Consider the following 56,519-nt stretch of genomic DNA (forward strand, 5'->3'; position numbering starts at 1 on the left):
GAGGGGGTTGCCGAAGAGCTGGGTCCAGAGGAGGACCGCGGACTGGGGGTCCTCCTCCGGGGTGCGGGGGAGGCGGGCGCGGAAGACCGGGTCGCTGGTGTAGTTGGCGAGGCAATGGCCGCGCAGCTGGGGGAAGTTGGCGGTGGACAGGTCGCGGGGGCGCCAGCCGGTGACCCAGGTGTCCAGGGTGACCACGATGCCCTTGTAGCCCGCCTGTTCCGCGCGCTGGACGAGGCTCGCGGCGAGGTCCTTGTCGGTGGGGGTGTAGAGCTGGAACAGGCCCGGTGTGTCGCCGAACTCGCCGGCCACCTCCTCCAGCGGGTCGACCGTCAGCGTGGAGGCGACCATCGGAACTCCCGTGCGTGCGGCGGCCCTCGCGGTCGCCAGGTCGCCGTGGCCGTCCTGGGCGCACAGGCCGATGACGCCGATCGGGGTCATGAAGACGGGGGAGGGCAGCCGCATCCCGAACAGGTCGACGGACAGGTCGCGTTCGGCCGCGCCGACGAACATGCGGGGGACCAGGCCCCAGTGGTCGAAGGCGGTGACGTTGGCCCGCTGGGTGCGTTCGTCTCCGGCGCCGCCCGCGACGTACGACCACACGGAGGGCGGCAGCGCGGAGCTCGCTCGGTCCTCCAGTTCCGCGAAGGCCATGGGGTAGGACGGCACGATGCCGCCGAGCCCGTTCAGGTAGATCTCGTTCTGGTAGGAGCCGAACGGCTGTCCCGTGCCCATGCCATCTCCCTCTGCGCTGAGGTGCCGGATTCTCGCACCCCGGGTCAGGCGGAGGGTGTCGCGGGGGCCGGCCGACAAGGGGCGCGGGGAACGGCGCGACCAGCCACGGCGAACCGGCACCCGAAATCCCACGGCATCCACAACGGACCGATGCGGCTAACCCCCGGAGGGCATGGCAGGCTTGGGGCATGCCCGTGCAGATCAACCCCAGCATCCTGTCCGCCGACTTCGCCCGCCTGGCCGAAGAGGCGAAGGCGGTAGAAGGAGCCGACTGGCTCCACGTGGACGTCATGGACAACCACTTCGTCCCGAACCTCACCCTCGGCGTACCGGTCGTAGAGTCGCTGGCCCGGGCGACGGACACCCCGCTGGACTGCCATCTGATGATCGAGGACGCCGATCGCTGGGCGCCGCAGTACGTCGAGGCGGGTGCCTCCTCCGTCACCTTCCACGTCGAGGCGGCCGGTGCGCCGGTGCGGCTGGCCCGTGAGATTCGGGCCAAGGGAGCGCGCGCGTCCATGGCGCTGAAGCCCGCGACGCCGATCGAGCCGTACGAGGATCTGCTCCCCGAACTCGACATGTTGCTGATCATGACCGTGGAGCCGGGCTTCGGTGGCCAGTCGTTCCTCGACATCATGCTGCCGAAGATCCGGCGCACCCGTGAGCTGATCAAGAAGCACGGACTGGAGCTGTGGCTGCAGGTCGACGGGGGAGTTTCGGCCGCGACGATCGAGCGCTGCGCGGACGCGGGCGCGGACGTGTTCGTCGCCGGTTCGGCGGTCTACGGGGCATCCGACCCGGCCGCGGCGGTACGTGCACTGCGCACGCAGGCGGAGGGGGCCACCGGCAAGGCATCCTGGGCGTGCGACCACTGAGCGGCAGGTATGTGAACGGCGGCCATCAAGGCTGATCAAGTGCGCCGGATCTGCAAGGATGAACGGCGAATCCAGAGTGTGAACAGCAGTGAGGAGATCGCCGTGTCGGGTATGTCGGCGGGCCGGTCAGCCATGCGGATGGGACCCGCAGAGCTGGTGCAGGCGGCGGCCATGGCCCGCCGCTTCTACCTCGAGGGCAAGTCCAAGATCCAGATCGCGGAGGAGTTCGGCGTCAGCCGCTTCAAGGTGGCCCGGGTCCTGGAGACCGCTCTCGAACGGGATCTCGTACGGATCGAGATCCGAGTACCGGCCGAACTGGACGCGGAGCGCTCGGACGCGCTGCGTGCCCGGTACGGCCTGAGGCACGCCGTCGTGGTCGAGTCCCCGGCCGAGGTCAGCGAGGAGTCGCCCGATCCCGAGAACCTCGGGGAGGTCGCGGCCGACCTGCTCGGCGAGCTGGTCAACGAAGGCGATGTGCTCGGCCTGGCCTGGGGCCGGTCCACCATCCACATGGCGGCCGCCCTCGACCGGCTGCCGCCCTGCACGGTGGTCCAGCTGACGGGCGTGTACGACGCCGGGACCGCCGAGCGCGGCTCGGTCGAGGCCGTACGGCGGGCCGCGCAGGTGTCGGGCGGCGACGCCCACCCCATCTACGCGCCGATGCTGCTGCCGGACGCGGCCACCGCAGAAGCGTTGCGCCACCAGACGGGGATCGCCCGGGCCTTCGAGTACTTCGACAAGGTCACGGTCGCCTGCGTCTCCATCGGCTCCTGGGAGCCGGGCATCTCGACGGTCTACGACATGCTCAGCGACGAGGAGCGGGCGCACTACTCGTCCTTCGGTGTCGCCGCCGAGACGTCCGCGCACCTCTTCGACGCCGAGGGCCGCCGGGTCGGCCGGGACTTGGGCGAGCGGTGCATCACCGTCAAGGCGGACCAGTTGCGCCGTATCCCCGAGGTCGTCGCGATCGCGGGCGGGCAGCGGAAGGCGGCGGCGATCGACGCGGTGCTGCGGTCCGGTCTGGTCACCAGCCTGGTGACGGACACCGCGGCGGCCGACTACCTGATGACGGCCGGCTCACCGCCGAAGTCGGCGCTCAGCCGGACGGACCCCGACGGGATCTGACGGACCCTGACAACAGGCCTTGAGGGGTCGGCCGTGGCAGCATCGGGCGCATGCTGCTGCGGTTCGTCCCCCGAGTGCTTCTCGCCTGCCGGGTTCTTCTCGTCTGTCTGGCCGGACTGCTGCCGGTCGGCTGTTCCTCTACGGCCACCAGCGGTACCGACGCCAGTAGCGTCAAGCTCTCCCAACTCCCCGCCGAGGCACGGCAGACCGTCGCCCTCATCGACAAGGGCGGACCCTTCCCGTACGCCAAGGACGGGGTCGTCTTCGGGAACTACGAGAAGCTGCTGCCCCAGCAAAAGCGCGGCTACTACCACGAATACACCGTCAGGACGCCGGGCTCGCGCGATCGCGGGGCCCGGCGCATTGTCACCGGGCAGGACGGCGAGATCTACTACACCGATGATCACTACAAGTCGTTCAGGACGGTACTGAGATGACGGAGCTCGCGGTCACGCTCGACCTCGACGGGGTCACGGACAAGGCCGGCCTGATGGACCGCTGTGCCCGTGCGCTGTCCCTGCCCGACTGGTTCGGCCGGAACTGGGACGCCCTCGCCGACAGCCTCGGCGACCACACCGTGTGGCCCGAGGGCGCGGTGGAGCGGGGGCTGCTGGTCGTCGTACGGAACTGGCAGCCGTACGCCAAGGCGCGGCCCGACGAGTGGGAGACTGCCGTCGGTGTCTTCGGGGACGCGGTCGACGCGACGTCGGAGCTTTCCGTCGTGCTCGCGCTGGGCGGAGCCGGGCGCTAGCCCGATTGTCCGAGGCGGCTGGCAGAGTGTTCGGTATGGAGCAACAGGAGCAGCGCACGTCGGTTCGGCTCGTGGTCGTGGACCCGGACCTCGAAGCGCAGTGCGACCGGGTGGAAGAGCACTTGCTGGCGCCCCTGGCCGAGATCGTCGGGGGAGCGGGTGGGCACCCGCTGTTCGCGGACGGGCTCGCCGTCTTCCGGCGGGTGCGGGAGGCACTGGCCGACGCGGTGGCGCGGGGGCCCAAGGTGTGGTCGCCGAACGGCCGTTGGGAGCACGAGGGTCTGCGCATCGTCGAACTGCCCACGGAGGACACGGACTTGCTGTACGCGCTGCTGCGCGAGTTGTCCGGACTCCTCGTGGCCCCGCCCGATCTGCCCGACCCCTCCGGCGTCGTGGCCACCGTTCGCGGCACCGTCCTCACGCCCGAGAAGACCGCCGTCGGCCTGGTCGGCGCGCTGGCGCGGGTGCTGTCCCTGGTGGACCTCACGCCCGACGCCGACACGGCCACCCTCTTCGCGGCGATCGAGGCGGCCGGCGGCGAGGACGTGAGACTCGGCTACGGGCAGGACGAGGCGTGGCAGCGCCTCGCCCACCGGCTCACGATGCTGCTGACCGAGTCGGCTCCCTTGCATCGCTTCCTGTACTGAACTGCCTTTGAATCAGCGCGAGTTGCGCCTGCGGCGGGCGACGAGCAGGGCCGCCGAGCCCAGCACCACGGCCCCGCCCGCCGCGCTGGCGATGAGGGCCATGGGGCCCGTGCCCGTGTGCGGCAGCGTGCCGCCGGGCGCGGCCGTCGCGGTCGGTGTGGCCGACGTACCGCCTGACGCTCCCGGGGTGGGGGACGTGCCGGACGTCGGCGAGGACGCGGATGCGCTCGACGTCGGGGACGCGGCCGCCTTGTCGAAGGCGAACGTCACGCTGTCGTTGGCGGTGTTCCGGTCGTGGAGGGCGATGCCCGCCGGGCCGGGGCGTACGGTCGCCGTGCCCTTGGCTCCGGTGTAGTCCTTGGCCGGCTTCACCCACAGCACGAACAGCTGGCTCTTCCCGGCGGCGACACCGCGCGGCACGGGGCAGACGTAGTGCCGGTGGCCCGCCGCGAAGGGGGCCGTCTTCGTGTCGCTGACCCAGAGGAAGCACTCGCCGTAGGGGCCGTCCTCCCCCTCCTCGAAGGCGTTGCCGGTCGCGACCGTGCCCTTGGGCAGGACCACGTCGAGCAGGGCGACGGCCTTGTTGCCGACGCCGTACGCGGAGGCCGGGCCGTGGTTCACGGCGTTGAGGGTCAGGGTCCACTGGCCGGCCGTGCCGCGGGGTGTCACCGCGGCGGTGGCCGCGAGGTCCGCGGAGCTGTCGGCCGAGACGCGGACCTGGCCCGTGGCGCCGCTCTCGAAGCCGTTTCCCGCACCGGACGCGGGCACCAGGGTGAGCGCGGGCCCGGTGCCCGGGTAGCTGCCACCACCCGGGTCCACACCGGGCTTCAGGAGCTCGGCCGAGTAGTCGGTCACGGCGGTGAGGACGTGCTGGCCGACCGTCGCGGTCAGCGGGCTGCTCAGCTCGACGGTGGCGCCCGCGGCGACTGGGGCCGTGAAGACGCAGGTGACGGACGCCTGGCTGCCGGGTTCGACGGGGTCGTCGCCGTCGCCGTAGGCGCAGTTGGAGAACTTCCGGTCGAAGACCAGCCCGCCCACCTCCTCCCAGCGCAGCATGATGCGGCGGTCCGTGGCCAGGTCGCCGGTGTTGCGCAGCCGGAGCGGGAGCTCGATCCGGGACCCGAGCTTGGCGTGCGTCACGTCCGGGACCTTGCCGACGACCAGGTCGGGGACGCCGACGACCACCTTCGCCTCCGCGGTGGCACCGGTGCCGTGGTCCGCGCTGACGGTGTACTTGAGCGTGCCGGTGGCGCCGACCGCGGCGCCCGCGTCCGCCCGCACGGTGAAGTCGACGTACGGCTGCTGGGCGGTGTCCTTGTTGACGCAGGTGAAGACCTGCCCGGCGGCCGTGCACCTCGGGTCGTCGACCGTGACGCTCGCGATGCCGGACAGGTCCCGGGCATCGATGACGAGCGTCTCGTTCGTCTGCAGGGGGACGTTCGCCCCGCCGTCGTAGAACGTCCAGCCCACGTGGACCGACTGCGCGGACGCCCCCACGTTGAGCTGCTTGTCCGCGTCGATCACGGCGTAGGACTGCGTCGGCAGGGGGGAGGGACTGGCGGCCAGGGCCGCGGATCCTGGTGCGAGGGTGAGCACCACGGCGGCCAGCGCCGTCCCCAGCACCGTGCGGTGGGAAGTCATGCCCGTTCGATACGTGAGGTGTCCCGAAGGTTGCCCCCATGTGAATCACGGATTCGTTTGGGCGTTCCTCCAGGGAGGCCGTCGACCTGCCTGGACGATGATCCGAGGCATGGCATTACGCCCGACATGGGACAATGAAGTACGTGCTCCTCCCCCTGGCTGACCTGCCCGGGGACCACCTCTGATCGACTGGGATGTGCAGCACGTGCGTTTCCTCAACGACATCCAGCCCCCGTACGACCTGACGTACGACGACGTCTTCATGGTGCCGCGCCGCAGCGCGGTCGGATCGCGTCAGGGCGTGGACCTCAGCTCCCCGGACGGCACGGGCACCACCATCCCGCTGGTCGTCGCCAACATGACCGCCATCGCCGGGCGCCGCATGGCCGAGACGCTCGCCCGGCGCGGCGGGCTCGTGGTCATCCCGCAGGACATCCCGATCGAGGTCGTCACCGAGGTCGTCTCCTGGGTGAAGAGCCGCCACCTCGTGCTGGACACCCCGATCCGGCTCGCCCCGCACCAGACCGTCGCCGACGCGCTGGCCCTGCTGCCCAAGCGCGCGCACAACGCCGGTGTCGTGGTGGACGAGGCCCAGCGCCCGGTCGGTGTCGTCACCGACGCCGACCTGACCGGGGTGGACCGCTTCACGCAGCTCGGCGAGGTCATGTCCCGTGACCTGCTGCTGCTTGACGCGGACATCGACCCGCGCGAGGCGTTCAACAAGCTGGACGCGGCCAACCGCCGCTACGCGCCCGCCGTCGACCGGGACGGCAAGCTCGCCGGCATCCTCACCCGCAAGGGCGCGCTGCGCGCCACGCTGTACTCGCCGGCCGTGGACACGGACGGCAAGCTGCGCATCGCCGCCGCCGTCGGCATCAACGGCGACTTCGTGCAGAAGGCCAAGCAGCTGCTGGACGCCGGCGTCGACACGCTCGTCATCGACACGGCACACGGCCACCAGGAGTCGATGATCAGCGCGATCCGGCAGGTGCGGGCCCTCGACCCGCAGGTGCCGATCGTGGCGGGCAACATCGTCGCCGCCGAGGGCGTCAAGGACCTCATCGAGGCGGGCGCCGACATCATCAAGGTCGGCGTCGGACCCGGCGCGATGTGCACCACCCGCATGATGACCGGCGTCGGCCGGCCGCAGTTCTCCGCCGTCATGGAGTGCGCGGCCGAGGCCAAGAAGTACGGCAAGCACGTGTGGGCCGACGGCGGTGTCCGGCACCCGCGCGATGTCGCGATGGCGCTCGCGGCCGGTGCGTCGAACGTGATGATCGGCTCGTGGTTCGCGGGCACGTACGAGTCGCCGGGCGACCTCCAGCAGGACGCCAACGGCCGCCTCTACAAGGAGTCGTTCGGCATGGCGTCCGCCCGCGCGGTGCGCAACCGCACGTCGGACGAGTCGGCCTACGACCGGGCCCGCAAGGCGCTGTTCGAGGAGGGCATCTCCACCTCCCGCATGTTCCTCGACCCGGCCCGCCCGGGCGTCGAGGACCTGATCGACTCGATCATCGCGGGCGTCCGCTCCTCCTGCACGTACGCCGGCGCGGCCTCCCTGGAGGAGTTCGCCGAGCGCGCGATCGTCGGCATCCAGAGCGCTGCGGGCTACGCGGAGGGCAAGCCGCTGCACGCCAGCTGGAGCTGACCAACTCGCCTTGCTGCGGCCCCTGTTGTCCCGGCCCCCGGGATATTCAGGGGCCGTCGGCGTGTCCGGGGTCCTACCGTCGGGGGCATGGAGATAGCCGTGTGCAGGGCCGAGGACATCGCCGTACTGGACCGCCTCCTGCCGTCGTACAGCGTCGACGGCAACCACCGGGCTCGGTTCGCGCGGCAGGAGGCCGGGGAGAGCACCTACCTGATCCCCTGGCTCGACGGTCGTCCCGTCGGGCACGCGGAGGTCCGTTGGACGGGGTGCGCGGCGCCCGAGGTGTCGGCGGGCTGCCCGGAGATCAACGGCCTGTTCGTCTGGCCGCAGGCGCTCCGCTCGCGGGGCATCGGTGCCGCCCTGGTCCGCGAGGCCGAGCGGCTGGCTCGCCTGCGCGGCATCGGCGTCATGGGCCTGGGCGTCGGCGACGGCAACCCGCGTGCCGCGGCGCTGTACGCGCGGCTCGGCTACCGGCCCACGGTCACGTACGTCGACCGTCACGCGCACCTCGACGCCGAGGGCGTGCGGCACGAGCATGCCGACCCCTGTGTGTTCCTGGTCAAGGAACTGCCGTCAGGCCCTCTTGACGTCAAGCGGCCTTGACGCAACGCTGCACCCATGACCACACCCCAGAGCATCGAGCCCGAGCACACCCTCCTCACCGCGGTCGCCCGCCTCGACCACCTCCGCACCCGCGAGTCCCTCGCCGGCTTCGGCAGCGACGCCGAGGCGCTCGACCGGTCCGAGACGCTGGAACTGCTCGCCCTGACCGAGGTCGTCGCCCGCAAGGCCGCCTACGGCCGTCAGCTCACCGTCCGCGCGGCCCGCGAGGCCGGTGCCTCCTGGACGCAGATCGGGGCCGCGCTGGGGATGAGCAAGCAGGCGGCCTGGGAGGCGCACACGCGGTGGATCGACGCCCAGGCGGAGGTGTTCGGACAGCCCGGGCGGATCGGGTTCGACGAGGAGGACGTGGCCGCGGCACGGGCGCTCGCGGGGGAGCCGGACGAGGGCTGACCAGGGCGTAGGTCGACGGTCGAGGCGATCGCGCAACGCTCGAAACCCGCCACGCAACGAATCAACACCCGCGTCCCACGAACGCAACGATCTTGCGGAGACGCGCAAGGTTGCCGCATTACGGGCAGGACGCGCGGCCTCGTAAGGTCGAGCGCTGTACCCAGCGCGCGGCAGGACCTCCGCTCGGCGGCCCTCTCCGTGCCGCCCGTCCCTGCCGCCGTGACCGGCAGCGACAAGGAGCCACCGCGTGCTCGACCAAGGCGCACCCCCGCACGACCGCCGTCAGACCGCCGAGCCGTCCCCGGGGCTCGGCGCGCGTCTGATGCGCCGCAAGCCCGTGGAACTCCTGGTCGCCGAGGGCGGCCACGGCGAGGGCGGCTCGCTCCGCCGCTCCCTCGGGCTCTGGCAGCTGACGATGATCAGCATCGGCGCCACCCTCGGCACCGGCATCTTCGTCGTCCTCGGCGAAGCCGTCCCCAAGGCCGGTCCCGCCGTCACCCTCTCCTTCGTGATCGCCGGCCTCACCGCCCTCTTCTCGGCCCTCTCGTACGCGGAACTCGCGGGCACGATCCCGGTCGCCGGTTCCTCGTACTCGTACGCCTACGCCACGATGGGCGAGCTGATCGCCTGGATCTGCGGCTGGTGCCTGGTCCTGGAGTACGGCGTCTCGGTCGCCGCCGTCGCCGTCGGCTGGGGCGAGTACCTCAACGAACTCCTCGACGGGACGATCGGCGTCACCATCCCGGACGCCCTGTCCGCCCCGCCCGGCGACGGCGGCATCTTCAACCTCCCGGCGCTGATCGTCGTACTCCTCGCCATGGCCTTCCTGCTCGGCGGCGCCAAGGAGTCCGCGCGTGCCAACACGGTCATGGTGTGCGTGAAGATCGCCGCGCTGGTGCTGTTCTGCGCGATCGGCATCCAGGGCTTCAGGTCCGGCAACTACGACCACTTCATGCCGCTGGGCATGGCGGGCGTCAGCGCGGCAGGGGCGACGCTCTTCTTCTCGTACATCGGCTTCGACGCCGCCTCCACGGCCGGCGAGGAGGCGAAGAACGCGCAGCGCGACCTGCCCCGCGCGATCATGCTCTCCCTCGTCATCGTCACCGCGCTCTACGTCCTCGTCGCGGCCGTCGCCGTCGGCGCGAAGCCCTGGCGCCGCTTCAACGACTCCGAGGCCGCCCTCGCCCAGATCATGCGCGACGTCACCGGCCAGTCCTTCTGGGGCACCCTGCTCGCGGGGTGCGCGGTCATCGCCATCGCGAGCGTCGTCCTGACCGTGCTCTACGGCCAGACCCGCATCCTCTTCGCGATGTCCCGGGACGGGCTGGTCCCCAAGGTGTTCGGCAAGGTCCACCCGAAGACCGGGGCGCCGCGCGCCAACACGGTCATCGTGTCCCTGTTCTGCGGGGTCCTCGCGGCCGCCATCCCGCTGGGGCAGCTCGCGGACGCGACCAGCATCGGCACGCTCTTCGCCTTCGCGCTGGTCAACATCGCCGTCGTGGTGCTGCGCCGGACCCGCCCGGACATGTCCCGCACCTTCCGCGTACCGCTGTCGCCGGTGCTGCCCGCCGTGGGCTTCGGGCTGTGCGTGTGGATGATGGGCAGCCTCTCGGCCGTCACCTGGGTGGTCTTCGGAATCTGGATGGCCGTCGGGCTCGTGTTCTACTTCGTATACGGCCACCGCCGCTCCCGACTGGCACCCACCGCACCACCCGAGAAGTGATCGATCCACCGTGCTGAACGAACTCGACGAACGCATCGTGCACGCCCTCGCCGAGGACGCCCGCCGCTCCTTCGCGGACATCGGGCAACTCGTCGGCCTGTCCGCGCCCGCCGTGAAGCGGCGCGTGGACCGGCTGCGGGCCACCGGCGCCATCACCGGCTTCACCGTCCGGGTGGACCCGTCGGCGCTCGGCTGGGAGACCGAGGGGTTCGTCGAGATCTACTGCCGGCACAACACCTCCCCGGACACCATCCGGCGCGGCCTGGAGCGCTACCAGGAGGTCGTGGCCGCGTCCACGGTCACCGGCGACGCGGACGCGGTCGTCCAGGTCTTCGCCGCCGACATGCGCCACTTCGAGCGGGTCCTGGAGCGCATCGCGGGGGAGCCGTTCGTGGAGCGCACCAAGTCGGTCCTCGTCCTCTCCCCGCTGCTCCGCCGCTTCTCGTCCGGCTCGCCGACGTAGGCATTCGGGGCGACTGTCAGTGGGGCGCCGTACGGTCCAGCCTCAAGGTCCCCGAGCCCAAGTCGGCCAAGAACAGGGTGCACTTGGACATCCGAGTGCCGACTCGGAGGGCAACGAGTTCTGCGTGGCGGCCAGTTGAGGTTCAGGGATCACCCCGACCCCTGACTCATTCCAACCCCGCGCTCACTCCGCCGTCTTCCGCGCCAGCGCGTTGTTCCCTATCGAGTTGTGCACGCTGAAGCTCACCGCGTCCGAGCGGTAGCGGTCGTCCGACCACTCAACTGGTCGTCCTTCGCGGGTCGTTGTGACCCGGCGGACCCGGAGCAGCGGGCTGGTGCGGCGGATTCCCAGCAGGTCCGCGTCCTGCGCGCCCGCGGCGACCGCGTCGATGACGTGCTCGCCGTAGGCGAAGACCAACCCCGTGTCGTCGTACAGGCGTTGGGTCACCGACGGGCACTCCGGCTCGATCGCCTCGACGGCGGGGGAGATCCAGTCGGCGTACACCGTCCGCTCCAGGAGGACCGGCTCGCCGTCCAGGCCGCGGACGCGGAGGACGTGCAACACCGGGGTCCCCGGGGCGAGTTGGAGGCGTACGGCGTCCTCGGCGGTGGCCGGGCGGTACTCCTGCGCGACCACGTGCCCGGTCGCCTCGCGCTCCATCGCGCGGGCCCACTCGGCGAAGCTGCGCAGCTCCGCGAAGCTCTGGCTGCGGCGGCTGGCCAGCACCACCCGGCGGGCGCCCTGGCGGGAGCCGATCAGCCCCTCGGCGGTGAGGGCCGCGACGGCCTGGCGGACCGTGCCGCGCGAGACGCCGTACTGCGCCGCGAGGTCCGTCTCCGCGGGCAACAGGCTGCCGACTGTGTACTCCTCGCGGTCGATGGCCCTGCGCAGCTCGTCGGCGATCTCCTCGTGTCGCGCCGTCATGCTTCCCCTCCGAGTTGGCCACTGTGCACAGCGTGAGCAGCGTAGTCGAGTTCCCTTGGTGATCCGTGTCAGCCAGGAGTGTGCAGGGAATTAGGGGTCACGGTTTCGCCAATGTTTACGAACAAGACACCATCACCCGGCGTACTGAGGCCAACTTGTTCAGACAAGTTCTGCCGACAAGTTCTCCGCTCTGCTCTAACCCTCGTGCGCACCCCTGGAGAGACCGTGACCGTGTCCCCGCCGAGAAACGCCGTCCTGGGTGGATCCCTCGCCGTCGTCGCCGCGCTCGCCCTCAGCGCCTGCGGCGCCGCTCCCACCAACTCGTCGACCACCGCCGACGGCAAGAACGCCGCCACCGCCACCTCCGTCGCCGACTTCGGCGGCATGGACGCCCTGGTGAAGGCGGCCAAGAAGGAGGGCACGCTGCACGCCATCGCGCTGCCCCGCGACTGGGCCAACTACGGCGCCCTCATCGACGGTTTCACCAAGAAGTACGGCATCAAGATCACGGACGAGAACCCGGACGGCTCCAGCCAGGACGAGATCAACGCCGTCACCTCCCGCAAGGGCCAGGACCGTGCGCCCGACGTCCTCGACCTCGGTTCCTCCTTCGCGCTGAGCGCCGCCCAGCAGGGCCTGCTCGCGCCGTACAAGGTCGCCTCCTTCGACCAGATCCCCGAGGGCCAGAAGGACCCGAAGGGCCAGTGGTTCAACGACTACGGCGGCTACATCTCCATCGGCTGCGACGCCAAGCGCGTCAAGACCTGCCCGACCACCTTCGCGGACCTGCTGAAGCCGCAGTACAAGGGCCAGGTCGCCCTCAACGGCAACCCCACCAAGTCGGGTTCGGCCTTCGGTGGCGTGTACGCGGCGGCGCTCGCCAACAAGGGTTCCTTCGACGACATCCAGCCCGGCCTGGACTTCTTCGGCAAGCTGAAGAAGAACGGCAACTACACGCCGGTCGAGTCGACCCCGGCCACGGTCGAGAAGGGCGAGACGCCCATCTCCATCGACTGGGACTACCTGAACGCCGGTTACGCCGACGAGTTCAAGTCCAAGGGCGTCGACTGGAAGGTCTCCATCCCGGGCGACGGCCAGTACGCGCAGTACTACTCGCAGGCCATCAACAAGGACGCCCCGCACCCGGCGGCCGCCCGCCTGTGGCAGGAGTACCTGTACAGCGCCGAGGGCCAGAACCTGTGGCTCAAGGGGTACGCGCGCCCGGCGCTGATGACCTCCATGGAGTCGGCCGGCACCCTCGACAAGACCGCCGCCGCCAAGCTCCCCAAGGTCACCGGCACGCCGTCCTTCCCGACCGAGGCCCAGCAGAGCAAGGCCAAGACGGTCATCGCGTCCGGCTGGGCGAAGGCCGTCTCCGGATGACGGCCACGCTCACGCGGGCCGACGTCGGCGCCGCCGCTTCCGTGAAGCGGCGGCGCCGCGTCCCCGGCTGGATCGCCGTGGTCCCGCTGCTCGTGTTCGTCGCGGTCGCCTTCGGGGTGCCCGCCATAGCGATGCTGAACGGCGCATTCACCGTCAAGAACCAGACGACGGGCGCCACTTCGTACAGCACCGCCAACCTCACCGAGTCCCTGAAGGGCGCCTACCTCACCGCGCTGATCGGCAGCGTCAAGCTGTCCGCGCTCTCGGCCGCCCTCGGCACCCTGCTCGGGCTGCCGCTCGCGCAGGTCGTCGTCACCTCCCGCTTCCGCGCGCTGCGCGAGGCCGTGCTCACCGCCTCCGGCGTCCTCGCCAACTTCGGCGGTGTCCCGCTGGCCTTCGCGTTCGTCGCGACCCTCGGCAACGCCGGTGTCCTGACGACCCACTTGGGCCTCAAGGACAAGGGCTGGGACCTCTACAGCTTCTCCGGTCTGGTCCTCGTCTACCTGTACTTCCTCATCCCGCTGATGGTCCTCACCATCACCCCCGCCCTGGAGGGCCTGCGCACCCAGTGGCGCGAGGCCGCCCAGAACAACGGCGCCACCGGCGTCCAGTACTGGCGCCACGTCGCCCTGCCGGTGCTGCTGCCCTCGCTGCTCGGCGGGTTCGTCCTCCTCTTCGGCAGCGCGTTCGCCGCGTACGCCACCGCCGCGGCCATGGTGGGCAGTTCGATCCCGCTGGTCACCCTGCAGATCGCCGACGCCATCTCCGGCAATGTGCTGGTCGGCCAGGAGAACGTGGCCCTCGCCCTCAGCCTCGACATGGTCCTGGTCGCGGGCGTGGTCATGGCCGTGTACCTGCCCCTGCAACGACGGAGCGCGCGATGGCTGGACGCCTGAACCTCTGGCGGTGGGTCGTCCTCGGCCTCGCCGCCCTGTACTTCCTGGTCCCGCTCGCCGCGTCCGTGGTCTTCACGGTCGACGTGCCCGGCGAGGGCGTCACCTTCGACGCCTACACCCAGATCGTCTCCACCGACGGCTTCACCTCCAGCCTGGTGCTCTCGCTGGAACTCGCCGCCGCCACCATCGCCGTCGTCCTGCTCCTGATGGTCCCGGCCATGGTCGCGCTACGGCTCGGAGCGCCCCGGCTGCGCCCGGTCGTCGAGGTGATCTGCTCGCTGCCGCTGGTGGTGCCGCCGATCGCGTTCGTCGCCGGTATCGCGACGGTCTTGAAGTGGGGCCCCGACTACCTGTCCCGCACCCCGCTGTTCGAGACCTTCGTCGCCATCCAGAACCCGAGCTTCCCGTTCATCCTGGTCCTCGCCTACGTCGTGATGGCGCTGCCGTTCGTGTACCGGGCGCTGGACTCGGGGCTGCGCGCCATCGACGTGAAGACCCTGGTCGAGGCCGCCCGCAGCTGCGGCGCGAACTGGCCGCAGGCCCTCGTGCGGACCGTACTGCCCAATCTGCGCGGCGCGTTGCTCAACGCGTCCTTCCTCACGCTGGCCCTGGTCCTTGGCGAGTTCACCGTGGCCCAACTCCTGGGTTTCCAGCCCTTCGCCGTGTGGATCTACAGCGTCGGCGGGTCCAACGCCCAGCTCTCCGTCGCCGTCTCCGTGCTCAGCCTGGTCGTCACCTGGGCACTCCTCCTCACGCTCGCCGGTGTCGGCGGGCGCGACAAAACCGCTTCGTCCCGGGGATGAACCATGACCGCCACCACGCTTGAGAAGACCACGACGGACAACGCCGCCACCGTCGAATTCCGGGGCCTGCGCCGGGAGTTCGGCCCCACGGTCGCCCTCGACGGACTCGACCTGACCGTCCGGCCCGGCGAGTTCCTGGCCCTGCTCGGCCCCTCCGGCTGCGGCAAGACCACCGCCCTGCGTATGCTCGCGGGCTTCGAACACCCCACCTCCGGCGAGGTGTTGGTGGACGGCAAGGACGTCACCGACGTGCCCGCGCACCGCCGCGACGCCGGGATGGTCTTCCAGTCCTACAGCCTCTTCCCGCATCTCAACGCGCTCGACAACGTCGCCTTCGGCCTGCGCATGCGCAAGGTCCGCACGGCCGAACGGCGGTCCCGTGCGGCCGAGTTGCTCGACCTCGTCGGGCTCGGCGACAAGGGCGAGCGCTTCCCGCACCAGCTCTCCGGCGGCCAGCAGCAGCGCGTCGCCCTGGCCCGCGCGCTCGCCCTGCGCCCGCGCGTCCTGCTCCTGGACGAGCCGCTCTCGGCGCTCGACGCCAAGGTACGGCTGTCCCTGCGCGAGGAGATCCGCCGCCTCCAGCAGGAACTCGGCATCACCACCCTCTTCGTGACGCACGATCAGGAAGAGGCGCTGTCCATAGCCGACCGGGTTGCCGTGATGCGCGCCGGAAAGCTCGAACAGTGCGCCGCACCGGCCGAGTTGTACGGCCGGCCCACGACCGCGTTCGTCGCCGAGTTCGTCGGCACGATGAGCCGGCTCCCGGGACACCTCACCGACGGGGTCGTCGAAGTGCTCGGCCAGCGGCTGCCGGTCGACGGCGAGGCGGCCGCGCTGACGGAGGTGGACGTCCTCGTACGCCCCGAGGCGATCGACGTGCGGGCCGACGCCGCCGGTGACGCGCGGGTCGTCGCCACCGCCTTCCTCGGTTCGGTCGTCCGCCTCACCGTGCAACTCGCCGACTCCACCGAGGTCAAGGCCGACCTGCCCGCGCACGAGGCCGCGGGGCTGGGCGCCGGCGTCGCCGTACGGGTGTCGCTGCCGGAACGGCCGGTACTCGTGGCGGAACGCATCTGATCCAGGGCCATAGTGGCCCGTAGTGCCCGTACTGAAAGAGAGAAACGTGACCCCCCACACCCAACTCCCGCTCCAGGCCGTCCTGTTCGACATGGACGGAACGCTCGTCGACACCGAGCGGCTGTGGTGCGAGGCGGTGGAGCAGGTCGCGGGCAGAACCCTGACGGACGCGGACCAGCCGGAGGTGCTCGGCCGCCCGGTCGAGCACACCGCCGACTGGCTCGCCCGGACCACGGGCGCGTCGGCGGCGGACCTCGCGGCCGCGCTGCACCGGGAGTTCGCCGCCCGCGTCCGCACCGGCATCGTGCCCCGCCCCGGCGCGCTCGCCCTGCTCGACGCCCTCGCCCGCGACGGCGTCCCCACGGCGCTCGTCACCGCGTCCCCCCGCGCGGTCGCCGACACCGTCCTCGACGCCCTCGGCGCGAGCCGCTTCGCGGTCTCCGTCACCGCCGACGACACCGGGCGCACCAAGCCCGCGCCCGATCCCTACCTCGCCGCGTGCCGCGCCCTCGGCGTCGAACCGGCTGCCTGCGTGGCCGTCGAGGACACCCAGACCGGCGTCAGCTCCGCCGAGGCGGCCGGCTGCGCGGTCCTCGCGGTGCCGTCGCTGGCCCCGATCGACGCGGCCCCCGGCCGGACCGTGCGGGACAGTCTCGTCGGGGTCACCCCGGCGGCCCTGCGCGCGATGGTGACGCGCGAACAGCCGTACGAGCTACGCGTGTTGAGCTGGAATCTCTGGCTCGGCGGCAGCAAGGTCGACGACCACCGCACCAAGCAGTTGAAGGCGATCGCGGAGACCGGCGCGGATGTGGTCGGCCTCCAGGAGACGGGCGGCACGGCGGCGGAGGAACTCGCCGAGGCGCTCGGTTGGTACCACCACCGGGCGGGCGAGAACCTCGGCGTGATCAGCCGCCACCCGATCACCGCCCGCTTCGGTGACCCGGACGTCGGTTTCTACGGCGCGGCCGGGGTGCGGATCGCCGTGGGGGAGGGGCGTGAGGTCGACGTGTGGACCTGCCACCTCGACTACACGCCCTACGGTCCCTACGAGTCCGCGTTCGACGGGCTTCCGGCCGCGGATCTGATCGCTCACGAGGGCGTTCGGCTCGCCCAGATGCGGGATGCCCTTGGCCGGATCGCGGAGGTGGGTGACGATGCCGTTCCCGTTGTGCTGGTCGGTGACTTCAACTGCCCTTCGCATCTGGACTGGCCGGGTGTGGAGTGGCCGGTGACGATGGCGGCGGCGGAGGCGGGGTTGCTCGACTCGTACCGGGAGGTGCACCCGGATCCGGTCGTGGATCCCGGGCACACCTGGTCGCCGATTCACCCGGTGCACGAGGACGGCAGTGGGCGTGCGGAGCCGCAGGACCGGATCGACTATGTCCTGCACCGGGGGCTGACCGTGTTGGACTCCCGGACGTTCGTGGTGGGCACGCCTAGCCCGTGGCCGGATGTGTCTGGCAACTGCTGGCCGTCGGATCACGCGGCCGTGCTTACGGTGTTTGCGGTGCCCCGCGGTTAAGTGACACAGCGGTCCGGCAGCGCGCCCCAAAGGGGCGCGGGGAACTGCGCGACCAGCCACAACGGACCCGCAGCCGACGCACGGGCCTTCCCGCGGAGCGCTATCAAGGGTTCCAGAAGAACGACACGTGCGCGCGGTCGAAGCGGCGCTCGGCCAGGTCCTGGCGCGGTATTACCCAGTGCAGGGTGGAACCCTCTCGCCCGTTGAGACCGATGTCCCACTGGGCGAGCAGGGTCCACTCCTCGGGGGCGGGCAGTTCTGCGGTGTCGTCGGCCCGGTGTCGGCGTGCCTCTTGGGCATCCTCCGCCGCGTCCGTGACCGGGTCCGTCTCCGTGCACTCGTGGAAGGCGTAGCCGCCGAGGTGGAGCGGGCCGTCGACGACGATATCGCCGTACGTCTCGTTCCACACCTCGGCCAGGTCCCAGGCGCGGGGATGGCCGGGGAGCGTGACGGTCTCGTCGCAGCCCTCCGGGGAGCGGACCAGGAAGTGGTGCGGGAGGGAGACGTCGGGCGCCAGGCGTAGTTCCTCCTGCGGGAACTGCTCGTAGATCGCGAGCGTGTCGGTGTCGTCGAACTGGTCCCCCTCCGCGCCGTAGACGCAGGCGTACTTCGTGTTCCGTTCCTCGACGGGGGTCCCCTCGGGGATGTACACGACCTCGCCGGCGCTGCCGCCGTAGTACGTCATCTCGGGGAAACCGAAGAGCAACAGGCGGCCGTCGGGCGGCAGTTGGAGGCCGGTCGTCTCCTCGGGGAGGGCCGCGCAGTCGAGGGTGGCGAGTAACGGGAACCAGGGGTCGGGGGCGTCGGCGGGCAGGAGCAGGGGGCCGCCGAACCTGCCGACGACCGGGCCCTCCCCGCCGGTGACGAGGGTCCCGGAGGGGCGAGCGGCGGCGATCCAGCCGTCGACGTCCTCGGGAGGTATCCCGCGGCCCAGTGCTTCCTCGCGGAAGGGGGTGAGCCGGTTGATCAGGTCAGGATTCATGGGCGGAAACCTACGCCCGGGGTCTGACAACCGGTTCACCGCACCGGAACGACCCGCTCCCACCAGGCACGCAACGAATCGCCGCCGCGCCCCACCCGCACGCAACAAACCGCTCACCGGCGCGCAACAGCTCCTTCTTGTCGGGCCCGGCCCCTCAGCCGTACCGTCTAGGAGGGCCTCGATAGGTGGCTCTTCAACCTCTTCAACCTTTTCGTACCGGTGAGGAACAGACATGCGCACCGCCCTCCTCCAGAGCTCCGGCCGCCCCGGCTCCGTCGTCGAGAACCTCAAGGTCCTCGACGAGGCCGCGGGCCGGGCCGCGGCCGGCGGTGCCGCGCTGCTCGCCGCGCCGGAGATGTTCCTCACCGGATACGCGATCGGCGACGACGTCGGCCGCCTCGCCGAGCCCGCCGACGGCGACTCCGCGGACGCCGTCGCCGAGATCGCCGGCCGGCACGGACTTGCCGTCGCCTACGGCTACCCCGAGCGCGACGGCGACGCGGTGTACAACTCCGCCCAGCTGATCTCCGCCGACGGCAGCCGCCTGGCCAACTACCGCAAGACCCACCTCTTCGGCGACTTCGAGCGCGCCCACTTCACACCGGGCGAACAGCCGGTCGTCCAGGCCGAGTTGAACGGCCTGACCGTCGGCCTGATGATCTGCTACGACGTCGAGTTCCCGGAGCCCGTCCGCGCCCACGCCCTCGCCGGCACCGACCTGCTCCTCGTCCCGACGGCGAACATGCACCCGTTCCAGTTCGTCGCCGAGGCCGTGGTCCCGGTGCGCGCCTGGGAGAACCAGATGTACGTGGCGTACATCAACCGCATCGGCCAGGAAGGGGAGTTCGACTTCTTCGGCCTCTCCACCCTCGCCGGTCCCGACGGAGTCGCCCGCACCCGCGCCGGTCGCGGCGAGGAACTCCTTCTCGCGGACGTCGACTCCGAGTTGCTCGCCAACTCCCGTGCGGCGAACCCGTATCTGACGGACCGTCGCCCCGGCCTCTACGGGTCCCTCGCCTGAATCCCCCCTGCTGTTCCCGCACTTGTACTTGTTCTTGTTCCGCTAGGAGTCCGTACCCCATGACGTCCACGGTGCCCAACGCCGTCCAGCACGCCGACGAGCGGCAGCCGCCGATCACCATGTTCGGGCCGGACTTCCCGTACGCGTACGACGACTTCCTCGCCAGCCCGGCGGGTCTCGGCCAGATACCCGCGACCGAGCACGGCACCGAAGTCGCCGTGATCGGCGGCGGGTTGTCCGGCATCGTGGCCGCCTACGAGCTGATGAAGATGGGCCTCAAGCCCGTCGTCTACGAGGCCGACCAGATCGGCGGGCGGCTGCGGACCGTCGGCTTCGATGGGTGCGACCCCTCCCTCACCGCCGAGATGGGCGCGATGCGCTTCCCGCCCTCCTCCACCGCCCTCCAGCACTACATCGACCTGGTGGGCCTTGAGACCCGGCCGTTCCCCAACCCCCTTGCGGAGGCGACCCCTTCGACCGTCGTCGACCTCAAGGGCGAGTCCCACTACGCGACCACCGTCGACGACCTCCCGCAGGTCTACCGCGATGTGATGCACGCCTGGAACGCCTGCCTCGAAGAGGGCGCCGACTTCTCCGACATGAACCGCGCCATGCGCGAACGCGACGTCCCGCGCATCCGCGAGATCTGGTCGAAGCTCGTCGAGAAGCTCGACAACCAGACCTTCTACGGCTTCCTCTGCGACTCCGAGTCCTTCAAGTCCTTCCGCCACCGCGAGATCTTCGGCCAGGTCGGCTTCGGAACGGGTGGCTGGGACACCGACTTCCCCAACTCGATCCTCGAGATCCTGCGCGTCGTCTACACCGAGGCCGACGACCACCACCGCGGCATCGTCGGCGGCTCCCAGCAACTCCCGCTCCGCCTCTGGGACCGCGAGCCGCAGAAGATCGTCCACTGGCCCTACGGCACCTCGCTGGCGTCCCTGCACGTGGGCGGCGAACCCCGCCCCGCCGTGACCCGGCTGCACCGCACCGCCGGCAACGGGATCACGGTGACGGACGCCAACGGCGACATCCGCACCTACCAGGCGGCGATCTTCACCGCCCAGTCCTGGATGCTGCTCTCGAAGATCGCCTGCGACGACTCGCTCTTCCCGATCGACCACTGGACCGCGATCGAGCGCACCCACTACATGGAGAGCTCGAAGCTGTTCGTCCCGGTCGACCGGCCGTTCTGGCTCGACAAGGACGAGGAGACCGGCCGGGACGTCATGTCGATGACCCTCACCGACCGTATGACGCGCGGGACTTACCTCCTCGACGACGGTCCGGACAAGCCCGCCGTCATCTGCCTCTCGTACACCTGGTGCGACGACAGCCTCAAGTGGCTGCCGCTGTCCGCGAACGAACGGATGGAGGTCATGCTGAAGTCGCTCGGCGAGATCTACCCGAAGGTCGACATCAGGAAGCACGTCATCGGCAGCCCGGTGACCGTCTCCTGGGAGAACGAGCCTTATTTCATGGGCGCGTTCAAGGCCAACCTGCCCGGCCACTACCGCTATCAGCGGCGCCTGTTCACCCACTTCATGCAGGACCGGCTGCCCGCGGACAAGCGGGGCGTCTTCCTTGCCGGCGACGACATCTCCTGGACGGCCGGCTGGGCCGAGGGTGCCGTCCAGACCGCGCTGAACGCGGTCTGGGGCGTCATGCACCAACTCGGGGGAGCGACCGACCCGACCAACCCCGGGCCCGGGGACGTCTACGACGAGATCGCGCCGGTCGAACTCCCGGAGGACTGAGGGGAGTTCAGACCCCGGCCGCGCGGGCCGCCGTGTACAGCTCGGCGGCCAGGTCCTTGAGTTCCTCGGCGTCCCGCGGGGCACCGGCGAACTCGAAGAAGTACTCGTCGAGACCGACCTCGACATGCGCCACGAGGTCCGTCACGATCTGGTCGATGTTGCCGGCGAACGGCGGGCGGTCCGCGCCCTCGTAGGCCTTGGGCGTGTACCGCAGATTGATCCGGGCCGCCGACTGGAGCGGCTCGGTACGGCCGCGCTCGGCGGCCAGCTCCTGCAACGCCCGCCATTCCGCGGCCAGTTGCTGGGCGCCCATGGCCACCGGCTGCCAGCCGTCGGCGCGGTCGACGAGCCGGGTCAGCGCCTTCTTGCTCATCGCGGGCAGCAGGATGGGGATCGGCCGGGCGGGCTTGGGTCCGACCACCGAGGAGTTGATGGTGGTGAGCGCGCCCTCGTACGTCACCGGGTCAGGGCCCCACACCGCACGGCACACGTCCAGCACCTCGTCCAGGGACTTGCCGCGGTCCTTGAACGGGGCGATCCCGGCCGCCGCGTACTCGTCGAGCGACCAGCCGGTGCCGAACCCGGCCACCACCCGGCCGCCGCTCGCCGCGTCCAACGTGCCGAGCGTCCGGGCCAGTTGGAACGGTCCGTGCAGCGGGGCCACCAGCACGCTGGTGCCGAGCCGGGCCCGCCGGGTGGCCGAGACGGCCAGCGCCAGCGTCACCAGGGGTTCGGCGACCGAGCGGTACTCGTCGGGCCACGGGACGCCCTCCATGCCGTAGAGCCCCTGGGTCGCGGGTTCCGGGAAGAGGGCGCGTTCGAAGACCCAGAGGCTCTCGTAGCCGATCTCCTCGGCCGCGCGGGCCACGTCCGGGACGTCCTTGCCGATGTCGTACTGGTGCGTCTGGGGAAGAGTGAGACCCAACCTGGTGGCCATGCTCGTGCTCCTTCGCAACAGGCACTTGAACCGTCAACGTAACTCTCCCGACGGCGTGCGGCGGGTCCCGCACCCGGGTATGGCTGGATCAGTCCGGCAGTGGCGTGAGCAGCATGCGGCCCGCGAGCCCGACCGCCGCGTCCAGCCGTTCGGTGAACTCCTCGGCCACGTCGGGCAGTCCGCGCAGCGCCCACAGGGCCCGCGCCGCCGTCCAGGTCGCCTCCCGGGCGCGCTCCAGACTCCACGAGCCGAGCAGATGCGTGAGCGGATCGGCGATCTGGAACAGGTCGGGCCCCGGCATCAGCTCCTCGCGGACGCGCTCCTCCAGCGACACGAGGAGATCGCCGACGCGGTCGAACTCGTCCTCCAACTCGGCCGGTTCGCAGTCCAGCGTGCGACAGGTGTCCACGACGGCGAGCGCGAGATCGTGGCCGATGTGCGCGTTGATGCCGGACAACGCGAACTGCAGCGGCCGTACGCCCGGATGGCGGCGGAGCTGGAACAGCGGGCGCCAACAGGCGGGCGGGCGGCGCCCGTTGGCCGCCGCGTCCACGGCGGCGAGGTACCGCTCCGCGAACCGTACGTCCAGTGTGATCGCGGCCCGCGCGTCCGCGAACCGCCCGGCGTCGACGCTCCGGTCGACCGCCTCCGTGACGGCGAGGTAGACGCGGTTGAACACCGCGATCCCGTCCCGCGCGGGCAGTTCCTCGTCGAGCGCGCGCAGCCGGGAGACGACCTTGTCCACGGGTGTCACGGGTGTGGTGAAGTGTGCCAATTGCCCCATGGGGGCAGCGTCCCAGCCCTAGGCTGGCCGAGGCGCCGCCGGGCCCGAGACTTCCCCAGAACGGGGGAACGGGTTCGACGCGCGGGAGGGGGCGGCAGCGTGTCAGCTTCACGTGGCCGACGGCGCGGGCGGGTCGCCCGGCGGAGCGTGCTGGTCGTGGCCGCGTCGGTCGTGGTCGCGGTTGGCACGGTGACCGGGATGATCAACGCGCTGGACGACGAGCGCGGTGCGAACGAGGCGCGGCCCGACGCGACGCGGCTGGTGCCGCTGGCTGACGTGCCGTCAACAGCCGTGTCCCCAAAGGTGAGTTACCCGGCCTCCACCTCCGCCAAGCCGAAGAAGACCGCCTCGCCGTCTCCCACGAAGACCGGCGAGAAGCGGTCGGACCCCGTCTCCCCGAGCCTCTACCGCCACCCCGAGTCGCAGGTCCTCGACTGGGTCCACGATCACCCCGACGACCCCCGTACCGAGGTCATAGCGTCCCGGATCGCCGATCAGCCGGCGGCGGTGTGGTTCGCGGACTTCACGCCGTCGACGATCACTTCCCGGGTGCGCGCGGTGACTTCGGGGGCGGCGGCGCAGGGCCGGGTGCCGGTGGTCGTGCCGTACGCGATCCCGGACCGGGACTGCGGCGGGGCGTCCGAGGGCGGGGCGCCGGACTTCGACGCCTACGACGCCTGGATCGACGACTTCGCGGCGGGCCTGGGCTCAAGGGAGGTCGTGATCGTCCTCGAACCCGACTCGATAGCCCAGGCCGACTGCCTCTCCGCCGCCCAACGCGCCGACCGCTTCGAGGCGTTGGCCCGCGCGGGCCGCGTCCTGAAGACCGCCGACCCGAAGGCCCGCGTGTACTTCGACGCGGGCCACTCCGACTGGAACCCGGCCGCTCAACAGGCGGCCCTGCTGAAGGAGGCGGGCGCGGCCAACGCAGCCTCTTCCGACGGGATCTTCAGCAACGTCTCGAATTTCCACGCCACTTCGGCCGAGATCGCCTACGACCGCCAGGTCCTGGACGCCCTCGGCGGCCCCGCGAGCCTCGGCGCGGTCATCGACACCAGCCGCAACGGCAACGGCGCCCCGGCCGACGGCCAGTGGTGCGACCCGGCGGGCCGGAAGATCGGCAGGGCGCCGACTCTCGACACCGGGGAGGCGCGGATCGACGGCTATCTGTGGGTCAAGTTGCCGGGGGAGTCGGACGGTTGCCGGGGTACGGCCGGTACGTTCACGGCGTCGTACGCCTACGACTTGGCGCGCTGACCGGGGTCGTGGGGTGTGTCGTACGACGACGTCCCCTCGTCCAACAGCGGTTGGTCTGTCTTGAGATGGGCGGGTGCGAGGAAGCGCAGGGCGTGGTAGCCGGTGATGACGACGAGCGTGCCCAGGGCGATACCGCTGAGCGTGAAGTTGTCGGTGAACTTGATGGTGACACCGCCGACGCCGATGATGATGCCCGCCGCGGCCGGTACCAGGTTCAGCGGATTGCGCAGATCCACACCGGAGTTGAGCCAGATCTGCGCGCCGAGCAGGCCGATCATGCCGTAGAGGATGACGGTGATCCCGCCGAGCACCCCGCCCGGGATCGCGGCCACGATCGCGCCGAACTTGGGGCAGAGGCCGAAGAGGAGGGCGAAACCGGCGGCGGCCCAGTAGGCGGCGGTGGAGTAGACGCGGGTCGCGGCCATCACGCCGATGTTCTCGGAGTAGGTGGTGTTGGGCGGGCCGCCGACGGCGGTCGACAGCATCGACGCGACGCCGTCCGCCGAGATCGCGGTGCCCAGCTTGTCGTCCAGCGAGTCGCCTGTCATCTCGCCGACTGCCTTGACGTGTCCGGCGTTCTCGGCGACCAGCGCGATCACGACCGGCAGCGCGACCAGGATCGCCGACCACTGGAACGTCGGTCCGTGGAAGGACGGCAGCCCGACCCAGTCGGCCTTGCCGACGGCGGAGAGGTTCAGCCGCCAGTGGTCGGTGACCTCGCCGCTCGCGCTCATCGAGTGGATGCGGCCGAAGATCCGGTCGAACGCCCAGGAGATGGCGTAGCCGAAGACCAGGCCCAGGAAGATCGCGACGCGTGAGAAGAAACCACGCAGACAGACGACGGCCAGACCGGTGAACGCCATGACCAGCAGGGCCGTCCACTGGTCCTGCGGCCAGTAGGTGGCGGCGGTGACCGGGGCGAGGTTGAAGCCGATCAGCATGACGACCGCGCCGGTGACGATCGGCGGCATCGCGGCATGGATGATCCGCGCCCCGAACCGCTGCACGGCGACCCCGACCAGGAACAGCACGACGCCGACGACGAACACCGCGCCGGTCACGGTCGCGCTGGTGCCGCCCTGTGCGCGGATCACCGCGGCCACGCCCACGAAGGACAGCGAGCAGCCGAGGTAGCTGGGCACCCGGCCCCGCGTCGCGAGCAGGAAGATCACGGTCGCGACGCCGGACATCATGATCGCGAGGTTGGGGTCCAGACCCATGAGGACCGGGGCCACGAAGGACGCACCGAACATCGCCACCACGTGCTGGGCGCCGAGCCCGACCGTGCGCGGCCAGGAGAGCCGTTCGTCGGGGCGGACGACCGCTCCGGGTGCGGGCGTCCGCCCGTCACCGTGCAGCTTCCAGCGCACGCCGAGGTCCATGGTGGGTTCGCTTTCTCTGTAGCTGAATTCGCTAGCTGAATTCTGTCTATCTGAAGTAGGTCCGGACCATTGTCACGGCTACCTCGGGGTTCTACGCTCGCACGGTTCCACTCATGAACTGCGTTCACGTATCTGATTGGAGTTGATCGGTGAGTAGAAGACCCCGGCTGAGTGTTCTGCTGGTGGCCGCGGCGACGCTGACAGCCCTGTTCGCCCCCTCCGCCTCCGCGCACACGGCCCCCGCCGTCCCCCGCACCGCCGTCCTCGACGGCACCCGCCTCCAGCAGACCAAGCTCCGTCTGGACCGCGGCGACCCTCAACTCCGGCGTGCGCTGAAGCAGTTGACGGCCCGTGCCGACAACTGGCTGGACCAGGGCCCCTGGACGGTCGTGGACAAGCCGAAGCCCGCCCCCGGAGGGGACGTTCACGAGTACCTGAGCCAGGCGCCCTACTGGTGGCCCACGAACACCCCGACCGCCGACAATCCGTGGGGCTGCCCGTACGTCCAGCGCGACGGGCAGCGCAACCCCGAGGTCTACACGGGGACCGACCGCCAGGACGTGGAGAAGGTCTTCGACTCGACGTACGACCTCGCGCTCGCCTGGTACTACACCGGCGACAGGCGGTACGCGCAGAAGGCCGACCAGGTCCTGCGCACCTGGTTCCTCGACCCGGCCACGAAGATGAACCCCAACCTGGACCACGCCCAGTTCATCCCGTGCAAGTACGACGGCCGTGCCATCGGCATCATCGACTTCTCCCAGTCGTACACCAGCGTCGTCGACGCCATCGCGATCCTCGGCACCGGCGCCCCCGGCTGGACGCGGAACGACCGTACGGCGATGGCCAGTTGGAACTCCGCATTCCTCGGCTGGCTGAAGAACAGCGCCTTCGGCAAGGAGGAGGGCGCCGCCGCGAACAACCACGGCACGTTCTACGACATGGAGTTGGCCGCCCTCGCCTACGCGACCGGTGACACTGCGCTCGCCCGCCGGACCGTGCTGGACGCGCGCGCCAAGCGCATCGACCCGCAGATCGCGGGCGACGGCAGCCAGCCGCAGGAGCTTGCGCGGACCCGGAGTTGGCACTACTCGACCTTCGACCTGGTCGCGTACACCCGGCTCGCGGCCATTGGCCGGCATGTGGGTGTGAACCTGTGGGCCTATCAAGGGCCGGACGGGCAGGGCCTGTTGAAGGCGGTGGACTATCTGCTGCCGGCCGCGACAGGGGCCGCCGCGTGGTCGCATCCGGAGCTGGAGTTCTACCGGTACGCGGCGAGTGACGTCGTCCACGCGGCGGCCGACGCGGGGGACAAGAAGGCGAAGGCCGCCGTACCGAAGCTGGAGGCGCCGCCCGGCGGTGATCTGTGGGCGCTGCGTCCGGCGGCCGAGCAGCTGGACTCGATCGCCGGGTGACCGCCCTCCGGTCACCGGCCTGACCAGGGCCTTCCTGACAGGGGCTCCTGAGCGGTTGCTTAGAATGGGGCGTCCCCACAGTCTCCACCGCCCCACCAGTACCGCTCGGGAGCCCCGCCGTGACCGTCGAATCCCCGCCCGCCACTGTCCTGTCGTACGGCCAACTCGTCGCCGTCACCGTGCACTTCGACGATCTCGACGCGCTCGGCATGCTGCACAACGCCCGCTACCCGCTCCTCGTCGAGCGCGCCTGGACCGAGCTGTGGCGGGAGCACGGGGTCCGCTTCGACGGCGACTGGGCGGCCGCCGGTGACGCCTGCAACGTGGTGAAGGAACTGCTGATCAGCTACGAGGCGCCGGTCACCAGGCCGGGGGCGTACGCCGTGCACCTGTGGCTGGACCGGCTGGGGACGACGGGGCTGACGTACGGCTTCCGGCTCTGCTCGGCGGACGGGGTGACGACGTACGCGACCGGCACCCGGGTGCTTGTCCTGCTGGACGCGGGGACGTTGCGGCCCGCGCCCTGGAGCGAGGGGTTCAGGGCCGTGGGCCGGACACTGCTGCGCTCGGCGGGCTGACCTTCGGGCGGTCGCGGTCCCCGGCGCGCAGCACGCCCGCGAAGACCACGAGGCCGCCCGCCAGCACTGTGACCAGGCAGAACGACACGACCAGGCTCGTCGCCTGCGCCACCCCGCCGATCAGGCTCGGCGCGACCAGGCCCGAGGTGTAGGTGATCGTCGCGACGCCCGCGATGGCCTGGCTCGGGTTGGGTCCGCTGCGGCCCGCCGCCGCGAAGCACAGCGGGACGACCACGGCGATGCCGAGACCGAGCAGCGCGAAGCCGATCATCGTCAGCGCCGGGTTCTCCGCGAGGACGATCAGCAGCCCGCCGAACACGGACAGCACCCCGCCCGCGCGGACCGTGCGCACCGAACCGAAGCGGTTCACCACCCCGTCGCCGACCAGCCGGGCCACCGCCATCGTCAGCATGAAGCCCGTCGTCGAGGCCGCCGCGAGCCCGGCCGACGTACCCAACTGGTCCTTCAGGAACACCGCGGACCAGTCCAGGCTCGCCCCCTCCGCGAAGACCGCGCAGAAGCCGACCGCGCCGATGAGCAGCGCGGACTTGGGCGGCAGCGTGAACCGGGGCGGCGCCTCCTCCTTCTCGCCCGGGGGGATGTCGAGCACCCAGTGGCACGCGGTCACGCCGAGCGCGGTGAGGATCACGGCGGCGATGAGGTGGTGCACGCGGGCGTCCGAGCCGAGGTGCGCGGCGAGGGTGCCGCCCGCCGAACCGATCAGGGCACCCGCGCTCCACATGCCGTGCAGACTCGACATGATCGACTTGTCGAGGAGGCGCTCGATCTCGACGCCGAGCGCGTTCATCGCGACGTCGGCCATGCCCGCGCTCGCGCCGTACGTGAACATCGCCAGGCACAGGGTGACCAGGTTCGGCGCGAGGGACGGCAGGATCAGGGACATCGTCCACATGGCGATCAGCCCGCGCAGGGCCGTGCGGCTGCCGAAGCGGTGGGTGATCCAGCCGGCCAGCGGCATCGAGCAGGAGGCGCCGAACGCCCCGAAGGCCAGGGCGAATCCGAGCCAGCCTGCGGCGACGTGCGCGTGCTCCTGGATCCACGGCACGCGGGTCGCGAACGAGCCGGTGACCGCGCCGTGCACGGCGAAGACGGCCGCCACGGCGTACCGGGCACGCTTCGCCTCGTGTCGGTCGTAGACCACTTCGCTCATTGTCCCGCCCCTCCTGCTGATCAAGTCCCCGCCGACTGCCGCCGTCAAAGTTCCTGCTCGCGCGTTCTCGTCCCGCTCGCGCCGGGTAAACTATCAGGAACCCTGCCTGATAGATAGCGAAATACCGGCCGCCCGCCGCACCCCCTCGATCTGGGAGGATTCCCGGCATGCCCGCATCCCCGAGCACCGCCCGGGCCATCAACGACCGGCTCGCCCTGCGTCTGCTCCAGCGCGAAGGCCCGCTGACGGCAGGGCAGTTGAAGCAGCTCACCGGTCTCTCCCGGCCGACCGTCGCCGACCTCGTCGAACGCCTCACGGCCTCCGGGCTGATCGAGATGGTCGGCGAATCCGGGGAGCAACGGCGCGGTCCGAACGCCCGGTTGTACGGAATCGTCGGCGACCGCGCGTACCTGGCCGCGCTGGACGTCCGGCTGGAGGGCGTCTCCGTGCTCGTCTCCGACCTGGTGGGCCGGGTGCTCGCGGAGGCGTCGGTGCCGATCGACGGCGGCTCGGGCACGGGCCCGGCGGTCGAGCAGGCCGTAGCCCTGGTCGAACGCGCGGCGAAGGAGGCGGGCGCGGAACATCTCCACACGGTGTGCGTCGGCGCCCCCGGCCTCATCGACCCGGCCACCGGCGAACTCCGCGACACCACCGGCCTCCCCGCCTGGCACCGCCGCCTGGTCGCCGCCCTGCACGAACGCCTCCCCGACACCCGCATCGTCGTCGAGAACGAGACCAACCTCGCGGCGCTGGCCGAACAGCGTGACGGCGCGGCCCACGACCGGGACACGTTCGTGCTGCTGTGGCTGGGGATGGGGATCGGTGCGGCGGTGGTGTTGGACGGGGCGTTGCGCAGGGGGGCGTCGGGGGGTGCGGGCGAGCTCGGATTCCTCCCGGTGCCGGGGACGCGGGGGCTGCCTTCGTCGACGGACTGCGAGGGGGGTTTCCACTCGCTGGCGGGGGCGGGGGCTGTGCTTGAACTTGCCTGGGAGTGTGGGGTGTTGGGAGCTGAAAGTGTAGAGGGGAGCGGTGCGGCGGAGGTCGTGCGGCGGGGGGGCGCGGGGGGGGGGGGGGGGGGGGGGGGGGGCGGGGGGGGGGCGGGGGGAGCTCCCGCCTCCCCTTCCGCCGCCCGGTTCCTGGACGCCCTCGCCGACCGTCTCGCCCTCGGTGTCGCTTCAGTCGTCGCGCTGCTGGACCCCGGGTGTGTGGTCCTCGGCGGTGAGGTCGGGCAGGCGGGCGGTGACGAACTCGCCGTACGGGTCGCGGAGCGGATCGTCCGGATGTCCCCGTTGCCCGCCGAGGTGCGGCCAAGTGTCCTCGGGGGCGCCGCCGTGCTGCGCGGGGCGCTGCTGACGGCACAGGACGGCGCGCAGGGCGAGCTGTTCGGATAGCCGTCCGGGTGCGTGGTCGCACCTGGCCTGAGTGGCCCGGCGGTGGGCAAGGGCCGTCGTCACCACCGCCGGACCGGTCCAGGGGTGTCCCCTCCGGAGATCCGAAAAGGACTAGACCAGATGATCCAGCAGGTAGGGGCCGCTTGAGAAGTCCAGCGGCACTGTCTGTGAGCCAGCCCACACCCTTCGCCTGGATGGACCCTTGCCGGGCGTGGCACACTGGCCGTGTACCAGAAGCAGCGCACTCCGGGGTCGGTGAAAGTCCGAACCGGCGGTTATAGTCCGCGACCCGTCCGCTTCCAGCGGCCGGTTGACCAGGTGGAATTCCTGGACCGACGGTTAAAGTCCGGATGGGAGGCAGTGCGCGGCGGGCGGGCATTCGTGCGCGCCGCCGTATCGGCTCGTCCTGTGTGGACGGGTTCTGTCCGGCGTCGTTCCCGGTGCTTCCGTTCCGTTACATTCTGTCGTCTTCGACAGGCCCCGGAGTCCGTGCCCTATGAGGCAGGAGGACCCGGGAAGTGTTCACCGGAATCGTCGAAGAGCTGGGTGAGGTCACCGCCGTCGAGAGTCTCGACGACGCCTCCCGCTTTCGTCTGCGCGGCCCCATCGTCACCGAGGGCGCGAAGCACGGCGACTCCATCGCCGTGAACGGCGTCTGTCTCACCGTCGTCGAGCACGAGGGTGACGAGTTCACCGCCGACGTCATGGCCGAGACCCTGAACCGCTCCAGCCTCGGCGTTCTCGCCGTAGGCTCCCGCGTCAACCTCGAACGCCCCATGGCCCTCGGCGCCCGCCTCGGCGGCCACATCGTGCAGGGGCACGTCGACGGCACCGGCGAGGTCATCGAGCGCAAGCCGTCCGAGAACTGGGAGATCGTCAAGATCTCGCTCCCGGCCGACCTCACGCGCTACGTCGTCGAGAAGGGCTCCATCACCGTCGACGGCATCAGCCTCACCGTCGTCGACGCGGGCCCGGACTACTTCACCGTCAGCCTCATCCCCACCACCCTCGGCCTGACCACGCTCGGCCTCAAGCAGCCCGGCGACCCGGTCAACCTCGAGGTCGACGTCATCGCCAAGTACGTGGAGCGGCTGATGGGCGCGCGCGAGGTGACCCCGTGAACTGGCTCAACTCCGAGGCCTTCGTCCTGTTCGGCCAGCACATCAAGTGGTCGGACATGATCGGCAACGTCATCGGACTGATCGGCCTCGCCTTCGGCTGGCGGCGCTCGATCTGGAGCTGGCCCACCCAGTTCGTCTCCGGCGTGATCCTCTTCGCCGCGTTCGCCACCGCCCACCTCTCCGGCAGCGCCGGCAAGCAGGTCGTCGTCATGGTCGTCGCGGTCTACGGCTGGTGGCAGTGGAACCGCGGCAAGGGCGGCACGGCCGACGGCCACATCACCCCCCGCTTCGCCACCTGGCGCGAACGCGCGATCCTGGCCGCCTCCGCCGCCGTAGGGACCGTAGCGGTCGCGGCTCTCTTCAAGGCGTACCCGTCCCTCTCCTGGGACCCGTGGCCCGACGCCTACATCTTCGTCGGCACCGTCGTCGCGATGTACGCGCAGGCCCGCGGCATGGTCGAGTTCTGGTTCGCCTGGCTCCTCGTCGACCTCGTCGGCGTCCCCCTCAACTTCGCCAACGGCTTCGCGTTCTCCGGCTTCGTCTACGTCATCTACGGCGCACTCGTCCTGTGGGGCATGCGCGACTGGTGGCTGCGCTCCCGCAAGACCCCGCAGCCCGTCCTGGAAGGAGCGCCGGCATGACAGCGGCACCGATCCTGTACAGCACCGACGGTTTCGAGGACTTCTCCCTCGACCCGGTCGAGCAGGCCATCGCCGACATCGCGGCGGGCCGCCCGATCGTGGTCGTCGACGACGAGGACCGCGAGAACGAGGGCGACCTCGTGATCGCCGCCGAGAAGGCGACCCCCGAGATCATCGCGTTCATGATGAGCGAGTGCCGCGGCCTGATCTGCGCCCCCATGGAGGGCGACGAACTGGACCGGCTCCGGCTCCCGCAGATGGTCGAGGACAACACCGAGTCGATGAAAACCGCGTTCACCGTGTCCGTGGACGCCGCGCCCGTTCACGGTGTGACCACCGGTATCTCGGCCTCCGACCGGGCGACCACGCTTCAGGTCCTGGCGAGCGGCAGCGCCCAGGCCGACGACCTCGTCCGCCCCGGCCACATCTTCCCGCTGCGCGCCCGCACCGGCGGCGTGCTGGTCCGCAACGGCCACACCGAGGCCGCAGTCGACCTCGCGCGCCTCGCGGGCCTGCGCCCGGCCGGCGCGATCGTCGAGATCGCGGGCGAGGACGGCCGTATGCTCCGCCTCCCCGAACTGATCCCCTTCGCCCGCAAGCACGGCCTGACGATCATCTCCATCGAGGACCTGATCACCTACCGCCAGGCCGCCGAGCCCACCGTCCGCCGCGAGGCCGAGGTCCAACTCCCCACCCGCCACGGCCAGTTCACGGCCTACGGCTACCGCTCCACTGTCGACGGAGTGGAGCACGTCGCCCTCGTCCACGGCGAGATCGGCGACGGCGAGGACGTCCTCGTCCGCGTCCACTCCGAGTGCCTCACCGGCGACGTCTTCCACTCCCTGCGCTGCGACTGCGGCCCCCAGCTGGAGGCCTCCCTGGAGCGCATCCAGGAGGAGGGCAGGGGAGTGGTGGTCTACCTGCGCGGCCACGAGGGACGCGGCATCGGCCTCCTGTCCAAGCTCCGGGCGTACGAACTCCAGGAGCGCGGCCGGGACACCCTCGACGCCAACCTGGAACTCGGCCTGCCCGCCGACGCCCGGGACTACGGCGCCGGCGCGCAGATCCTGGAGGACCTCGGCGTCCACAGCCTGCGCCTGATGACCAACAACCCCGACAAGACCGACGCGCTCGTCCGGCACGGCCTCAAGGTCGCCGGCCGGGAGCCGATGCCCGTGACCGCGGGCGAGCACAACCTCCGCTACCTGCGCACCAAGCGGGACCGGATGGGCCACGACCTGCCCTGGCTGGACGCGGCCCCCGTGTCCACCTGCGGCAACCAGTAAGAGCAACCAGTAAGACACCTTCAGAAGTCACCGAGGAGACCAGAGAACGTGAGCGGCAAGGGCGCACCCGAACTGTCCGTACGCAACGTCGGAGACCTGCGGGTCGCCGTCATCGCGGCGCAGTGGCACGAAAAGGTGATGGACGGTCTCGTGGACGGCGCCCTGCGCGCCCTGCACGACCTGGGGATCGACGAGCCGACCCTCCTGAGGGTCCCCGGCAGCTGGGAACTCCCGGTCGTGGCAAAGGTGTTGGCGGGCCGGGGCTACGACGCGATCGTCGCCCTCGGTGTCGTCATCCGCGGTGGCACCCCGCACTTCGAGTACGTGTGCCAGGGCGTGGTCCAGGGCCTCACCCAGGTCTCGGTCGAGACCGGCGTCCCCGTCGGCATGGGCGTGCTGACCTGCGACACCGAGGAGCAGGCCCTCGACCGGGCGGGCCTGGAGGGCTCGAACGAGGACAAGGGACACGAGGCGGTGACGGCCGCGGTGGCGACGGCGGCCACGCTCCGCTCAGTATCTGAACCGTGGCGTTAAGCCCACGATTGTTTGCAATAGGGTGGGCAGCACCATGTCCAATAAGACGTTCGAGGAGCTCTTCACCGAGCTCCAGCAGAAGGCCGCCACCGGCGACCCCGCCACTTCCCGCACCGCAGAGCTGGTCGGCAAGGGCGTCCATGCCATCGGCAAGAAGGTCGTAGAAGAGGCCGCCGAGGTCTGGATGGCCGCCGAGTACGAGGGCAAGGAGGCGGCCGCCGAGGAGATCTCGCAGCTGCTCTACCACGTCCAGGTGATGATGGTCGCCCGCGGAATCTCGCTGGACGACGTCTACGCCCACCTGTAAAACCCTTTTCAGACACTTCACCCCTTTTCACGCGAAGGAAGCCGACCTCATGCTGCGCATCGCCGTCCCCAACAAGGGTTCCCTGTCAGGACCTGCGGCGGACATGCTGCATGAGGCCGGCTACCAGCAGCGCCGGGAGTCCAAGGAGCTGCGGATCGTCGACCCGGTCAACGAGGTGGAGTTCTTCTACCTCCGCCCCCGCGACATCGCGATCTACGTCTCCTCCGGCCGCCTCGACATCGGCATCACCGGCCGCGACCTGCTGATCGACTCCGGCGCGAGCGCCGAGCCGATCCTCCCGCTCGGCTTCGCCCGCTCCACGTTCCGCTTCGCCTCCAAGCCGGGCGCCGCGAACACCCTCGCGGACCTCAAGGGCAAGACGGTCGCCACCTCGTACGAGGGCATCGTCGCCAAGTACCTCGCGGACAACGGCGTCGACGCCTCCGTCGTCCACCTCGACGGCGCCGTCGAGACCGCCATCGAACTCGGTGTCGCCGAAGTCATCGCGGACGTCGTCGAGACCGGAACGTCCTTGCGCAACGCGGGACTTGAGGTCTTCGGCGACCCGATCATGAAGTCCGAGGCCGTCGTCATCCGCCGCACGGGCGGCGAGACCGACGACACCGCCGAGCCCAAGGTCCAGCAGTTCCTGCGCCGCCTCCAGGGCGTCCTGGTCGCCCGGACGTACGTGATGATGGACTACGACTGCCGGGTCGAGCAGCTGGAGAAGGCCGTCGCGCTCACCCCCGGCCTGGAGTCCCCGACCGTCTCCCCGCTGCACAACGAGGGCTGGGTCGCCGTCCGCGCGATGGTCCCCGCCAAGGAGGCGCAGCGGATCATGGACGACCTGTACGACATCGGCGCCCGGGCCATCCTGACGACGGCCATCCACGCCTGCCGTCTCTGAGGAACACGCCGACCATGTCTCAACTGCCCGCCCTGCCGGTCACGTTCCGGCCGGGCCGCACCCGTGCCGTGCTGCTCACCGCGGGCATCGCGATCTTCGTCGTCATCACGACCGTCGCGATGCTCCTGGAGCAGCTCACCCCGGGGGAGAAGCTCAGCTTCGTCTTCACCGGTGCCCTTCTCTTCGCCGTACTGGCCATGCTCGCCCGGGTGAAGGTCGTCGCCGACGAGTCCGGTGTCACCGTCGTGAACATCGTGAGCAGGCGCCGGCTGGCCTGGGCCGAGATCCTCCAGGTGAACCTTCGGCCCGGCGACCCCTGGGTGTTCCTCAACCTCAGCGACGGCACCAGCCTGCCCGTCCTCGGCATCCAGCCCGGTATCGCCAAGGCACGGGCCATCGCCGACGCGCGCACTCTGCGGGCGCTCGCCGAGGACCGGTCGCTGAGGGATCTGCCGTAGAGGGCCATGTCTTGATTAATCTGTTGTCGGTGGCGTTTTTCGTTCTCGCCTCCGCCACCGATGTTCCCCCCTGTCTTCTGAGGCCCCCTGCGACCCGAGGAGTGACTCCCTCCAGCGATGGACGGATCGTCCTGTAGTACCTGCGCCGCCCCCTCCCGACATATCGAGGCGGCGGCATGACCATCCCCTTGTTGCTCCTCGGAGCGGCGATGCTGCTGATTCTGGCCAACGGATTCTTCGTCGCGGCCGAGTTCGGACTCGTCACCGTGGAGCGTCCCGAGGCCGAGAAGGCCGCCGCCGAGGGCGACCGACGGGCCGCCACGGTCGTCGAGTCGCTCAAGGAGCTGTCCTTCCAGCTCTCCGGCACCCAGCTCGGCATCACCATCACCTCCCTGGTCGTCGGGATGCTCGCCGAACCGGCCCTGGCGGAGCTGCTGCACGGCCCGTTCAGCGCGATCGGCATCCCCGAGGGCGCCGTCTCCGGCGTCGCCGTGGTCGTCGGCATGCTGCTGGCCTCCGCCGTGCAGATGGTGATCGGCGAACTCGTGCCCAAGAACTGGGCGGTGTCGCGGCCGCTCCAGGTCGCGCGCTTCGTCGCCGCACCGCAGCACGCCTTCGCGAAGCTGTTCCGCCCGGTGATCGCCGCGCTGAACACCGTCGCCAACAAGCTCGTCCGCGCACTCGGCGTCGAGCCCACCGAGGAGCTGGCCTCGGCCCGCACCCCCGGCGAACTCGTCTCCCTGGCCCGGCACTCGGCGCAGGCCGGCACGCTGGAGCAGGACACCGCCGATCTCTTCGTACGGACGCTGTCACTGGGCGAGTTGACCGCGCAGCACGTCATGACCCCGCGCGTGAAGGTCAGCGCGCTGCAGTCGTCGGCGACCGCCGAGGACGTGGTCAACCTGACCCGTGCCACGGGTCTGTCCCGCTTCCCCGTCTACCGCGAGAAGATCGACGAGATCGTCGGCATGGTCCACCTCAAGGACGCGCTGGCCGTGCCCGCGCACGACCGCCTGCGCACCTCCGTCACCACCATCGCCAAGTCCCCGCTCCTGGTCCCCGAGACCCTGCCCGTCCAGCCCCTCCTCGCCCGGCTGCGCAGCGAACAGCCGATCGCCGTCGTCGTCGACGAGTACGGCGGTACGGCCGGGGTGGTCACCCTGGAGGACATCGTCGAGGAACTCGTCGGCGAGGTCCGCGACGAGCACGACGGCCAGGACGTCCCCGAACTCGCCGCCGCGCCACCGGAGGACGGCAAGCCCGCGTGGGACGCCGACGGCAGCTGCCGGGTCGACATCCTCCAGCGCATAGGCCTCGACGTGCCCGAGGGACCGTACGAGACGGTGGCCGGACTGGTCGCCGACCTCCTCGGCCGCATCCCGGCCCCCGGCGACAAGGCCGAACTCCCCGGCTGGCGCCTGTCGGTCCGCCAGGTGGGCCACTACCGCGCCGAACGGGTCCGCCTGGTCCGCACGGTTCCCCCGGTGAACGTCATGGAGGCGGCCCGATGACCGTCCTCCAACTCCTCTTCGCCGTCCTGCTGGTGCTCGCCAACGGCTTCTTCGTCGGCGCCGAGTTCGCCCTCGTCTCCGTCCGCCGCAGCCAGATCGAACCCCTCGGCACGGCCCGCGCCCGACAGGTCCTCTACGGCCTGGAACGGCTGCCGCAGATGATGGCGGCGGCCCAATTCGGCATCACCGTCTGCTCGTTGACGCTGGGCGCGGTCGCCGAACCGACGGTCGCGCACGTCCTGGAGCCGGTCTTCGAGTGGATGCGTCTGCCCGAGGGCATGATCCACCCCCTCGGCTACATCCTCGCGCTCGCCGCGGTCGTCTTCTTCCACCTCGTCATCGGCGAGATGGTCCCGAAGAACCTCGCGATGGCCGCGCCGGAGAAGGCCGCGATGTGGCTCAGTCCCGGCCTGGTCGCTTTCGCCCGCGTGTGCAGGCCGATCACCGTGGCCCTCGGCGCCGTCGCCCAGGGCATCCTGCGGCTCTTCCACGTCGAGCCCAAGGACGAGGTCGAGGCCGTCTTCACCAGCGAACAGCTCAACCGCCTGGTGGAGGACTCCGGGCAGGCCGGCCTCCTGGACCCCGAGGAGCAGGAACGCCTGGAGGACGCCCTGGAGTTGGGTTCCCGCCCGGTCACCGACGTGCTTCTGCGCCGCGAGGACCTGGTGACGGTCAGCCCCTCGGTCACCCCGGGCGAGATCGTCGCCCTCACGGCCCGCACCGGCTACTCCCGCTTCCCGGTCGCCGCGGAGACCGGCGCCTTCATGGGCTACCTCCACGTCAAGGACGTCCTGGACCTGGAGGAGTCCGAGCGGGCGGTGCCGCAGCAGATCTGGCGCCCCATGACGACGCTGCGGGCCGAACTCCCCCTGGACGACGCCCTGACGGTGATGCGCCGGGCGGCGACCCACCTGGCCCAGGTCGCCGACGGCTCCGGCAAGGTGCTCGGCCTGGTCGCCCTGGAGGACGTCCTGGAACTCCTGGTGGGCGAGGTGACGGACCCGGCCCACCGGGAGGTACCGGCACCGGCACAGCCACGGACGGCGGAACTCAAGCAGGCGGTGCCTGGCTGAGAACCGTGACGTCAGCCGCTTGTCGATCACTCGGCCCGGCCGGCCGAACAGGGTCCCCGCCCTGGGCATCTCCTGTGTGCCTCGGCGCTCCCCGCGGATAGGGTGGGCGGTGATCGACAGGACGGGCTGGGCGAGGGCGGCGGACGGCGTGGGCGGTGCCGAGGAGAGCGGGAACACGGGCACCGGGCGCCCGACGTCACGGGACGTCGCCCGGATCGCCGGTGTGTCCCACACCGCGGTGTCCTTCGTGTTCAACGGCCGCGCCGACGGCAACCTCTCGCCCGCCACCCAGGAACGCATCCGGCAGGCCGCGGCCCAGCTGGGCTACCGGCCCGACCCGGTGGCCCGCGGGCTGCGCCGTCGCCGTACGGCCGTGATCGGGCTGGTCACCGACGAGATCGCGTCCTCGCCGTTCGCCGGCCGGCTGCTGCGCGGGGCCATGGAGACCGCCTGGGACAGCGACCATCTCGTCCTCACCGTGGACTCCGGCGGTGACCCGGCCAAGGAGGACGCGGCCGTCGCGGAACTGCTCAACCGGCGCGTGGACGGCATCATCTACGCGGCCATGTCACTGCGCCGGGTACGCGTCCCCGAGGGCCTGCACCGCACCCACTCCGTGCTGGCCAACTGCCTGCCCGAGGACGACTCCCTGCCCGCCGTGGTCCCCGCCGAGCGCGCCGGTGGCCGTACGGCGGCCAGGCTGCTGCTCGCCGCGGGCCACCGCCGGCTCGCCGTGATCGGCGGTCTGGACGACATCGCCTCGGTGGAACGCACCCGCGGCTTCCGGGACGCGCTGCGCGCCGAGGGCGTCACCGTGCCCACCGAGTGGATCGTGCGCGGCGGCGGGGAGATCTCCGCGGGGTACGCGGGCGCGCTGCGCCTGCTCGACGGGGTCGAGCCGGGCCGTCGTCCCACCGGCGTCCTGTGCTACAACGACCGGGTCGCGGCGGGCGTCCTGCACGCCGCGACCCGGCTCGGGATCGACGTGCCCGCCGATCTGTCGGTGGTCGGCTACGACGACCAGGAGCACATGGCCGCGTTCCTCACCCCACCGCTCACCTCCATCGCGCTGCCACACCGGGCCATGGGCGAGACGGCGGCCCGACTACTCCTGGACGCCATCGAAGCCGGCCCCACCCCGCCCGCGACGGTGCGGCGCCTGGCCTGCCCTGTGGTCAGCCGTGGTTCTGTGGGACCGGTGCCCATCCGCTGATCTGGGCGTCGGGTCCGTCGACGAGTGGTTCGGCGATGTCGCTGGGGTGCCGGTGGACGCCATCGATGCCCCAGCCCCACGCCGCCCGCGACCGTGCGGCGGCTGGCCTGCCCGGTGGTCAGTCGTGCTTCCGTGGGTCCGGCGCCCACCCGGTGACCCGCGCACCCGGTCCGTCGACGACCAGCTCCGCGATGTCGTCGGGGCGCCGGTAGACGCGCTCGGTGACCATCGCCCTGTCCGCGACGAAGAGTTCGAGGAGCGAGCCGTCGACGAGCAGCCGGAGGGTGAGTTCCGGCGCCTTCGGTACCTGCACGGTGATCGGGGCGGAGCCCTCCCTGCCGGTCCGGGGCCAGGCGCCCCGGTCGAGGACGACGGTCCCCGCGCCGGGGTCCGCCCGGATGGTCAACTCCCGGCCCGCCGCGTCCCTGAGCAGGCTCACCGTGGTCGGTTCGCACGCGGTGACCGTCAGGTCGTAGGCCTGTGGAAGTGGAACGCGGCCCGGCGCGGTGACGAACGGCTCGGCCGGGCGCAGCAGTTGGAGCTCCGGGGCCGGACTCACCCGCAGTGAACCGTCGGGGTGGACGTCGACCTTCCGGGGCGCGGTGAGGACGCCCGCCCATCCGGCCCGGTCCACCTCCTCCTGCGGGCGGGCCTCCCACGACCAGCCCCACAACAGTGCGCGGTCCGGCTCCTGGAGCACGGCGGGGGCGTAGAAGTCCCGGCCCTGGTCGAGTCGGCCGCCGGTGCGCGGCACGAACCTCAACTCGCCCTGGCTGTCCGCCTGTAGACGGCCCGTCAGGTATGCGGTGGAGCAGGGGTCTCCGTCCCACAGGGACACCAGGAGTACGTGGTCGCCGCCCGCCGTCCGGTACAGGTGCGGGCACTCCCAGCCCACCGACTTGTCGCCGAACGCGTCGGTGGCCACCGGGTTCCTGCCGTCCAGCAGCACTCCGGCGAACCGCCAGTCGGTCAGGTCGTCGCAGTCGTAGAGCAGGACCGACGGGGTGCCGTCGGCGTGCCCGGCGCCGACGAGGGCCCAACGCCGGTCCGCGTGGCGGAAGATGAACGGGTCGCGGAACATCACCACGTCCAGTCCCGGTGGTGGTCCTGTCACCACCGGTGTCGGCAGCGGCTTCCACTCGGTCAGCCGGTCGTCGTCCGGGTCCGCCGCCCGGGCCAGGCAGATGGTGCCGAGTCCGGTGTGGGAATGGTCAACTCCCGTGTACACGGCGGTCGGTGTGCCCGCGTCGTCGGTCACGCAGCCCGACCAGCAGCCGGCCTCGTCGGGGCCGCCGGGCGTCGGGGTGAGCGCGATCGGGTGGTGGTCCCAGTGCGCGAGGTCGGTGCTGGAGGCGTGGCCCCAGTGGACGTTCGCGTGCACCGGTGCGTCGGGGTTGTGCTGGTAGAAGAGGTGGTAGCGGTCCCGCCAACGGAACGGCCCATTGGGGTCGTTGATCCAGTTGGCGGGCGGACGGACCCTGAAACGCGGCGCGTTGGGGTCATTGCTCAACGGTTGACTCCTGCGGAGGTGATGCCCTCGCGGAGAGGGCGCTGGCCGACGGCGAACACGGCGACGGCGGGGAGCATCGAGAGCACGACTCCGGCCAGGACCACCGAGATGGACCCGGTGCCGAGGTTGCCCTGGAGGGAGACCAGGCCCAGCGGAAGCGTGTAGTTCTGGCTGGAGGTCTCCAGGATCAGCGGGCGGAAGAACTCGTTCCAGTGGTAGTTGAAGGCCAGTACGCCGACGATCGCCAGGCCGGGTGTGGCCAGCGGCGCGTACACCGAGCGGAAGATCCGCCAGGTCCCCGCGCCGTCCAGCATGGCCGCCTCGCCCAGGTCCTTCGGCATACCGAGGAAGTACTGGCGCATCAGGAAGGTGCCGAAGGCGGTCGGGAAGGCCGGGATGATCAGGCCGAGGAGCGTGTCGGTGAGGCCCATCGTCTTCAGCACCAGGAACACCGGCACGATGGTGACCTGCAACGGCACCATCATGGTCGCCAGGACCAGGCCGAAGAGCGGCCTCTTGAAACGGAACTCCAGGCGCGCGAAGGCGTATCCGGCCAGGCCCGCCGTGATCATCTGGCCGACGGCGACCAGTGCCGTCACCAGCGTGGAGTTCAGGGCGAGCAGCCACACGTCGATCTGCTGGAAGACCCCGTGGTAGGCCGCGGTCGTCGGGTGCGTCGGGATGATCTGCGGGGGCAGGTCGAAGGACTCGGCCGGGGTGCGCAGCGAGGTGGCGACGGTCCAGATGACCGGGCCCAGCGTCAGCAGGGCGCACACGGTCAGCGCGGCGATCCGGGTCCAGGGGGCGAGTGAGTAGCGGACGCGGCTCAGGGTCGGGGTCGCTTTCAGGGTCGGGGTTGCTTGGCTCATGGCGCTCATGCGGCTCACCGGCTCACTGGTAGTGGACGAAACGCCGGCTGAGCCGGAACTGGAGGGCGGTGACCGCCATGATCACCGCGAAGAGCAGCACGCCCACCGCGGACGCCTCGCCGAAGTCGAGCTGCTCGAAGGCCCGCTCGTAGATCACCATCACCACGGTGCGGGTGGCGTCGCCGGGGCCGCCGTCGGTGAGGACGTAGGGCTGCTCGAAGACCTGCAGGGCGTTGATGACGCCGACCACCGTGGCGACGAGCAGCGTCGGCGACAGCAGCGGCAGCGTGATGCCGAGGTGCTTGCGCAGGCCGGTCGCGCCGTCGAGGGCGGCGGCCTCGTGGATCTCCTTGGGGATGTTGTTCAGGCCGCCGATGAACAGCAGGAACGAGAAACCGAACTGCTGCCAGACGTAGACCAGGATCACCGTGGCCATCGCCGCGTGCTCCGAGGTCAGCCAGGGCACGGGCGCGATGCCGACCAGGCCGATCAGCCAGTTCACCACCCCGAAGTCCTGGTTGAACAGGTACTTCATCACCACCGAGATGGACGCGGCGGACAGCACCAGCGGGAAGAAGAACGCCGAACGGAACACCGACCGCAGCCACACCGGCATCCGCCCGTTGAGCGCGAGTGCCAGCGACAGCGCGATGAGCAGTTGCAGCGCGACCGCGAGGACCATGAAGAGGAGCGTGTTGCGGAAGGAGACCAGGACGGTCGAATCCGTGAAGGTGGTGCGGTAGTTGGCGCCGCCGACGAAGTGGGGCGGGTCGATCACGTTCCAGTGGAACAGGCTCAGCACGATGGACCCGACGATCGGCACGACCGTGAAGACGACGATGCCGACGACCGTGGGCGCCAGGAACAGCGCGGCCAGCAGCCGGGCGCCGCGGTCGCGGACGGACGGCCGTACGGAGGCGGCGGATGGCGTGGCGGGCCGCGAACTCACGGCCGGGACCTGGGAGTTGGGGACCTGGGTGTTCGTCATACCTCACGCTCCATGGCCTGCTCCAGGTCGCCCTGCATCCGGCGCAGCGCGGGACCCACCGCACGCGGCGAGGCCAGCGCGGTGCCGGTGTACTTGAGCAGGACGTCGGTCACCTCGGCGACCTGCGGCGGCGCGGGGATCGGGCCGGTGTCGGGGAACCGGTCGAGGGTGTCGTAGAAGACCTGCCAGTGCGCGGGGCCGCTCGCGGCGTAGCGGGCGGCGTTCAGCATCGAACGCCGGGCCGGGGTGGTCTGGTTGGTCCGGAACAGCCGGGTCATGGTGTCCTTGCGGGCCGCGTACTTGATGAACTCCCAGGCGGCTTCCTGCTTCTTCGAGGTGCGCAGCAGCGCGTAGCCCGCCGCGCCGAACTGGTGGCGCTGGGTGCGCCAGCGCGGGAAGTACTGCACGTCGTAGTCGGCGGCCCGCATGCCGGCCTGCTGCAGACCGCCCGCCCAGAAGCCGCCCGCCGGTGTGACGCCGACGTGACCGGTGGAGAACACGCCGACCAGGTTGTTGCCGTTGCCGCCCTCGGGCCGGGTGCACAGGTCCTCCTGGACGAGGGAGGCGAGATAGTCGTACGCCTCCTCGACCCGGCCGGCGGTGGCCTGCGGGGTCGTCCAGCGGAAGCCGCCGCCGCGCCCCTTCCGGTCGGCGGCCGGGTAGAAGGTGTCCCACAGCCAGGAGCCGCCGGGCGCCTTCGACTCCTTCAGCAGGTTCGTGCCGTTCGCGAAGAGCCAGGGCACCACGCCGCCCCACAGGCGGTTGGTCCAGAAGTACGGCGTGAAGTGCGAGCCGCCGCCGCGCTTCAGCTTCCGCAGCATCGCGGTGAAGTCGTCGCGGCTCCAGTCGGCCGCCGGGAACTCCGCGCCCGCCCGCTTCAGCACCTGCTTGTTGAGGTACATGTCGGCGGCGTTGAACTCCATGGGCAGCTGGTAGAGGTTGCCCTCGTACATCATCGACTCGACCAGGGAGGGATGGACGTCGGCGAAGTACTCACGCAGCTCCGCCGCGTCCCGCCGCACCCAGCGGTCCAGGGCCACGCCGAGCCGCTGGGCGAACAACTGCACGCCCTCTGTGGCCACATACACCAGGTCGGGGGCGGTGCCGGCGGCGATCTGGGTGAGGATCTTCGCGAAGAAGTCCGACCAGTCGACGGCCTGTACGGCGTTCACCCGCAGCGGGATGCCGGGGTGGATCCGGTGGAAGCCCTTGGTGAGCGCGTCGACGGTGGCCGGGTCGAAGGCGGAGCCGAGGGTGGCGACGACGAGGGAGCCGTCGTCACGGCCGGGGATGTCGGCTCCCGTGAGCCGGTCCCAGCTCGCGGCGGTACCGACCAGAGCGGCTGCTCCGGCCCCGTACGCGCCGTACCGCAGCAGCGTGCGGCGGGGGAGGTGCGAGTCAGTCATCAAACGGGCCTAACTCGTGTTAGTTCAGGGGTGATGCCCCAGATGATGGGAACCGGGCGGTCGGCCTGTCAAGGGTCGGGAACGCTTGACCTTTAACGAGTTAGGTCTACAGTCCTCGTTCGCAGGAGCCGCTTTTCACGCCCTCTGCGTCGTGAGCCGCCACGAGAGGAACGATGTGCCATGCCCGGAACCTCGGGGATTTCCAGGAGATCACTGTTCGCGGGATCGGCGGCGGGCACCGCCGCCGCGCTGCTGTCCACCGGGACGGCCACGGCCGCCCAGAAGCCCAAGCCCAAGCCCGGGGCCACTGCCAAGAACAAGGCCAACTCGGCTGCGAGCGGGGCGAGTTACCGCGCCGCGTACCACTTCACGGTGCCCGACCAGTGGAAGAACGACCCGCAGCGGCCCGTCTGGATCGACGGCGAGTACCACTACTACTACCTCTACAACGCCGACTACTTCACCGGCGTCGTCGGTACGGCCTGGCGCCTGGCCACCACCAAGGACCTGGTCTCCTTCACCGACCGCGGGGTCGCCGCACCCAAGAACACCACGTCCAACGGTGATCTCTGGTCGGGTTCGGCGGTGGTCGACACCGGTAACACGGCCGGATTCGGCGCGGGCGCGGTCGTCGTCATCGTCACCATGTCTCCTGGCGGCGGCACCGACTCCCAGGCGCAGTTCCTGTACTACTCGACCGACGGCGGTCTCACCTTCACCAACTACGGGACCGCCCCTGTCCTGCCCAACCCCGGCGTCGCCGACTTCCGCGACCCCAAGGTGATCCGCGACGAGGACCGGGGCCGCTGGGTGATGGCCCTCGCCGAGAACGACAAGGTCGGCTTCTACCATTCCGACGACCTCAAGTCCTGGACGTACGCGGACGGTTTCGTCCATGACGGCATCGGCGTCCTGGAGTGCCCCGACCTGTTCCGCATCACCGCGGGCGACGGCACCGTGAAATGGGTGCTCGGCGTGAGCGCCAACGGCAAGAGCTCGGGGCTGCCCAACACGTACGCCTACTGGACGGGTTCCTTCGACGGCAGCGCGTTCACCGCCGACGCGAGTGCCCCGCAGTGGCTCGACCACGGCTGGGACTGGTACGCCGGCGTCACCTTCGAGAAGCGGGACACGAGCGGCGCGGTGGACGAGGCAGCCCGGTACGCGCTCGGCTGGGTGAACAACTGGGACTACGCCGACACCACCCCCACCATCGACTGCGACGGCTTCAACGGCACCGACTCCGTCGTCCGCGAGGTCACCCTGGAGAAGGCGTCCGACGGCACCTACTACCTCGCCTCCCAGCCCGTCGCCGGCCTCGACGCGCATGTCTCCCGCACGGTGAACCTGGGCGACGTGACCGTGGACGGTACGAAGGTGCTCGACTACACCGGCATCTCCTACGAGGTCACGACCGAACTCAGCTGGTCCCAACTCACCGGCGCGGGCCTTCAGTTGAGGCGCTCACCCAGCGGAGGCCGGCACATCGACGCCGGCATCTACACCGACTACGCCTTCCTCAACCGACGCAACACGGTGAACGCCGACACCTCCGGCAACTACCAGGAGAGCCACACCCCGTTCGACCCGTCCGCCGGCACGGTGAAGCTCCGCATCCTGGTGGATCGCACATCGGTGGAGATGTTCGTCGACGACGGCCGCTATGTGCACACCAGCCAGGTGTTCCCGTACCTGCTGGACACGGGGCTCGCGCTGTTCACGATCGGCGGTAGTGCGGTGTTCCGGAACACGGTGATACGGGAGTTCACGGTGTGAGACGTACCGGGGCCGACATCGCCTGACAGACACCGGTTCCCCGCGCCCACCCAAGGGGCGCGGGGCTGTGTCGATGTGCGGCTCCGCCGCGCGGGCGCGACCAGCCCCCACGGCGCCGCAGCCGCGACACCACGGATCCGACCGAGCTCCCGCGTCCCCCTCACATCCCGGCAGGACCAGGCCCCCGCCCCGACAACACCTCTCCATACGCCTGCATCAGATCCGGCAGCCGCAGAGTCGACAGGTCGTCCCGCGACAACATCCCGGGATACACCGACAACCGCAGATCCCGGTACGCACAGCTCTTCTCGTACAGCGTGCGCAGGAACCGCCCGTTCCCCAGCTCGTCGATCCACCCCTGGTCGACCACATGCCCGGCGATCGACCGCAGCTCGTCCAACGCCTCCTCGTCCCACACGTCACCGTTCTCGGCAGCCAACACCTCGCCGATGGAGGTGAGTTCGAGCGGCCGGTACGAGGGAAAGTCGACGCGCGTCGTGAAACGGGACGACAACCCGGGGTTCGCGGCCAGCAACCGGTCCATCCCCTCGGGATAGCCCGCCAGGATCACCACGAGGTGGTCGCGATTGTCCTCGGCCCGCTTCAACAGCACCTGCAAGGCCTCGTCGCCGTACGCGTCGCCCTTGCCGTAACCGGAGTTGGAGAGCGAGTACGCCTCATCGACGAAGAGGACGCCACCGATCGCGGAATCGATCAACTCGTTGGCCTTCACGGCCGTTTGACCCAGGTACTCACCGACCAGGTCGGCCCGCTGCGCCTCGACGAGATGGTCCCCGCCGAGCAGCCCGAGGGCGTAGAAGACCCGTCCGAGGATGCGGGCCACGGTGGTCTTGCCGGTACCCGAGGGCCCGGAGAAGACGAAGTGCCGTTTCGGCGGCTGGACCGGCAGCCCCTGCCCCGCCCGCAGCCGCGCCATGTTCAACTGGGCGGACAGCGCCTTGACTTGGCGCTTGACCGGCTCCAGCCCCACCATGCGCTCCAGTTCGTTGAGCGCCTCCTCCAGTAAGACGGGGTCGGTGGGACCCGTGGGCAGCGGCAGCACCGGATTCGCGGTCTTCTCCCGCACCGAGTCACCCGCGGCGGGCAACGGCCCGGTCGGCGGCAGACCGGGCTCCGACAGCTTCAGATCCCGCCCCTCCGCGCCGAACAGCGGATCGAGCCCGTCCGGCCCCTCCAGCGCGTCCTGCCCGCCGGAGAGCGTGATCGCCGCGAGGTCGGTCACGTCCTCGGAGCCGTCGTACCCGTCGGAGTCGGTGATCGCCGCGAGCCGCGCCGAGGTGTCCATGAACGCGGGGTCGACGCGGTGCACCGCCCGGTACAGGGGGAGCGCGGCGGCACTGCGCCCGGTGCCCTCGTGGGCCCGCGCGAGCCAGTACCGCAATTCCTTGCGCTGGGGCTGTTCGCTGCGGCAGCGCATCAGCGCGGAGGAGAGGAGCGGTTCGGCCTGGCCGTACATCTCCAGCCGGACCCGGGCCATCCCGCCGAACAACCCGGCCTCTATGCCCAGGAGTTGGTCGTTGATCAGCGGATCCGTGTGCCGGACCAGCTGCTCCCAGTCCTTGACCAGATAGGCGCGGCACGCGTGCAGGAAGCGGACCTGGTGGTCGGTGTCCACGGGCGGCAGCCCCGCCAACGCCCGGTCCAGTTCCGGCACATGACGGCCGTCCAGCCAGTGCGAGGCGTGCGCGAGCAGCAGATCACGCGGGCTCTCCAGCACGGGCTGCACCCACCAGCCCAGCCAGTACCAGGAGTTGAGCGTACGGCGGTGCCTGGTGCGCTGTTCCCCGAAGCGTTCCCGGTGCCGATACATCCGCAGCAGCGCGGTCGTCGTGTCGACGCGCAGCGCGTGCAGTCCGAGCCAGCCGTCGGCCATTCCGGGATCCATCCGTACCGCGGTGCGGAACTCCTCCTCCGCCTGCGGATAAGCGCCCATCGTGTAGGCGTCCACGCCTCGCAGCCACGCGAGGTCGGCCGGGGCCTCGGGGCCCTGCGTGCCGAAGTCCATCACGTCCCCCCACAAACCGTGCCCCCGTTGATTCACCGCCGGGCCGGCGCCCGTCGGCAGTCTGGGTCGAACCGCTGTGCCGCGGACGGGAGTTGCCGTGGTGCGCGAAGCAGCCGTCCGTCGGTCGCACCCTGGGCATCGTACCTGCGGGGCAGTCGCCCATCGAAGGGTGCCGCACAGGCCGTTTGACGAGGTGGGAGCAGATGGGGCGCACTCAGGACGGTGACCCAGGGTGAGCAAATCACGGCTCGTAACGGCCGGAAAACGTGCTGGGAGCAGAACGAAGCCCCCGATCACGGGGGAACAACCGGGGGCTTCGCGACTCTGGGCGGCTTCGAACCGGCCGCACATTCAGAACGTAAGACCTGTACGGCCCCTGGGTCAAGCCGAGTTGAGGCACTCAAGCAAGTTCGGGCGGAAGGGTCTTCACAAGTTCAGCACACTGCGGGCGGTCCATCACCGTGGGTGACCTCATGGTCCGGTCCAATCGTCCCTGAGGGCCCCGTGAGCACCTCGTACCCCTTCCCCAACTGCCGTACCAGGAAGTCCGCGTGGGGGCGCGAAGGGTCTTTGGCGAAGTGTTCGTGTTCCGCCTCGACCCATCCGTCCCAGAAGTCCCGCTGCTCCGTTCCGTCCCGCTGCCGGCCCTGTGCCCAGGACTCCTCCCGGGGCAGTTCCATCCACAGCAGTCCCGCGAGGAACGGGCGCACCGCCCGGCGTCCGGCGCCGACGCCCTCGACGAGGACCACGGGCGCGGGCGGCAGCGCGCGGGGCGCGGTGAAGCGGCGGGCGTGCCAGTCGTAGGGGGCGTAGTGGGCGGTCTCGCCGCGGCCGAGGGGTTCGATCACCTGGCTCAGCAGCCGGCCGGTCCAGCCGAACAGTTCGTCGTGGGTGGCGAGGTCGTCCAGATGCAGGACGGGGGCGCCGCCCAGGGCCCCGGCCAGCCGTCCGGCGAACGTGGACTTCCCGGATCCGGCGTGCCCGTCGACACCGACGAGCCGGACCGGGCCGCAGGACGGGGGCAGCCGGCTCAGGCGGTGGGCGAGGTCGTGCATGGCTGGTCCCGGGAGGTCGTGGGGCGGGTGATGCCGCAGGTCACCGGGACAGTGTAGGGAGCGGTGTCTCCGGCCCCAGCTCATACCACTGGTCGATACCAATATTGGTGGGTGTGGCGAGGTTCGAAGTGCTGGCAGCGGAGTGCCGTGTGTGTTCATAGTGGGCGCACAGTCGTCCATTGGATCTGTCCCGACTGGATCTGTCCCGACACGGAACACCCGGGGGTCTTCCGCCCATGAGCAGAGCCGAACAGCCGTCCCGCAGAACCGTCCTGGCCGCCGCGGTCGCCGCCGCGGTGGTCGCCGGCACGGGCCCCGCGGCCGCCGACACCGCGACCGCCACCGACACCGCCGACTCCGACCGGGCGCCGACCCTCCTCGACGCGCGGCCCCGCGAAGGCACCCCGACGGTCGACAACCACGCCTGGACCACCTACGCCGACTGGCGCCGCGGCGCCGCCCAGGGCACCCGTGCCGTCGCGGGCTCCCGCCCGGGCCTCGCGATCGGCGCCGCCGTCGGCCGCGTCGACTACACGGACCCGCACACCGGCAAGACCGCCAACTGGGAGTACGCGACCTGGACGTCCCCCGTCCACAAGCTCTCGGTCCCCGCGACGGAGACCATCGCGTCCTGGAACGCGGACACCCCGGCCGGCACCTGGATCCAGATCGAGCTGCACGGCACGTACTCCGACGGCACGGACACCCCCTGGTACGTGATGGGCCGCTGGGCGGCCGGCGACCAGGACATCAAGCGGACCTCCGTCGACGACCAGACGGACGGCAAGTCCACGATCTGGACGGACACCTTCGCGATCGACGACGCCACGACAGGCCTGCGCCTCGCGTCGTACCAACTCCGCCTGACCCTCTACCGCAAGCCCGGCACCAAGCTCACCCCCACCGTCTGGCGGCTCGGCGCGATGGGCTCCGACGTCCCGGACCGCTTCACCGTCCCGGCCTCAACTCCGGGACTGGCCCAGGAGTTGATCGTCCCGCGCTACTCGCAGGAGATCCACGTCGGCCAGTACCCCGAGTACGACAACGGCGGCGAGGCCTGGTGCAGTCCCACCTCCTCGCAGATGATCATCGAGTACTGGGGCGGCCGCCTCACCCGGGAGCAGCTGGCCTGGGTCGACCCGACCTACGCCGACCCGCAGGTCGACAACGCGGCCCGCTTCACCTACGACTACCAGTACCAGGGCTGCGGCAACTGGCCGTTCAACGCCGCCTACGCGGCCACGTACAAGGACCTCCAGGGCGTGGTCACCCGGCTCGGCTCGCTCGGCGACCTGGAGACGCTGATCGCGGCGGGCATCCCGGCCATAACGTCCCAGTCGTTCCTCAGCAGCGAACTGACCGGCGCGGGCTACGGCACCTCCGGCCACCTGATGACCGTGATCGGCTTCACCGCAGACGGCGACGTGATCGCCAACGACCCCAACTCGGCCAGCGATCCGGCCGTCCGCCGCGTCTACAACCGGCGCGAATGGGAGAACATCTGGCTGCGCACCAAGCGGTACAACGCCTCCGGCAAGCTCTCCTCCGGTACCGGCGGCGTCTGCTACCTCTACTTCCCCGCGCACCCGACCGCCCGCCAGCGCAAGGCCCTCGCGGCGGTGGGCGTGCACTGACCCCGTGCCGGAGACCGAGATCCCTGTGACCAAGGTCTCCGGCGCAAAACCCGACAGGGATGGCAAGGTGGACGAAACGGGGGAGTCCATCGCACATCCGACCTCTGCGAGCCACCATGACCGCACACTCAGCCAGCGCCGCCCGCACCCGTACCCGCACCGGCGGCCCCAAGGCCGACGGTCCGAAGATCGTCGAGCACATCGTGGGCTGGACCCTTGTCGTGGTGATCGCGATGCTTGTGACCCAAATCGGCCTGCTGTGACCTGACACATACGCGACCTGCCATACTGCGGTTGACCCAGCCCAGTTGGAGAGCCAGAGTCGAAATTGGAAATCAGTCAGCAGCGTGACGTCCCACGTCCCAGGGCCCGCGGTACCGAGCGTTCCTTGGCGCGCCGCGCCGAACTCATCACCATCGGCCGGAAGTTGTTCGCCGACACGTCCTACGACGCGCTGTCCATGGACGACATCGCGCGGCAGGCGCATGTCGCCAAGGGGCTGATCTACTACTACTTCCAGTCCAAGCGCGGCTACTACCTGGCGATCATCAACGACTCCGTCGCCGACCTGGTGACCTTCGCGGCGAGCGGTCTCGAACTGCCCCAACTGGACCGCGTACAGCGGACGATGGACAGCTATCTGCGCTGGGCCGAGCACAACCAGGCCGCGTACCGCACGATCGTGAGCGGCGGCGTCGGCTTCGACACCGAGGTGCACGCCATCCGCGACGGGGTGCGCGCGGCGATCGTCGCGACCATCGCCGACGGAGCGTACGGCCGTACGGACATCTCCCGGATCGCCCGCATGGGCCTGTTCGGCTGGGTGTGCAGCGTCGAGGGCGCGACCCTGGAGTGGATCAGCACCTCCGACCTTTCCCGCGAGACGATGCGCGAAATCCTCGTGAAGACCCTCGGCGGCACCCTCCGCGCCATCGAGGAGCTGGACCCCGCCCACCCGGCGCCGCCGCCCGCCCGCAGGGACGTCTGAATTCACGGTTTCGCCCTGTTCCGGACGACCGGGCTATTCTTGAAGTAAGCGGTCGTTAACTGGTGACGCGAGACCTCCGATCGGGCATACTCACAGCGCAGAGCCGCTGGTCAACCGCTTCCGAGACCCGGGAGTAGGAGCAGCGGCCGCATCCGTGCGGTACCCGGCCACGTCGCCTCGACCCCAGGCGTACGCCCGCCGATGTGCCCGACAGGGAGGAGAGCGTCGCCATGCCCGACCGAGCCCCGCAGCCGGTGGACCGGCAACTGCCCACGGACGAGGCCCGGGATCTGATCTCGCTGGCCCGTGACATCGCGCAGCGAGAGATCGCCCCGAGGGCGGCCGAGGAAGAGGACGCCGGACACTTCCCGCGCGAGATCTTCACCCTCCTGTCCCGCTCGGGACTGCTCGGCCTCCCGTACGACTCCGAGTACGGCGGCGGCGACCAGCCGTACGAGGTCTACCTCCAGGTCCTCGAAGAGCTCGCGGCGGCCCGCCTCACGGTCGGCCTCGGCGTCAGCGTCCACTCCCTCTCCTGCCACGCGCTGGCCAACTACGGCACCAAGCAGCAGCAGGTCGAGCACCTCCCCGCGATGCTCGGCGGCGGCCTGCTCGGCGCCTACTGCCTCTCCGAACCCTCCTCCGGCTCCGACGCGGCCTCCCTGCGCACGAAAGCGGTGCGCGACGGCGAGGACTGGGTGATCGACGGCACCAAGGCCTGGATCACCCACGGCGGCATCGCCGACTTCTACACGGTCATGGCCCGCACCGGCGAGGAGGGCGCGCGCGGGATCAGCGCCTTCCTGGTGCCCGGCGACGCGGCCGGCCTCAGCGGCGCGGTACCGGAGAAGAAGATGGGCATGAAGGGCTCGCCCACCGCCCAGGTCCACTTCGACGGCGTCCGCGTCCCCGACGAGCGCCGCCTCGGCGAGGAGGGCCAGGGCTTCGCGATCGCCCTGTCCGCGCTGGACTCCGGCCGCCTCGGCATCGCGGCCTGCGCGATCGGCCTGGCCCAGGCGGCACTCGACGAGGCGGTGGCCTACGCGAGCGGCCGGCAGCAGTTCGGGCGCCCGATCTCCGACTTCCAGGGCCTGCGCTTCATGCTCGCCGACATGGCCACCCAGATCGAGGCGGGCCGCGCCCTCTACCTCGCGGCGGCCCGGCTGCGCGACGCGGGCCGCCCGTTCGCCAAACAGGCGGCCATGGCCAAACTCCACTGCACCGACACCGCGATGAAGGCCACCATCGACGCCGTCCAGATCCTCGGCGGCTACGGCTACACCGCGGACTTCCCGGTCGAGCGCTACATGCGCGAGGCCAAGGTCCTGCAGATCGTCGAGGGCACGAACCAGATCCAACGGATGGTCATCGCCCGCCACTTGGCCGGTCCGGAAGCCCACCGGACCGGCTGACGCCGGGGGTCTGTTCGGGGTCCTGGAGCCGCCGACGCGGGGCCCCGCTGCCGCGTCTTGGCCGCGCCCCCCTTCGGTCTGTGCGGCCCGGGGGCCAACGGCGCGGGGAGCGCGGCAGGCGTGTGCGGTCCCGGGCTGTCGGCGTTCCTGGCCCTGGCAGCCTCGTGCGGAAGGACCCCATCGCCGATCAGACGCCGGGGGTCTGTTCGGGGTACTTGAGCCGCCGCGCGGGGTCCCGCGGCCGCGCCCTGGCCGCGCCCCTCTTCCGCCTGCGCGGCCCGGTGGCCAACGGCGCGGGGGAGTGCGGCAGGCGTGTTGCGGTCCCGAGCTGTCGGCGTCCCTGACCCTGGCAGCCTCGTGCGGAAGGACCTCATCGCCGATCAGACGCCGTCGATCCCCTCCGACCTGATCCACCGGGCAGACCTGAGCGGCGGCGCCGCCAGCCGCGCCCACTCCGGGTCGTGACGCCCCGGCAGGGTGCGGCCCCGGTCGGCCCAACTCCGCATCAGATCACGGTAGATGGGCGGATCCTGGGGCTGCGGCGGCGCCGGCGGAACCGATTCTGCCGGTACGGGAACGAAGATCCGGCGCTGACGCCCGGTCGGCGCATAAGTGGGGGTCATACCAAGGCAACGGAAGGGCATGTCGACAAGTCACCGGCGCGAATAATCGAGCGTGAGTTCACCGGCGTACAGGTCACGGCTCTGGCGACCGCACGCGACCTGACGTACCGTCACCTCCACTGTCCCCAGGGGAGGTTAGCCATGGCAGACGACCGTCCCGTGCCCCTCGACGAGTACCCCGTGCACCAGGTCCCCCTGTCGATGAAGCACGTCGCGACCGGCGACCGGAACGCCTACGACCGCTGCATCTTCCACGTGTTCGACCACGAGGGCCGCGCCCTGCTCATCCTCGGCCTCGGCGTCTACCCCAACGTCGGGGTGATCGACGCCTACGCGACCCTCCGCACCGGAGACCAACTCCACGCGGTCCGCGCCTCGGACGCCCTCGGCGACGACCGCATGCACCTCGCCGTGGGCCCCCTGCGCATCGAGGTCGAGGAACCCCTGCACCGCCTCCGCCTCCGCTGCGAGGACAACTCCCTGTCGTACGACCTCACTTGGACGGCCGAGTTCCCCGCCCTCTGGGAACCCCACCACGTCCAGTACCGCGGCGACCGGCTCACCCTCGAAGGGCGCCGCTTCGTCCAGGCGGGCGGTGTGGAGGGGGTGATCCACGCCGGTGACGAGGAGTTCCGGGTCTCCGCGGGCGGCTGGACCGGTACCCGTGACCGGAGTTGGGGCGTGCGGCCCATCCCGGGCGAGGAGGGCGGCCGGCTCGCCGAGGACCACCCCACCGAGGGCTTCCACTGGATCTGGTGCCCGGTCCGCTTCGAGGACCGCTTCCTGATGGTCATCGTCCAGGAGGACGCCGACGGCTACCGCACCCTGAACGAGGCGACCGTCGTCCGCCCCGGCCACCGAGACCGCCAACTCGGCTGGCCCCGGCCCGAGATCACCTACCGCCCCGGCACCCGCCACCCCGAGCGCGCCCTGATCCACCTCGGCGACACCCGCAAACCCCAGGAACTCGACGTCGAGATCCTGACCTCCTCACCTCTGGCGATCGGCGCCGGCTACCCACCCGCCGACGACTGGCAACACGGCACGTGGCGCGGCCGGTCCTGGACCGACAGCCGCACCTACGACCTCACGCAGCCCACCCCACTGGTCGCCTACGGCGTCACCGACCACGCGGCCCGCTTCCGCCTCGACGGCCGGCTGGGCCACGGCATCTTCGAACACGGCTCCTTCGGCCGCCACGACCCGAGCGGCTTCACGGGCTTCGACTCGGTTGCGTCGTAGGGCAGTTGAGGTGACGTCTCGGTGGAGCCGAAGGGGGCCGAGGTGACATTTCGATCGCACCGCAAGGGAGTTGAGACATGGCGACAGCACCCCGCCCCCGCACCACCACCCGCGACCCCGAGGAGCTCGCCCAGCGACTCACCGCCTGGCTCGGCACCCGGCTGCCCGGTGCCAAGGCTGTCGATGTCAGGGTCCCCGGGTCGAACGGTATGTCCAGCGAGACCCTGCTCTTCGACATCGAACACCCCGAACCACCGCTCCGGGCCTGCGCGTTGAGGCTCGCGGCGGACCCGGCGGCGTACACCGTCTTCCCGGTCTACGACATGCCGCGGCAGTTCCGCACGATGCGGCTGGTCGCCGAGCGGAGCGATCTGCCGATACCCAAGGTGCGCTGGCTGGAGGAGGACCCAGGCCCGCTCGGCGCGCCGTTCTTCGTCATGGAGCGTGCCGAGGGGCGGGTGCCGCCAGACGTCATGCCCTATACGTACGAGGGCAATTGGCTGCACGCGGCGACCGACGCGGAGCGTGCACACCTGGAGGCCGCCTCGGTCGGACTCATCGCCCGCCTGCACGACCAAGTCCCGGTGTCCGAGGCCGAGTTCCTCACTCTTCCGGGGGACGGTGACGCCCTGACCCGGCACGTCGCATCCCAACGGGCGTACTACGAGTGGGTGGTTGACGGTGTCGCCCGCTCACCCCTCATCGAGAGCGCCTTCGACCGGCTCACGGAACTCTGGCCGGTCGACCCGGGCGAACCCGTCCTCAACTGGGGCGACGCGCGCATCGGGAACGTCGTCTACGACGGGTTCGACCCCGTCGCCGTCCTCGACTGGGAGATGGCGGCCCCGGCCCCGCGCGAGGTGGACCTCGGCTGGACCGTCTATCTGCACCGCTTCTTCCAGGACTTGACGGTCGCCTTCGGTCAGCAGGGCCTGCCGGAGTTCTTCCGCCGGGACCGAGTGGAGGCGCGGTACGCCGAACTCACCGGTCACACCCCGCGCGACATGGACTTCTACACCCTGTACGCGGCCTTGCGGCACGCGATCGTGATGCTCCGTATCGCCTACCGGCAGGTGCACTTCGGCGAGGTGGCCGTCCCGGCGGACCCGGACACACTGATCCTGCACCACGGCAGCCTGCGGGCCATGGTGCAGGGCAGCTACTGGGGTTGAGCGGGAGCGCTCAGGCGGCGCGGCGCATGACGGGCACCCGCATCGGGCGCGAGCTCGGACCGCCGACGTGCGAGAACGGCTGCGTCCGCCAGTCGAGGCCCTGAGGGAGCGTCAACAGCAGCGCGGTGTCCTGCTCCTGGAGCTCCGCGGACTCGTCGGCGGACCGGGCGTCGGCCGCCTCACGGCCCGTACCGGCGCAGACCGTCAGCCCGAACGGGTTCCACGGCGAGGCGCACAGCGCGTGCTCCGGCAGGACCTCCTCGTCCTCGAGGAGCGCGATGGGCTGCACGCAGTCCGGGCAGATCACCCGGTACATCTCGAAGGTGTCGTACGCGTCGAGTTCGTCGGCGTCGAAATCCTCGGATTCGACGCCCTCCGGCTCGGGCTCGACGCCGAGCTGCGGCCGCTTGGGCGCGGTGCGTCCAGGGCGCTTAAGACTCTGCATGGGTTCTCCCCCTACTGGGCTGGGCCGTGAAGGCGCTGCGGCCTCGACCACAGCAAGCACTTCCCGTCCCGTCTCCGCGGTAATCACGAGACCATCACGGAGACCGTCCGGGGCCTGTGGTGTTCGTCACATGCCGCTCGCAGATGCCCGAGGCGGTGGATTTGTCCCCGGCCGCCACACGGGTCGCTCTCCGCCACATCACGAACCGGGTATGACCTGCGCCGCCGAGGTATCGGAGGAGATCAGACGCACTGTAGGTTCTTGCGTCATGGAGGAGCTGGACCGACAAATCGTGCAGCTGCTCGTCAAGGACGGGCGGATGAGCTACACAGACCTGGGCAAGGCCACGGGCCTGTCCACGTCGGCCGTGCACCAGCGGGTGCGCCGACTGGAGCAGCGGGGCGTCATCCGCGGGTATGCCGC

Annotated in this window: 54 protein-coding genes and 1 riboswitch (2 of these 55 cut by a window edge); of the genes, 39 read left to right on the forward strand and 15 right to left on the reverse strand. The window is 70.6% G+C overall.

The features are described 5' to 3' along the window. A protein-coding gene (locus OO69_RS21240) for an alpha-hydroxy-acid oxidizing protein (protein WP_033282304.1) crosses the window boundary here: on the reverse strand, positions 1-732 show its 5' portion. It extends 441 nt beyond the left edge of the window; 732 of the gene's 1,173 nt are visible here — the first part of the coding sequence; the start codon lies at positions 730-732; the stop codon falls past the left edge of the window. Positions 733-920: 188 nt separating this feature from the next. Here OO69_RS21240 and rpe point away from each other — a divergent pair, with 188 nt between their 5' ends. From rpe to OO69_RS21265, 5 genes are all read left to right on the forward strand, one after another. After that, on the forward strand, positions 921-1,607 hold the full coding sequence (gene rpe, locus OO69_RS21245; RefSeq protein WP_033282305.1) for a ribulose-phosphate 3-epimerase: 687 nt from the start codon (positions 921-923) through the stop codon (positions 1,605-1,607). A gap of 78 nt (positions 1,608-1,685) precedes the next feature. Beyond that, positions 1,686-2,732, forward strand: a complete 1,047-nt coding sequence (locus OO69_RS21250) for a sugar-binding transcriptional regulator (protein WP_019059715.1) — start codon at positions 1,686-1,688, stop codon at positions 2,730-2,732. Positions 2,733-2,782: 50 nt separating this feature from the next. After that, a complete protein-coding gene (locus OO69_RS21255; RefSeq protein WP_033282306.1) occupies positions 2,783-3,169 on the forward strand; it encodes a ribonuclease domain-containing protein in 387 nt (128 codons plus the stop codon). Beyond that, positions 3,166-3,483: a barstar family protein gene (locus OO69_RS21260; RefSeq protein WP_033282307.1), complete on the forward strand. Its 318-nt coding sequence runs from the start codon at positions 3,166-3,168 to the stop codon at positions 3,481-3,483. Before OO69_RS21255 ends, OO69_RS21260 begins: the two co-directional genes overlap by 4 nt. Positions 3,484-3,518: 35 nt before the next feature. Then, entirely contained in the window at positions 3,519-4,130 is a 612-nt protein-coding gene (locus OO69_RS21265) for a hypothetical protein (protein WP_033282308.1), read from the forward strand. 12 nt (positions 4,131-4,142) lie between these two features. Here OO69_RS21265 and OO69_RS21270 read toward each other — a convergent pair whose 3' ends face one another. Beyond that, positions 4,143-5,771: an LPXTG cell wall anchor domain-containing protein gene (locus OO69_RS21270; RefSeq protein ID WP_033282309.1), complete on the reverse strand. Its 1,629-nt coding sequence runs from the start codon at positions 5,769-5,771 to the stop codon at positions 4,143-4,145. 205 nt (positions 5,772-5,976) lie between these two features. Between OO69_RS21270 and OO69_RS21275 the strand changes: the two genes are divergently transcribed. From OO69_RS21275 to OO69_RS21295, 5 genes are all read left to right on the forward strand, one after another. Next, a complete protein-coding gene (locus tag OO69_RS21275; protein WP_033282310.1) occupies positions 5,977-7,419 on the forward strand; it encodes a GuaB1 family IMP dehydrogenase-related protein in 1,443 nt (480 codons plus the stop codon). An 87-nt stretch (positions 7,420-7,506) separates the two neighbouring features. Continuing rightward, positions 7,507-8,022: a GNAT family N-acetyltransferase gene (locus OO69_RS21280; RefSeq protein WP_033282311.1), complete on the forward strand. Its 516-nt coding sequence runs from the start codon at positions 7,507-7,509 to the stop codon at positions 8,020-8,022. A 15-nt stretch (positions 8,023-8,037) separates the two neighbouring features. Then, complete coding sequence (locus OO69_RS21285) at positions 8,038-8,433, forward strand: hypothetical protein (RefSeq protein ID WP_033282312.1); 396 nt, start codon at positions 8,038-8,040, stop codon at positions 8,431-8,433. Between the two features lie 247 nt (positions 8,434-8,680). Further along, positions 8,681-10,156 (forward strand): amino acid permease, encoded by a 1,476-nt coding sequence (locus OO69_RS21290; protein ID WP_033282313.1) that lies wholly within the window; start codon positions 8,681-8,683, stop codon positions 10,154-10,156. Positions 10,157-10,166: 10 nt separating this feature from the next. Next, the gene (locus tag OO69_RS21295; protein ID WP_019059706.1) at positions 10,167-10,619 is read left to right on the forward strand and encodes an Lrp/AsnC family transcriptional regulator; all 453 of its coding nucleotides are present in this window, start codon (positions 10,167-10,169) and stop codon (positions 10,617-10,619) included. A 183-nt stretch (positions 10,620-10,802) separates the two neighbouring features. Here the strand turns inward: OO69_RS21295 and OO69_RS21300 are convergent, their stop codons facing one another. Continuing rightward, on the reverse strand, positions 10,803-11,543 hold the full coding sequence (locus tag OO69_RS21300; protein WP_033282314.1) for a GntR family transcriptional regulator: 741 nt from the start codon (positions 11,541-11,543) through the stop codon (positions 10,803-10,805). Between the two features lie 225 nt (positions 11,544-11,768). On the opposite strand from OO69_RS21300, the gene OO69_RS21305 reads away from it, so the two are divergent. The 5 genes from OO69_RS21305 to OO69_RS21325 are packed head-to-tail and all read left to right on the forward strand — an operon-like array spanning position 11,769 to position 17,224. Further along, a complete protein-coding gene (locus OO69_RS21305) occupies positions 11,769-12,926 on the forward strand; it encodes an ABC transporter substrate-binding protein (protein WP_033282315.1) in 1,158 nt (385 codons plus the stop codon). Further along, complete coding sequence (locus OO69_RS21310) at positions 12,923-13,822, forward strand: ABC transporter permease (protein ID WP_033282316.1); 900 nt, start codon at positions 12,923-12,925, stop codon at positions 13,820-13,822. The genes OO69_RS21305 and OO69_RS21310 overlap by 4 nt, the downstream gene beginning before the upstream one ends. Then, a complete protein-coding gene (locus OO69_RS21315) occupies positions 13,807-14,625 on the forward strand; it encodes an ABC transporter permease (RefSeq protein WP_033282317.1) in 819 nt (272 codons plus the stop codon). The genes OO69_RS21310 and OO69_RS21315 overlap by 16 nt, the downstream gene beginning before the upstream one ends. Before the next feature lie 3 nt (positions 14,626-14,628). Next, positions 14,629-15,702 (forward strand): ABC transporter ATP-binding protein, encoded by a 1,074-nt coding sequence (locus OO69_RS21320; RefSeq protein WP_033282318.1) that lies wholly within the window; start codon positions 14,629-14,631, stop codon positions 15,700-15,702. A gap of 46 nt (positions 15,703-15,748) precedes the next feature. Further along, positions 15,749-17,224, forward strand: a complete 1,476-nt coding sequence (locus OO69_RS21325) for an HAD-IA family hydrolase (protein ID WP_033282319.1) — start codon at positions 15,749-15,751, stop codon at positions 17,222-17,224. A 103-nt stretch (positions 17,225-17,327) separates the two neighbouring features. Here OO69_RS21325 and OO69_RS21330 read toward each other — a convergent pair whose 3' ends face one another. Then, positions 17,328-18,206, reverse strand: coding sequence for a DUF1963 domain-containing protein (locus OO69_RS21330; RefSeq protein ID WP_033282320.1), 879 nt, complete (start codon positions 18,204-18,206; stop codon positions 17,328-17,330). Between the two features lie 232 nt (positions 18,207-18,438). Between OO69_RS21330 and OO69_RS21335 the strand changes: the two genes are divergently transcribed. Continuing rightward, positions 18,439-19,227 carry a carbon-nitrogen hydrolase family protein gene (locus OO69_RS21335; RefSeq protein WP_033282321.1) on the forward strand — a complete coding sequence of 263 codons (789 nt, stop codon included), beginning with the start codon at positions 18,439-18,441 and terminating at the stop codon, positions 19,225-19,227. A gap of 59 nt (positions 19,228-19,286) precedes the next feature. After that, positions 19,287-20,984, forward strand: coding sequence for a flavin monoamine oxidase family protein (locus OO69_RS21340; protein WP_033282322.1), 1,698 nt, complete (start codon positions 19,287-19,289; stop codon positions 20,982-20,984). Between the two features lie 7 nt (positions 20,985-20,991). Here OO69_RS21340 and OO69_RS21345 read toward each other — a convergent pair whose 3' ends face one another. Both OO69_RS21345 and OO69_RS21350 read right to left on the reverse strand, forming a co-directional pair. Continuing rightward, positions 20,992-21,921, reverse strand: a complete 930-nt coding sequence (locus OO69_RS21345; RefSeq protein ID WP_033282323.1) for an LLM class F420-dependent oxidoreductase — start codon at positions 21,919-21,921, stop codon at positions 20,992-20,994. Positions 21,922-22,009: 88 nt separating this feature from the next. Next, on the reverse strand, positions 22,010-22,705 hold the full coding sequence (locus OO69_RS21350; protein ID WP_078652513.1) for a DUF5995 family protein: 696 nt from the start codon (positions 22,703-22,705) through the stop codon (positions 22,010-22,012). 147 nt (positions 22,706-22,852) lie between these two features. Here OO69_RS21350 and OO69_RS21355 point away from each other — a divergent pair, with 147 nt between their 5' ends. Then, the gene (locus tag OO69_RS21355; protein WP_033282325.1) at positions 22,853-23,962 is read left to right on the forward strand and encodes a glycoside hydrolase family 6 protein; all 1,110 of its coding nucleotides are present in this window, start codon (positions 22,853-22,855) and stop codon (positions 23,960-23,962) included. On the opposite strand, the gene OO69_RS21360 is transcribed toward OO69_RS21355, so the two are convergent. After that, entirely contained in the window at positions 23,944-25,344 is a 1,401-nt protein-coding gene (locus tag OO69_RS21360; RefSeq protein ID WP_033282326.1) for a uracil-xanthine permease family protein, read from the reverse strand. The genes OO69_RS21355 and OO69_RS21360 overlap by 19 nt on opposite strands. A gap of 149 nt (positions 25,345-25,493) precedes the next feature. Here OO69_RS21360 and OO69_RS21365 point away from each other — a divergent pair, with 149 nt between their 5' ends. Together OO69_RS21365 and OO69_RS21370 are read left to right on the forward strand one after the other, a co-directional pair. Continuing rightward, a complete protein-coding gene (locus tag OO69_RS21365) occupies positions 25,494-26,759 on the forward strand; it encodes an alginate lyase family protein (protein ID WP_033282327.1) in 1,266 nt (421 codons plus the stop codon). 119 nt (positions 26,760-26,878) lie between these two features. Beyond that, positions 26,879-27,337, forward strand: coding sequence for an acyl-CoA thioesterase (locus tag OO69_RS21370; protein ID WP_033282328.1), 459 nt, complete (start codon positions 26,879-26,881; stop codon positions 27,335-27,337). On the opposite strand, the gene OO69_RS21375 is transcribed toward OO69_RS21370, so the two are convergent. Beyond that, entirely contained in the window at positions 27,297-28,508 is a 1,212-nt protein-coding gene (locus tag OO69_RS21375) for an MFS transporter (protein WP_033282329.1), read from the reverse strand. The two genes, OO69_RS21370 and OO69_RS21375, sit on opposite strands and share 41 nt — an antisense overlap. Before the next feature lie 167 nt (positions 28,509-28,675). Here OO69_RS21375 and OO69_RS21380 point away from each other — a divergent pair, with 167 nt between their 5' ends. The 11 genes from OO69_RS21380 to OO69_RS21430 all read left to right on the forward strand — a co-directional run bounded on the left by OO69_RS21380 (position 28,676) and on the right by OO69_RS21430 (position 38,950). Continuing rightward, on the forward strand, positions 28,676-29,899 hold the full coding sequence (locus tag OO69_RS21380; RefSeq protein ID WP_033282330.1) for an ROK family transcriptional regulator: 1,224 nt from the start codon (positions 28,676-28,678) through the stop codon (positions 29,897-29,899). A 237-nt stretch (positions 29,900-30,136) separates the two neighbouring features. Further along, a riboswitch (FMN riboswitch) is annotated at positions 30,137-30,267 on the forward strand. 150 nt (positions 30,268-30,417) lie between these two features. Next, positions 30,418-31,020: a riboflavin synthase gene (locus tag OO69_RS21385; RefSeq protein ID WP_033282331.1), complete on the forward strand. Its 603-nt coding sequence runs from the start codon at positions 30,418-30,420 to the stop codon at positions 31,018-31,020. Next, positions 31,017-31,661 carry a nicotinamide mononucleotide transporter family protein gene (locus OO69_RS21390; RefSeq protein ID WP_033282332.1) on the forward strand — a complete coding sequence of 215 codons (645 nt, stop codon included), beginning with the start codon at positions 31,017-31,019 and terminating at the stop codon, positions 31,659-31,661. The genes OO69_RS21385 and OO69_RS21390 overlap by 4 nt, the downstream gene beginning before the upstream one ends. After that, on the forward strand, positions 31,658-32,947 hold the full coding sequence (locus OO69_RS21395) for a bifunctional 3,4-dihydroxy-2-butanone-4-phosphate synthase/GTP cyclohydrolase II (RefSeq protein ID WP_033282333.1): 1,290 nt from the start codon (positions 31,658-31,660) through the stop codon (positions 32,945-32,947). The genes OO69_RS21390 and OO69_RS21395 overlap by 4 nt, the downstream gene beginning before the upstream one ends. Positions 32,948-32,995: 48 nt before the next feature. Next, the gene (ribH, locus tag OO69_RS21400; RefSeq protein ID WP_019059681.1) at positions 32,996-33,481 is read left to right on the forward strand and encodes a 6,7-dimethyl-8-ribityllumazine synthase; all 486 of its coding nucleotides are present in this window, start codon (positions 32,996-32,998) and stop codon (positions 33,479-33,481) included. Positions 33,482-33,515: 34 nt separating this feature from the next. Continuing rightward, positions 33,516-33,788 (forward strand): phosphoribosyl-ATP diphosphatase, encoded by a 273-nt coding sequence (locus OO69_RS21405; protein WP_018534786.1) that lies wholly within the window; start codon positions 33,516-33,518, stop codon positions 33,786-33,788. Positions 33,789-33,837: 49 nt separating this feature from the next. Beyond that, positions 33,838-34,695 (forward strand): ATP phosphoribosyltransferase, encoded by an 858-nt coding sequence (hisG, locus tag OO69_RS21410; RefSeq protein ID WP_033282334.1) that lies wholly within the window; start codon positions 33,838-33,840, stop codon positions 34,693-34,695. A 14-nt stretch (positions 34,696-34,709) separates the two neighbouring features. Next, on the forward strand, positions 34,710-35,153 hold the full coding sequence (locus tag OO69_RS21415; protein ID WP_033282335.1) for a PH domain-containing protein: 444 nt from the start codon (positions 34,710-34,712) through the stop codon (positions 35,151-35,153). Between the two features lie 176 nt (positions 35,154-35,329). Continuing rightward, complete coding sequence (locus tag OO69_RS21420; protein ID WP_033282336.1) at positions 35,330-36,664, forward strand: hemolysin family protein; 1,335 nt, start codon at positions 35,330-35,332, stop codon at positions 36,662-36,664. Beyond that, a complete protein-coding gene (locus OO69_RS21425) occupies positions 36,661-37,737 on the forward strand; it encodes a hemolysin family protein (protein ID WP_033282337.1) in 1,077 nt (358 codons plus the stop codon). The genes OO69_RS21420 and OO69_RS21425 overlap by 4 nt, the downstream gene beginning before the upstream one ends. 148 nt (positions 37,738-37,885) lie before the next feature. Next, positions 37,886-38,950, forward strand: a complete 1,065-nt coding sequence (locus OO69_RS21430; protein ID WP_199810997.1) for a LacI family DNA-binding transcriptional regulator — start codon at positions 37,886-37,888, stop codon at positions 38,948-38,950. 118 nt (positions 38,951-39,068) lie between these two features. On the opposite strand, the gene OO69_RS21435 is transcribed toward OO69_RS21430, so the two are convergent. The 4 genes from OO69_RS21435 to OO69_RS21450 are packed head-to-tail and all read right to left on the reverse strand — an operon-like array spanning position 39,069 to position 43,723. Continuing rightward, positions 39,069-40,460 carry a glycoside hydrolase family 32 protein gene (locus OO69_RS21435; RefSeq protein ID WP_033282339.1) on the reverse strand — a complete coding sequence of 464 codons (1,392 nt, stop codon included), beginning with the start codon at positions 40,458-40,460 and terminating at the stop codon, positions 39,069-39,071. Next, positions 40,457-41,329, reverse strand: coding sequence for a carbohydrate ABC transporter permease (locus tag OO69_RS21440; RefSeq protein WP_033282340.1), 873 nt, complete (start codon positions 41,327-41,329; stop codon positions 40,457-40,459). Before OO69_RS21440 ends, OO69_RS21435 begins: the two co-directional genes overlap by 4 nt. Before the next feature lie 22 nt (positions 41,330-41,351). Continuing rightward, positions 41,352-42,317, reverse strand: a complete 966-nt coding sequence (locus OO69_RS21445) for a carbohydrate ABC transporter permease (RefSeq protein ID WP_033282341.1) — start codon at positions 42,315-42,317, stop codon at positions 41,352-41,354. Further along, positions 42,314-43,723 carry an extracellular solute-binding protein gene (locus tag OO69_RS21450; RefSeq protein ID WP_033282342.1) on the reverse strand — a complete coding sequence of 470 codons (1,410 nt, stop codon included), beginning with the start codon at positions 43,721-43,723 and terminating at the stop codon, positions 42,314-42,316. Before OO69_RS21450 ends, OO69_RS21445 begins: the two co-directional genes overlap by 4 nt. Before the next feature lie 180 nt (positions 43,724-43,903). On the opposite strand from OO69_RS21450, the gene OO69_RS21455 reads away from it, so the two are divergent. Continuing rightward, complete coding sequence (locus OO69_RS21455; RefSeq protein WP_033282343.1) at positions 43,904-45,499, forward strand: glycoside hydrolase family 32 protein; 1,596 nt, start codon at positions 43,904-43,906, stop codon at positions 45,497-45,499. A 160-nt stretch (positions 45,500-45,659) separates the two neighbouring features. Here the strand turns inward: OO69_RS21455 and OO69_RS21460 are convergent, their stop codons facing one another. Continuing rightward, positions 45,660-47,525 (reverse strand): AAA family ATPase, encoded by a 1,866-nt coding sequence (locus OO69_RS21460; RefSeq protein ID WP_033282344.1) that lies wholly within the window; start codon positions 47,523-47,525, stop codon positions 45,660-45,662. Positions 47,526-47,959: 434 nt separating this feature from the next. After that, positions 47,960-48,580 carry a uridine kinase family protein gene (locus OO69_RS21465; protein WP_033282345.1) on the reverse strand — a complete coding sequence of 207 codons (621 nt, stop codon included), beginning with the start codon at positions 48,578-48,580 and terminating at the stop codon, positions 47,960-47,962. Positions 48,581-48,816: 236 nt separating this feature from the next. Here OO69_RS21465 and OO69_RS21470 point away from each other — a divergent pair, with 236 nt between their 5' ends. The 6 genes from OO69_RS21470 (at position 48,817) to OO69_RS21490 (ending at position 55,651) form a co-directional block, all read left to right on the forward strand. Then, positions 48,817-50,214: a peptidase C39 family protein gene (locus tag OO69_RS21470; protein WP_033282346.1), complete on the forward strand. Its 1,398-nt coding sequence runs from the start codon at positions 48,817-48,819 to the stop codon at positions 50,212-50,214. A gap of 116 nt (positions 50,215-50,330) precedes the next feature. Beyond that, a complete protein-coding gene (locus OO69_RS51360) occupies positions 50,331-50,477 on the forward strand; it encodes an SCO1431 family membrane protein (RefSeq protein WP_106971083.1) in 147 nt (48 codons plus the stop codon). A gap of 65 nt (positions 50,478-50,542) precedes the next feature. After that, on the forward strand, positions 50,543-51,202 hold the full coding sequence (locus OO69_RS21475) for a TetR/AcrR family transcriptional regulator (RefSeq protein ID WP_106971084.1): 660 nt from the start codon (positions 50,543-50,545) through the stop codon (positions 51,200-51,202). 230 nt (positions 51,203-51,432) lie between these two features. Then, on the forward strand, positions 51,433-52,614 hold the full coding sequence (locus tag OO69_RS21480; protein ID WP_033282348.1) for an acyl-CoA dehydrogenase family protein: 1,182 nt from the start codon (positions 51,433-51,435) through the stop codon (positions 52,612-52,614). Between the two features lie 764 nt (positions 52,615-53,378). After that, a complete protein-coding gene (locus tag OO69_RS21485) occupies positions 53,379-54,479 on the forward strand; it encodes a hypothetical protein (RefSeq protein WP_033282349.1) in 1,101 nt (366 codons plus the stop codon). A gap of 77 nt (positions 54,480-54,556) precedes the next feature. Then, positions 54,557-55,651 carry a phosphotransferase family protein gene (locus tag OO69_RS21490; protein WP_033282350.1) on the forward strand — a complete coding sequence of 365 codons (1,095 nt, stop codon included), beginning with the start codon at positions 54,557-54,559 and terminating at the stop codon, positions 55,649-55,651. A gap of 10 nt (positions 55,652-55,661) precedes the next feature. Here OO69_RS21490 and OO69_RS21495 read toward each other — a convergent pair whose 3' ends face one another. After that, entirely contained in the window at positions 55,662-56,096 is a 435-nt protein-coding gene (locus OO69_RS21495; protein WP_033282351.1) for a hypothetical protein, read from the reverse strand. A 268-nt stretch (positions 56,097-56,364) separates the two neighbouring features. Between OO69_RS21495 and OO69_RS21500 the strand changes: the two genes are divergently transcribed. Then, positions 56,365-56,519: the start of an Lrp/AsnC family transcriptional regulator gene (locus tag OO69_RS21500; protein WP_026150833.1), read on the forward strand. 286 nt of this gene lie beyond the right edge of the window; 155 of the gene's 441 nt are visible here — the first part of the coding sequence; the start codon lies at positions 56,365-56,367; its stop codon lies off the right edge, out of view.

The organism is Streptomyces sp. NRRL F-525 (genome assembly GCF_000716605.1).
In the GTDB taxonomy this organism is placed as follows: domain Bacteria; phylum Actinomycetota; class Actinomycetes; order Streptomycetales; family Streptomycetaceae; genus Streptomyces.

Excerpts from the sequence above, each read along its gene's own strand:
- rpe (WP_033282305.1), top strand. The coding sequence starts at position 921 with ATGCCCGTGCAGATCAACCCCAGCATCCTGTCCGCCGACTTCGCCCGC.
- OO69_RS21255 (WP_033282306.1), top strand. The coding sequence starts at position 2,783 with ATGCTGCTGCGGTTCGTCCCCCGAGTGCTTCTCGCCTGCCGGGTTCTT.
- OO69_RS21260 (WP_033282307.1), top strand. The coding sequence starts at position 3,166 with ATGACGGAGCTCGCGGTCACGCTCGACCTCGACGGGGTCACGGACAAG.
- OO69_RS21265 (WP_033282308.1), top strand. The coding sequence starts at position 3,519 with ATGGAGCAACAGGAGCAGCGCACGTCGGTTCGGCTCGTGGTCGTGGAC.
- OO69_RS21270 (WP_033282309.1), bottom strand. The coding sequence starts at position 5,771 with ATGACTTCCCACCGCACGGTGCTGGGGACGGCGCTGGCCGCCGTGGTG.
- OO69_RS21280 (WP_033282311.1), top strand. The coding sequence starts at position 7,507 with ATGGAGATAGCCGTGTGCAGGGCCGAGGACATCGCCGTACTGGACCGC.
- OO69_RS21285 (WP_033282312.1), top strand. The coding sequence starts at position 8,038 with ATGACCACACCCCAGAGCATCGAGCCCGAGCACACCCTCCTCACCGCG.
- OO69_RS21300 (WP_033282314.1), bottom strand. The coding sequence starts at position 11,543 with ATGACGGCGCGACACGAGGAGATCGCCGACGAGCTGCGCAGGGCCATC.
- OO69_RS21310 (WP_033282316.1), top strand. The coding sequence starts at position 12,923 with ATGACGGCCACGCTCACGCGGGCCGACGTCGGCGCCGCCGCTTCCGTG.
- OO69_RS21315 (WP_033282317.1), top strand. The coding sequence starts at position 13,807 with ATGGCTGGACGCCTGAACCTCTGGCGGTGGGTCGTCCTCGGCCTCGCC.
- OO69_RS21320 (WP_033282318.1), top strand. The coding sequence starts at position 14,629 with ATGACCGCCACCACGCTTGAGAAGACCACGACGGACAACGCCGCCACC.
- OO69_RS21330 (WP_033282320.1), bottom strand. The coding sequence starts at position 18,206 with ATGAATCCTGACCTGATCAACCGGCTCACCCCCTTCCGCGAGGAAGCA.
- OO69_RS21335 (WP_033282321.1), top strand. The coding sequence starts at position 18,439 with ATGCGCACCGCCCTCCTCCAGAGCTCCGGCCGCCCCGGCTCCGTCGTC.
- OO69_RS21340 (WP_033282322.1), top strand. The coding sequence starts at position 19,287 with ATGACGTCCACGGTGCCCAACGCCGTCCAGCACGCCGACGAGCGGCAG.
- OO69_RS21345 (WP_033282323.1), bottom strand. The coding sequence starts at position 21,921 with ATGGCCACCAGGTTGGGTCTCACTCTTCCCCAGACGCACCAGTACGAC.
- OO69_RS21350 (WP_078652513.1), bottom strand. The coding sequence starts at position 22,705 with ATGGGGCAATTGGCACACTTCACCACACCCGTGACACCCGTGGACAAG.
- OO69_RS21360 (WP_033282326.1), bottom strand. The coding sequence starts at position 25,344 with ATGGACCTCGGCGTGCGCTGGAAGCTGCACGGTGACGGGCGGACGCCC.
- OO69_RS21375 (WP_033282329.1), bottom strand. The coding sequence starts at position 28,508 with ATGAGCGAAGTGGTCTACGACCGACACGAGGCGAAGCGTGCCCGGTAC.
- OO69_RS21380 (WP_033282330.1), top strand. The coding sequence starts at position 28,676 with ATGCCCGCATCCCCGAGCACCGCCCGGGCCATCAACGACCGGCTCGCC.
- OO69_RS21395 (WP_033282333.1), top strand. The coding sequence starts at position 31,658 with ATGACAGCGGCACCGATCCTGTACAGCACCGACGGTTTCGAGGACTTC.
- OO69_RS21405 (WP_018534786.1), top strand. The coding sequence starts at position 33,516 with ATGTCCAATAAGACGTTCGAGGAGCTCTTCACCGAGCTCCAGCAGAAG.
- hisG (WP_033282334.1), top strand. The coding sequence starts at position 33,838 with ATGCTGCGCATCGCCGTCCCCAACAAGGGTTCCCTGTCAGGACCTGCG.
- OO69_RS21415 (WP_033282335.1), top strand. The coding sequence starts at position 34,710 with ATGTCTCAACTGCCCGCCCTGCCGGTCACGTTCCGGCCGGGCCGCACC.
- OO69_RS21420 (WP_033282336.1), top strand. The coding sequence starts at position 35,330 with ATGACCATCCCCTTGTTGCTCCTCGGAGCGGCGATGCTGCTGATTCTG.
- OO69_RS21425 (WP_033282337.1), top strand. The coding sequence starts at position 36,661 with ATGACCGTCCTCCAACTCCTCTTCGCCGTCCTGCTGGTGCTCGCCAAC.
- OO69_RS21440 (WP_033282340.1), bottom strand. The coding sequence starts at position 41,329 with ATGAGCCAAGCAACCCCGACCCTGAAAGCGACCCCGACCCTGAGCCGC.
- OO69_RS21445 (WP_033282341.1), bottom strand. The coding sequence starts at position 42,317 with ATGACGAACACCCAGGTCCCCAACTCCCAGGTCCCGGCCGTGAGTTCG.
- OO69_RS21450 (WP_033282342.1), bottom strand. The coding sequence starts at position 43,723 with ATGACTGACTCGCACCTCCCCCGCCGCACGCTGCTGCGGTACGGCGCG.
- OO69_RS21455 (WP_033282343.1), top strand. The coding sequence starts at position 43,904 with ATGCCCGGAACCTCGGGGATTTCCAGGAGATCACTGTTCGCGGGATCG.
- OO69_RS21460 (WP_033282344.1), bottom strand. The coding sequence starts at position 47,525 with ATGGACTTCGGCACGCAGGGCCCCGAGGCCCCGGCCGACCTCGCGTGG.
- OO69_RS21465 (WP_033282345.1), bottom strand. The coding sequence starts at position 48,580 with ATGCACGACCTCGCCCACCGCCTGAGCCGGCTGCCCCCGTCCTGCGGC.
- OO69_RS21470 (WP_033282346.1), top strand. The coding sequence starts at position 48,817 with ATGAGCAGAGCCGAACAGCCGTCCCGCAGAACCGTCCTGGCCGCCGCG.
- OO69_RS51360 (WP_106971083.1), top strand. The coding sequence starts at position 50,331 with ATGACCGCACACTCAGCCAGCGCCGCCCGCACCCGTACCCGCACCGGC.
- OO69_RS21480 (WP_033282348.1), top strand. The coding sequence starts at position 51,433 with ATGCCCGACCGAGCCCCGCAGCCGGTGGACCGGCAACTGCCCACGGAC.
- OO69_RS21485 (WP_033282349.1), top strand. The coding sequence starts at position 53,379 with ATGGCAGACGACCGTCCCGTGCCCCTCGACGAGTACCCCGTGCACCAG.
- OO69_RS21490 (WP_033282350.1), top strand. The coding sequence starts at position 54,557 with ATGGCGACAGCACCCCGCCCCCGCACCACCACCCGCGACCCCGAGGAG.
- OO69_RS21495 (WP_033282351.1), bottom strand. The coding sequence starts at position 56,096 with ATGCAGAGTCTTAAGCGCCCTGGACGCACCGCGCCCAAGCGGCCGCAG.